This window comes from Pseudomonas sp. HMSC067G02 (assembly GCF_001813485.1).
Taxonomy (GTDB): domain Bacteria; phylum Pseudomonadota; class Gammaproteobacteria; order Pseudomonadales; family Pseudomonadaceae; genus Pseudomonas; species Pseudomonas aeruginosa.
The window spans coordinates 77,484-132,029 of record NZ_KV812663.1 but is presented as its reverse complement, the minus strand read 5'-3'; the positions used below and the strand labels follow the sequence as shown (position 1 = coordinate 132,029).

52 protein-coding genes and 1 pseudogene (1 of these 53 cut by a window edge) are annotated in these 54,546 nt (G+C 68.4%); 20 read left to right on the top strand and 33 right to left on the bottom strand.

Features of this window, described 5'->3' with window-relative positions:
* The 9 genes from glgB to HMPREF2914_RS11410 all read right to left on the bottom strand — a co-directional run.
* A protein-coding gene (gene glgB / locus HMPREF2914_RS11450) for a 1,4-alpha-glucan branching protein GlgB (RefSeq protein ID WP_023091850.1) crosses the window boundary here: on the bottom strand, positions 1-1,298 show its 5' portion. The gene continues 901 nt to the left of window position 1, outside the view; the window shows 1,298 of its 2,199 coding nt (coding positions 1-1,298); the start codon lies at positions 1,296-1,298; the stop codon falls past the left edge of the window.
* Positions 1,295-4,597 (bottom strand): maltose alpha-D-glucosyltransferase, encoded by a 3,303-nt coding sequence (gene treS / locus HMPREF2914_RS11445; RefSeq protein WP_023091851.1) that lies wholly within the window; start codon positions 4,595-4,597, stop codon positions 1,295-1,297. Before treS ends, glgB begins: the two co-directional genes overlap by 4 nt.
* A gap of 10 nt (positions 4,598-4,607) precedes the next feature.
* Entirely contained in the window at positions 4,608-6,602 is a 1,995-nt protein-coding gene (locus tag HMPREF2914_RS11440; RefSeq protein WP_003109862.1) for an alpha-1,4-glucan--maltose-1-phosphate maltosyltransferase, read from the bottom strand.
* A gap of 143 nt (positions 6,603-6,745) precedes the next feature.
* A complete protein-coding gene (locus tag HMPREF2914_RS11435; protein ID WP_003109863.1) occupies positions 6,746-7,627 on the bottom strand; it encodes a non-homologous end joining protein Ku in 882 nt (293 codons plus the stop codon).
* 22 nt (positions 7,628-7,649) lie between these two features.
* A complete protein-coding gene (locus HMPREF2914_RS11430) occupies positions 7,650-7,892 on the bottom strand; it encodes a hypothetical protein (protein WP_003088922.1) in 243 nt (80 codons plus the stop codon).
* A 13-nt stretch (positions 7,893-7,905) separates the two neighbouring features.
* Positions 7,906-8,397, bottom strand: coding sequence for an MgtC/SapB family protein (locus HMPREF2914_RS11425; protein WP_003088919.1), 492 nt, complete (start codon positions 8,395-8,397; stop codon positions 7,906-7,908).
* Positions 8,394-8,528, bottom strand: coding sequence for a PSPA7_2676 family Cys-rich small protein (locus HMPREF2914_RS32955; protein WP_003088917.1), 135 nt, complete (start codon positions 8,526-8,528; stop codon positions 8,394-8,396). The genes HMPREF2914_RS11425 and HMPREF2914_RS32955 overlap by 4 nt, the downstream gene beginning before the upstream one ends.
* Before the next feature lie 96 nt (positions 8,529-8,624).
* Positions 8,625-10,754 (bottom strand): catalase HPII, encoded by a 2,130-nt coding sequence (katE, locus tag HMPREF2914_RS11415; RefSeq protein WP_003088914.1) that lies wholly within the window; start codon positions 10,752-10,754, stop codon positions 8,625-8,627.
* Between the two features lie 80 nt (positions 10,755-10,834).
* Positions 10,835-11,002 carry a con-10 family general stress protein gene (locus HMPREF2914_RS11410; RefSeq protein WP_003088912.1) on the bottom strand — a complete coding sequence of 56 codons (168 nt, stop codon included), beginning with the start codon at positions 11,000-11,002 and terminating at the stop codon, positions 10,835-10,837.
* A gap of 248 nt (positions 11,003-11,250) precedes the next feature.
* Between HMPREF2914_RS11410 and HMPREF2914_RS32630 the strand changes: the two genes are divergently transcribed.
* Positions 11,251-11,415 carry a hypothetical protein gene (locus HMPREF2914_RS32630; RefSeq protein WP_003088911.1) on the top strand — a complete coding sequence of 55 codons (165 nt, stop codon included), beginning with the start codon at positions 11,251-11,253 and terminating at the stop codon, positions 11,413-11,415.
* Positions 11,416-11,500: 85 nt separating this feature from the next.
* Entirely contained in the window at positions 11,501-11,899 is a 399-nt protein-coding gene (locus HMPREF2914_RS11405; protein ID WP_003100818.1) for a hypothetical protein, read from the top strand.
* 6 nt (positions 11,900-11,905) lie between these two features.
* On the opposite strand, the gene HMPREF2914_RS11400 is transcribed toward HMPREF2914_RS11405, so the two are convergent.
* Positions 11,906-14,344 carry a glycogen/starch/alpha-glucan phosphorylase gene (locus HMPREF2914_RS11400; protein ID WP_023091852.1) on the bottom strand — a complete coding sequence of 813 codons (2,439 nt, stop codon included), beginning with the start codon at positions 14,342-14,344 and terminating at the stop codon, positions 11,906-11,908.
* A 52-nt stretch (positions 14,345-14,396) separates the two neighbouring features.
* Positions 14,397-14,684: a DUF2513 domain-containing protein gene (locus HMPREF2914_RS11395; RefSeq protein ID WP_003088904.1), complete on the bottom strand. Its 288-nt coding sequence runs from the start codon at positions 14,682-14,684 to the stop codon at positions 14,397-14,399.
* Positions 14,685-14,939: 255 nt separating this feature from the next.
* On the opposite strand from HMPREF2914_RS11395, the gene HMPREF2914_RS11390 reads away from it, so the two are divergent.
* The gene (locus HMPREF2914_RS11390) at positions 14,940-15,116 is read left to right on the top strand and encodes a hypothetical protein (RefSeq protein ID WP_169057975.1); all 177 of its coding nucleotides are present in this window, start codon (positions 14,940-14,942) and stop codon (positions 15,114-15,116) included.
* A gap of 19 nt (positions 15,117-15,135) precedes the next feature.
* On the opposite strand, the gene HMPREF2914_RS11385 is transcribed toward HMPREF2914_RS11390, so the two are convergent.
* From HMPREF2914_RS11385 to HMPREF2914_RS11360, 6 genes and pseudogenes are all read right to left on the bottom strand, one after another.
* The gene (locus tag HMPREF2914_RS11385) at positions 15,136-15,996 is read right to left on the bottom strand and encodes an SDR family oxidoreductase (RefSeq protein WP_003109865.1); all 861 of its coding nucleotides are present in this window, start codon (positions 15,994-15,996) and stop codon (positions 15,136-15,138) included.
* Positions 15,993-16,540: pseudogene (locus HMPREF2914_RS11380) on the bottom strand (CinA family protein). The gene HMPREF2914_RS11385 and the pseudogene HMPREF2914_RS11380 overlap by 4 nt, the downstream one beginning before the upstream one ends.
* Before the next feature lie 10 nt (positions 16,541-16,550).
* Positions 16,551-16,790, bottom strand: coding sequence for a metallothionein (locus tag HMPREF2914_RS11375; RefSeq protein WP_003088895.1), 240 nt, complete (start codon positions 16,788-16,790; stop codon positions 16,551-16,553).
* Between the two features lie 19 nt (positions 16,791-16,809).
* Entirely contained in the window at positions 16,810-17,025 is a 216-nt protein-coding gene (locus HMPREF2914_RS11370) for a PLDc N-terminal domain-containing protein (RefSeq protein WP_003088893.1), read from the bottom strand.
* Positions 17,026-17,100: 75 nt separating this feature from the next.
* A complete protein-coding gene (gene ligD, locus HMPREF2914_RS11365; protein ID WP_023091853.1) occupies positions 17,101-19,623 on the bottom strand; it encodes a DNA ligase D in 2,523 nt (840 codons plus the stop codon).
* Positions 19,624-19,640: 17 nt separating this feature from the next.
* Positions 19,641-20,030 (bottom strand): response regulator, encoded by a 390-nt coding sequence (locus tag HMPREF2914_RS11360; RefSeq protein WP_003088884.1) that lies wholly within the window; start codon positions 20,028-20,030, stop codon positions 19,641-19,643.
* Positions 20,031-20,278: 248 nt separating this feature from the next.
* On the opposite strand from HMPREF2914_RS11360, the gene HMPREF2914_RS11355 reads away from it, so the two are divergent.
* Positions 20,279-20,803 (top strand): hypothetical protein, encoded by a 525-nt coding sequence (locus HMPREF2914_RS11355; protein ID WP_003109867.1) that lies wholly within the window; start codon positions 20,279-20,281, stop codon positions 20,801-20,803.
* A 25-nt stretch (positions 20,804-20,828) separates the two neighbouring features.
* Positions 20,829-21,278 carry a DUF421 domain-containing protein gene (locus HMPREF2914_RS11350; protein WP_003088873.1) on the top strand — a complete coding sequence of 150 codons (450 nt, stop codon included), beginning with the start codon at positions 20,829-20,831 and terminating at the stop codon, positions 21,276-21,278.
* On the opposite strand, the gene HMPREF2914_RS11345 is transcribed toward HMPREF2914_RS11350, so the two are convergent.
* The 8 genes from HMPREF2914_RS11345 to HMPREF2914_RS11310 all read right to left on the bottom strand — a co-directional run bounded on the left by HMPREF2914_RS11345 (position 21,256) and on the right by HMPREF2914_RS11310 (position 30,216).
* Positions 21,256-22,620, bottom strand: coding sequence for a cation:proton antiporter (locus tag HMPREF2914_RS11345; RefSeq protein WP_003109868.1), 1,365 nt, complete (start codon positions 22,618-22,620; stop codon positions 21,256-21,258). The two genes, HMPREF2914_RS11350 and HMPREF2914_RS11345, sit on opposite strands and share 23 nt — an antisense overlap.
* A 28-nt stretch (positions 22,621-22,648) precedes the next feature.
* Positions 22,649-23,173 carry a DUF4142 domain-containing protein gene (locus HMPREF2914_RS11340; protein WP_003088871.1) on the bottom strand — a complete coding sequence of 175 codons (525 nt, stop codon included), beginning with the start codon at positions 23,171-23,173 and terminating at the stop codon, positions 22,649-22,651.
* Positions 23,174-23,313: 140 nt separating this feature from the next.
* Complete coding sequence (locus tag HMPREF2914_RS11335) at positions 23,314-24,171, bottom strand: EAL domain-containing protein (protein WP_003109869.1); 858 nt, start codon at positions 24,169-24,171, stop codon at positions 23,314-23,316.
* Entirely contained in the window at positions 24,168-24,881 is a 714-nt protein-coding gene (locus HMPREF2914_RS11330) for a fimbrial biogenesis chaperone (RefSeq protein ID WP_003109870.1), read from the bottom strand. The genes HMPREF2914_RS11335 and HMPREF2914_RS11330 overlap by 4 nt, the downstream gene beginning before the upstream one ends.
* Complete coding sequence (locus HMPREF2914_RS11325) at positions 24,871-26,232, bottom strand: fimbrial protein (RefSeq protein ID WP_003088866.1); 1,362 nt, start codon at positions 26,230-26,232, stop codon at positions 24,871-24,873. Before HMPREF2914_RS11325 ends, HMPREF2914_RS11330 begins: the two co-directional genes overlap by 11 nt.
* On the bottom strand, positions 26,229-28,847 hold the full coding sequence (locus HMPREF2914_RS11320) for a fimbria/pilus outer membrane usher protein (protein WP_023091854.1): 2,619 nt from the start codon (positions 28,845-28,847) through the stop codon (positions 26,229-26,231). The genes HMPREF2914_RS11325 and HMPREF2914_RS11320 overlap by 4 nt, the downstream gene beginning before the upstream one ends.
* Positions 28,831-29,577 carry a fimbrial biogenesis chaperone gene (locus HMPREF2914_RS11315; RefSeq protein WP_020750769.1) on the bottom strand — a complete coding sequence of 249 codons (747 nt, stop codon included), beginning with the start codon at positions 29,575-29,577 and terminating at the stop codon, positions 28,831-28,833. The genes HMPREF2914_RS11320 and HMPREF2914_RS11315 overlap by 17 nt, the downstream gene beginning before the upstream one ends.
* A gap of 87 nt (positions 29,578-29,664) precedes the next feature.
* Positions 29,665-30,216, bottom strand: a complete 552-nt coding sequence (locus HMPREF2914_RS11310) for a fimbrial protein (RefSeq protein WP_003120281.1) — start codon at positions 30,214-30,216, stop codon at positions 29,665-29,667.
* A gap of 853 nt (positions 30,217-31,069) precedes the next feature.
* On the opposite strand from HMPREF2914_RS11310, the gene HMPREF2914_RS11305 reads away from it, so the two are divergent.
* Genes HMPREF2914_RS11305 through HMPREF2914_RS11295 form a run of 3 tightly spaced genes read left to right on the top strand, consistent with a single transcriptional unit; the run spans position 31,070 to position 33,358 of the window.
* Positions 31,070-32,296: a phosphoadenosine phosphosulfate reductase gene (locus tag HMPREF2914_RS11305; RefSeq protein ID WP_003088855.1), complete on the top strand. Its 1,227-nt coding sequence runs from the start codon at positions 31,070-31,072 to the stop codon at positions 32,294-32,296.
* On the top strand, positions 32,293-32,805 hold the full coding sequence (locus tag HMPREF2914_RS11300) for a GNAT family N-acetyltransferase (protein WP_003088854.1): 513 nt from the start codon (positions 32,293-32,295) through the stop codon (positions 32,803-32,805). Before HMPREF2914_RS11305 ends, HMPREF2914_RS11300 begins: the two co-directional genes overlap by 4 nt.
* Positions 32,723-33,358 (top strand): IbrB-like domain-containing protein, encoded by a 636-nt coding sequence (locus HMPREF2914_RS11295; protein WP_023091855.1) that lies wholly within the window; start codon positions 32,723-32,725, stop codon positions 33,356-33,358. The genes HMPREF2914_RS11300 and HMPREF2914_RS11295 overlap by 83 nt, the downstream gene beginning before the upstream one ends.
* A gap of 35 nt (positions 33,359-33,393) precedes the next feature.
* On the opposite strand, the gene HMPREF2914_RS11290 is transcribed toward HMPREF2914_RS11295, so the two are convergent.
* From HMPREF2914_RS11290 to HMPREF2914_RS11275, 4 genes are all read right to left on the bottom strand, one after another.
* Positions 33,394-34,842: an aldehyde dehydrogenase family protein gene (locus tag HMPREF2914_RS11290; RefSeq protein WP_023091856.1), complete on the bottom strand. Its 1,449-nt coding sequence runs from the start codon at positions 34,840-34,842 to the stop codon at positions 33,394-33,396.
* A 21-nt stretch (positions 34,843-34,863) separates the two neighbouring features.
* The gene (locus tag HMPREF2914_RS11285) at positions 34,864-36,501 is read right to left on the bottom strand and encodes a GMC family oxidoreductase (protein WP_023980969.1); all 1,638 of its coding nucleotides are present in this window, start codon (positions 36,499-36,501) and stop codon (positions 34,864-34,866) included.
* Positions 36,502-36,605: 104 nt separating this feature from the next.
* Positions 36,606-37,538 (bottom strand): LysR family transcriptional regulator, encoded by a 933-nt coding sequence (locus HMPREF2914_RS11280; protein WP_003088848.1) that lies wholly within the window; start codon positions 37,536-37,538, stop codon positions 36,606-36,608.
* 36 nt (positions 37,539-37,574) lie between these two features.
* Complete coding sequence (locus HMPREF2914_RS11275; protein WP_023980968.1) at positions 37,575-38,711, bottom strand: SRPBCC family protein; 1,137 nt, start codon at positions 38,709-38,711, stop codon at positions 37,575-37,577.
* Between the two features lie 124 nt (positions 38,712-38,835).
* On the opposite strand from HMPREF2914_RS11275, the gene HMPREF2914_RS11270 reads away from it, so the two are divergent.
* The 4 genes from HMPREF2914_RS11270 to HMPREF2914_RS11255 all read left to right on the top strand — a co-directional run bounded on the left by HMPREF2914_RS11270 (position 38,836) and on the right by HMPREF2914_RS11255 (position 41,814).
* Positions 38,836-39,741 (top strand): LysR family transcriptional regulator BsrA, encoded by a 906-nt coding sequence (locus HMPREF2914_RS11270; RefSeq protein ID WP_003122789.1) that lies wholly within the window; start codon positions 38,836-38,838, stop codon positions 39,739-39,741.
* A 147-nt stretch (positions 39,742-39,888) separates the two neighbouring features.
* On the top strand, positions 39,889-40,317 hold the full coding sequence (locus HMPREF2914_RS11265; protein ID WP_003088837.1) for a nuclear transport factor 2 family protein: 429 nt from the start codon (positions 39,889-39,891) through the stop codon (positions 40,315-40,317).
* A 16-nt stretch (positions 40,318-40,333) separates the two neighbouring features.
* Positions 40,334-41,446 carry a DUF2855 family protein gene (locus HMPREF2914_RS11260; protein ID WP_023091859.1) on the top strand — a complete coding sequence of 371 codons (1,113 nt, stop codon included), beginning with the start codon at positions 40,334-40,336 and terminating at the stop codon, positions 41,444-41,446.
* Positions 41,447-41,571: 125 nt separating this feature from the next.
* Positions 41,572-41,814 (top strand): DUF2790 domain-containing protein, encoded by a 243-nt coding sequence (locus HMPREF2914_RS11255; RefSeq protein WP_023091860.1) that lies wholly within the window; start codon positions 41,572-41,574, stop codon positions 41,812-41,814.
* 166 nt (positions 41,815-41,980) lie between these two features.
* Here the strand turns inward: HMPREF2914_RS11255 and ada are convergent, their stop codons facing one another.
* Entirely contained in the window at positions 41,981-43,057 is a 1,077-nt protein-coding gene (gene ada, locus HMPREF2914_RS11250; RefSeq protein ID WP_023091861.1) for a bifunctional DNA-binding transcriptional regulator/O6-methylguanine-DNA methyltransferase Ada, read from the bottom strand.
* Between the two features lie 191 nt (positions 43,058-43,248).
* Here ada and HMPREF2914_RS11245 point away from each other — a divergent pair, with 191 nt between their 5' ends.
* Positions 43,249-44,232, top strand: a complete 984-nt coding sequence (locus HMPREF2914_RS11245; protein ID WP_019371825.1) for a hypothetical protein — start codon at positions 43,249-43,251, stop codon at positions 44,230-44,232.
* Here HMPREF2914_RS11245 and HMPREF2914_RS11240 read toward each other — a convergent pair.
* The gene (locus HMPREF2914_RS11240) at positions 44,217-45,014 is read right to left on the bottom strand and encodes a putative hydro-lyase (RefSeq protein ID WP_023091862.1); all 798 of its coding nucleotides are present in this window, start codon (positions 45,012-45,014) and stop codon (positions 44,217-44,219) included. The two genes, HMPREF2914_RS11245 and HMPREF2914_RS11240, sit on opposite strands and share 16 nt — an antisense overlap.
* A gap of 106 nt (positions 45,015-45,120) precedes the next feature.
* On the bottom strand, positions 45,121-46,074 hold the full coding sequence (locus HMPREF2914_RS11235) for a LysR family transcriptional regulator (RefSeq protein WP_003088829.1): 954 nt from the start codon (positions 46,072-46,074) through the stop codon (positions 45,121-45,123).
* Between the two features lie 254 nt (positions 46,075-46,328).
* Between HMPREF2914_RS11235 and HMPREF2914_RS11230 the strand changes: the two genes are divergently transcribed.
* From HMPREF2914_RS11230 to HMPREF2914_RS11205, 6 genes are all read left to right on the top strand, one after another.
* Positions 46,329-47,600, top strand: a complete 1,272-nt coding sequence (locus tag HMPREF2914_RS11230) for an MFS transporter (protein WP_003088828.1) — start codon at positions 46,329-46,331, stop codon at positions 47,598-47,600.
* Between the two features lie 24 nt (positions 47,601-47,624).
* Positions 47,625-48,854 (top strand): OprD family porin, encoded by a 1,230-nt coding sequence (locus tag HMPREF2914_RS11225; RefSeq protein ID WP_003111801.1) that lies wholly within the window; start codon positions 47,625-47,627, stop codon positions 48,852-48,854.
* 32 nt (positions 48,855-48,886) lie between these two features.
* Positions 48,887-49,630: a 5-oxoprolinase subunit PxpA gene (locus HMPREF2914_RS11220; protein ID WP_003088826.1), complete on the top strand. Its 744-nt coding sequence runs from the start codon at positions 48,887-48,889 to the stop codon at positions 49,628-49,630.
* A complete protein-coding gene (locus HMPREF2914_RS11215; protein ID WP_003132226.1) occupies positions 49,627-50,340 on the top strand; it encodes a 5-oxoprolinase subunit B family protein in 714 nt (237 codons plus the stop codon). The genes HMPREF2914_RS11220 and HMPREF2914_RS11215 overlap by 4 nt, the downstream gene beginning before the upstream one ends.
* Entirely contained in the window at positions 50,337-51,278 is a 942-nt protein-coding gene (locus tag HMPREF2914_RS11210; protein WP_023091863.1) for a 5-oxoprolinase subunit C family protein, read from the top strand. Before HMPREF2914_RS11215 ends, HMPREF2914_RS11210 begins: the two co-directional genes overlap by 4 nt.
* A gap of 67 nt (positions 51,279-51,345) precedes the next feature.
* Positions 51,346-51,822 (top strand): DUF4142 domain-containing protein, encoded by a 477-nt coding sequence (locus tag HMPREF2914_RS11205; RefSeq protein WP_003121670.1) that lies wholly within the window; start codon positions 51,346-51,348, stop codon positions 51,820-51,822.
* An 18-nt stretch (positions 51,823-51,840) separates the two neighbouring features.
* Here the strand turns inward: HMPREF2914_RS11205 and HMPREF2914_RS11200 are convergent, their stop codons facing one another.
* A complete protein-coding gene (locus HMPREF2914_RS11200; RefSeq protein ID WP_023091864.1) occupies positions 51,841-53,613 on the bottom strand; it encodes a thiamine pyrophosphate-requiring protein in 1,773 nt (590 codons plus the stop codon).
* 170 nt (positions 53,614-53,783) lie between these two features.
* Between HMPREF2914_RS11200 and HMPREF2914_RS11195 the strand changes: the two genes are divergently transcribed.
* Positions 53,784-54,182 carry a four-helix bundle copper-binding protein gene (locus HMPREF2914_RS11195; protein WP_003088822.1) on the top strand — a complete coding sequence of 133 codons (399 nt, stop codon included), beginning with the start codon at positions 53,784-53,786 and terminating at the stop codon, positions 54,180-54,182.
* Positions 54,183-54,546: the final 364 nt, after the last annotated feature.

The following is a 54,546-nucleotide window of genomic DNA, read 5'->3' as shown; positions in this document are numbered from 1 at the left end:
CGGTTCGGCAGCCATTCGCCTTCCTTGCGCGAATAGTCGCGATAGAGCATCGAGGCCACCGCATCCACCCGCAGGCCGTCGACGTGGTAGGTGCGCAGCCAGTGCAGCGCCGAGGCCAGCATGAAGCCGTGCACCTCGCTGCGGCCAAGGTTGTAGATGTAGGTATCCCAGTCCTGGTGGAAGCCTTCGAAGGGATGTTCGTACTCGTACAGCGCCGTGCCGTCGAAACGGCCCAGGCCGTGGGCGTCGGTGGGAAAATGCGCCGGCACCCAGTCGAGGATCACGCCGATGCCGGCCTGGTGGCAGGCGTCGACGAACGCGGCGAAGTCCTCCGGCGTGCCGTAGCGCGCGGTGGGGGCGAACAACCCGAGCGGCTGGTAGCCCCAGGAGCCGCCGAAGGGATGTTCCATCACCGGCATCAGCTCGATATGGGTGAAGCCGAGCTGGCGCACGTAGGGAATCAGCTCCTCCGCCAGTTCCGACCAGTGCGGCGGCCGGCCGTCGCGGTGGCGCCAGGAGCCGGCGTGGACTTCATAGATCGACAGCGGTGCCGCATAGCCCTGGCGCTCCGCGCGCCGGGCCAGCCAGTCCTGGTCGCGCCACTCGTGGCGCAACGCCGCGCAGGTCTTCGAAGCGGTTCCGGGCGGCGTCTCGCAGGCCAGCGCCAGGGGGTCGGCCTTCAGCGGCAGGAGGCCGTCGTGGCCCTGCAACTCGTACTTGTACAGTTCGCCCTCGCCGAGGCGCGGGACGAACAGTTCCCAGACGCCGGATGGATAGCGTCGTCGCATCGGGTGACGGCGCCCGTCCCAGCCGTTGAAATCGCCGACCACCGAGACGCGCACGGCGTTCGGCGCCCAGACCGCGAAGCGCACGCCCTCCACGCCTTCGTGACGGGTCAGTTGCGCGCCCAGGCAGGAGGCCAGTTGGCGGTGGTTGCCTTCGGCGAACAGGTAAAGGTCGAGTTCGCCGAGCAACGGCCCGAAGGCATAGGGGTCTTCGCTTTCCTGCACGCCGTCCGGCCAGTGCACGCGCAGGCGGTAGCGCGGCGGTAGGCGCTCCAGGCGGCGCTGGAACAAGCCGCTGCCGGGGTCGCTCTGCTCCAGTTCGGCGAGCGTCGCGCCGTCTTCGTCGAGCAGCTCGACGCGCTGCGCGCCGGGCAGGTAGGCGCGCAGCACGCCGCCTTCGCCGCCGGGGTCGCGCTGCGGGCCGAGGAAGGCGAATGGATCGCCCTGCAGGCCGCGCTGCAGCTTGTCCAGCTCCAGTTGCCAGCGTTCGCGTTCGGACATCGGTTCGCTCATCGGTTCTTGCCCTTCAGGAGGTGTTCGGTGAGTTCGGCCAGACCGGCGAGAGGCACTTCCAGCCAGTCGGGGCGGTAGTCGGCTTCGTAGAGCAGTTCGTAGGCGGCCTTTTCCAGGCAGGCCAGGGCCAGCGCCGCGCCCTCGCCTTCGCGGCCGTGCCAGGCGTGCGCGAGGCCCGCTGCGGCGGCGCGGTAGCCGACCAGGAAGGCGTCGCGGGCTTCGCTGCGATAGCGCATGGCGACCTTGCGCCGGGCGCTGTCGGCCTGTTCCGAGCTATCGGTGCTCTGCGCGTTGCGCAGGACCATCGCCGCCGCGTAGTCGAACGAGCGCAGCATGCCGCCGACGTCCTTCATCGGACTGTGGCGCTGGCGGCGCTCTTCCAGGCTGCGCGCCGGCTCGCCCTCGAAGTCGATGAAGCGTGCGTCGCCCTGGACCATCAGCACCTGGCCCAGGTGCAGGTCGCCGTGAACCCTGATCAGCAGCCCGCCGGCTGCCTGCCGGGCCAGCAGCGGCAGGCGTTCGAGCAGCACCGGCAGGCGTTCCAGCAGGCGCCGCGCCTGTTCCGCCGCCTCGCCCTGCAACGGCCGTGGCGGCTCGCTCAGGCGTTTGCCGGCTTCGCGCAACTGTTCGGCGATGCGCAGCGCCCAGGCCTGGACGCTGGCTTCGTCGCTCTCGCGGCTGCCGAAGGCCGGATCGTCCGACTCGCCGGCCAGTACGCTGTGCATCTCGCCGAGCCGGGCGCCGAGGTTGGCGGCGAAGCCGCGCAGTTCGGCGAGGCTGTCGTATTGCCCTTCGAGCGCCTCGCTGGCCGCGGATATCTCGTCGCGCACGGCTCGCTCCAGGTTGTCCAGGGTCCAGTTCCAGGCGTCGCCCTGGTTGTTCAGGTAGCCCTGCAGGATCATCAGCGTGTGCGGCTCGCCATCCGCGCCGACCCGCCGTACCTCGCCGAGCAACGGGGCGATGCCGGGGTAGCCGTGGCGGGTCAGGTAGCCGCCGACCTCGATTTCCGGGTGCAGCCCCGGAAGGATCTTGCGCAGCACCTTGAGGACCATGCGCTCGCCGAAGCGGATCGAGCTGTTGGACTGTTCCACCGAGAACGGCAGGACGTCTTCGTCGGCGATGTCGTCCAGTTCCGCCAAGCCCGCCGCCGGGACGAACTGGATCTCGCCGTCGCCGTGGGCGATCACCGCCTCGGCGCGGAGTTGCGCGAGGACCTTGCGGGCGAACAGCGGCAGGCTGGCGGCGTCGGTCAGCAGGCCGACCTTGCGCCCGCGCCGCAGGCGCGCCAGGGCCAGCAACTGAGGCAGGCTGTCGCCGCGCTGGTCGGCGTCGAGGAAGCCCAGCGGCAACTGGTAGCGCAGCCCGTCGATCTCCACTTCGCACAACGCACAGCGCGGCTCCGCCTCGTCCAGTGGAACGATGTAGCAGAGCCGTGGCTGGCCTTTCTCGCCGGCGAACCAGCGGCGCTTCGGCAGGTAGGCCGGCAGCGTCTCGCCTTCCAGGATGTTCCGCGATGCGCCCTGCAGCAGCTCGCCGAGGCGCTGCTTGACCACCAGGGTCGGCAGTTCCGGCAGGCGCTCGTCGGCGGCCACGTGCCAGCTCGGCATCTGCGTCGCGTCGGCCAGGTAGAACCAGTAGAAGCCGTAGGGCGGCAGGGTCAGCAGGTAGGTCAGCTCGCCGATCGGCGGGAACGACATGCCGCCGATCATCTCCACCGGCACCTTGCCGGCATGGCTGGCGAGGTCCAGTTCCACCGCCTGGGCCGCGCGCGACAGGTTGGCCACGCAGAGGATGCTGTCCTGCCGTTCGCCCTCGGCGTATTCGCGCAGGTAGGCGAGGATCCGTCGGTTGCTCGGCGCGAGCATCTTCAGGCTGCCGCGGCCGAAGGCCTTCTGCTGGCTGCGCACGGCGAGCAGGCGGCGCATCCAGTTGAGCAGCGAATGCGGGTCGCGCGCCTGCGCCTCGACGTTGATCGTCTGGTAGCCGTACAGCGGGTCGAGGATCGGCGGCAGCACCAGCTTCGCCGGGTCGGCGCGGGAGAAGCCGCCGTTGCGGTCCACCGACCACTGCATCGGGGTCCGCACGCCGTCGCGGTCGCCGAGGTAGATGTTGTCGCCCATGCCGATCTCGTCGCCGTAGTACAGGGTCGGCGTGCCCGGCATCGACAACAGCAGGCTGTGCAGCAGCTCGATGCGCCGCCGGTCACGCTCCACCAGCGGCGCCAGGCGCCGGCGGATGCCCAGGTTGAGGCGCGCGCGGCGGTCGGCGGCATAGTGGTTCCAGAGATAGTCGCGCTCGTCGTCGGTGACCATCTCCAGGGTCAGCTCGTCGTGGTTGCGCAGGAAGATCGCCCATTGGCAATTGGCCGGGATGTCCGGGGTCTGGCGCAGGATGTCGGTGATCGGATAGCGATCCTCCTGGGCGATGGCCATGTACATGCGCGGCATCAGCGGGAAGTGGAAGGCCATGTGGCATTCGTCGCCCTCGCCGCCATCCTCGCCGCCGAAGTACGGCCGGGTGTCTTCCGGCCACTGGTTGGCCTCGGCCAGCAGCATGCGGTCGGGATAGTGCGCGTCCAGCTCGGCGCGGATGCGCTTGAGCACCTGGTGGGTCTCCGGCAGGTTCTCGCTGCTGGTGCCGTCGCGTTCGATCAGGTAGGGAATCGCGTCCAGGCGCAGGCCGTCGACGCCCATGTCCAGCCAGTAGCGCATCACCCCGAGCACCTCGCGCAGGACCTGCGGGTTGTCGAAGTTCAGGTCCGGCTGGTGGGAATAGAAGCGGTGCCAGTAGTACTGTTGGGCTACCGGGTCCCAGGTCCAGTTGGACTGCTCGGTGTCGATGAAGATGATCCGCGTACCCTGGTATTTCTCGTCGCTGTCCGACCAGACGTAGTAGTCGCGGGCGCGCGAGCCCTTCTTCGCGTGGCGGGCGCGGATGAACCAGGGATGCTGGTCGGAGGTGTGGTTGATCACCAGCTCGGTAATCACCCGCAGACCGCGTCGATGGGCCTCGGCGATGAACCGGCGGGCGTCGGCGAGGCTGCCGTAGTCACTGTGCACGCCACGGTACTGGGCGATGTCGTAGCCGTCGTCGCGGCGTGGCGACGGGTAGAACGGCAGCAGCCAGAGAGTGTTCACGCCGAGGTCGGCGATGTAGTCGAGCTTCTCGATCAGCCCGGCGAAGTCGCCGATGCCATCGTTGTTGGCGTCGTAGAAGGATTTCACGTGGACCTGGTAGATCACCGCGTCCTTGTACCATTGCGGGTCGTTGAGAAAGACCGGTTTCTCGCGTCTGGCCATGGGTTTCTCCTTATGCGTCGACGCGCCGCACGCGCCAGATGCCGAACGGCAGGTGCCAGGGTTCGATGCGCATCCACTGGACCTTGCCGTGCCAGACCCAGCGATGCCCGTTCATCAGGTCCTCGCCCTGGAGGCTGGCGTCGTCGGGCAGGCCGAACTCCCACAGCGGCAGTTCGAAATGCGCCTCCTGGGCTTCGTGCGGGTCCAGGCAGACCGCCACCAGGACGAAGTTGGCGAGGTCCGCGGTACGCTTGCCGAAATACAGGATGCGGTCGTTCCAGGCGTTGTAGGCCTGGAACCCGAGGTGCGTCTGCAATGCCGGGTTTTCCCGGCGGATGCGGTTGAGCCGGGCGATCTCGGCGACGATGTTGCCCGGCGCCTGGTAGTCGCGCGGACGCAACTGGTATTTCTCCGAGTCGAGGTACTCCTCCTTGCCCGGCAAGGCCGCCGCCTCGCACAGCTCGAAGCCGGAGTACATGCCCCACAGCCCCGAACCCATGGTCGCCAGGGCGGCACGGATGAGGAAGCCGGGGCGGCCGGAGCGTTGCAGGAACCAGGGATTGATGTCCGGGGTGTTGACGAAGAAGTTCGGCCGGTAGCAGTCGCGCCAGGGTGGCTGGTTGAGTTCGGCGAAGTACTCCGCCAGTTCCTGCTTGTCGTTGCGCCAGGTGAAATAGGTGTAGCTCTGGCTGAAGCCGACCTTGCCCAGGCGCGCCATCATCGCCGGACGGGTGAACGCCTCGGAAAGGAAGATCACCTGCGGATGGCGGCCGCGCACTTCGGCGATCAGCCACTCCCAGAACGGCAGTGGCTTGGTGTGCGGGTTGTCGACGCGAAACAGCGTCACGCCCTGCTCGACCCAGCCCAGCACCACGTCGCGCAAGGCTTCCCACAGGCTCGGCAGGGCCTGTTCGGCGTAGAAGTCGACGTTGACGATGTCCTCGTACTTCTTCGGCGGGTTCTCCGCGTAGCGCAAGCTACCGTCCGGACGCCAGGCGAACCAGCCGGGATGCTCGCGCAGCCAGGGGTGGTCGGGGGAGCACTGGATGGCGAAGTCCAGCGCCAGTTCCATGCCGTGCTCGCGCACCGCAACGAGCAGCCGGCGGAAATCCTCGCGGTCGCCCAGTTCGGGATGGATCGCCTCGTGGCCGCCCTCCTCGCTGCCGATCGCATACGGGCTGCCGGGGTCGCCGGCCTCGGCACGCAAGGAATTGTTGCGGCCCTTGCGATGGGTGCGGCCGATGGGGTGGATCGGCGGGAAATAGAGAACGTCGAAGCCCATCGCGGCGATCTGCGGCAGGCGCCGGATCACGTCGTCGAAGGTACCGTGGCGTGTCGGGTCGCCGCTTTCCGAGCGAGGGAACAGCTCGTACCAACTGGCGAAGCGCGCCAGCGGTCGCTCCACCTCCAGCGGGTATTCGCGGCTGCGCACCAGGTGCTCGCGCGGGCCGACCAGACGCAACAGTTCGCCGGTCTGCGCCGCCAGCCACAGCGCCACCCGCTCCTCGACGCTCTGGCAGGCCTGCAGGCGTTCGGCCAGCGGCGCACAGGCGGCGGCGATCTCCGGACCGCCGCGCTCGGCGCAGCGCTGCAGCAGTTCGTCGCCCTCGCGCAGCTCCAGGTCCAGCGGCAGGCGCGCGCCATGCTTGGCGCGCAGTTCGCGGCGGTAGCCGGCAAAACGGTCGATCCAGGCTTCGATGCGGAAGTACAGGCGGCCGCAGGGCGGCGTGCGCAGCTGCGCGCTCCAGAAATCGTTGCCTTCGGGCAGTAGCGGCAGGCGCCGCTCCGCGGTTTCCCCGACACGCCGCCAGACCACCTCGGCACCGAGTACCTCATGGCCATCGGTGAAGATTCGCGCGGCCAGGCGCAGGTCGCGGTCGCTCTCGGTCTTCGCGGGATAGGCGCCCTCTTCCACCACCGGGCTGACCGACTCGATGGCGATACGGGGCTGCTGGATGGCGATGACCAGCGGATCATCGTCGCTGTTGCGGACAATCGAACTCATCGAGGCGCGCTCCTCCGGGACGTGGGTTCGGCGATGGGTCGCGAGGCTTCCGCCGGCCTCGAATGGCCGGCGGCGCGGACGATCATTGATTCCGAGCCCGCCGGCGACCGATTGGTTCAGGTTGATTTACCCAGCGGTTCGCCTCAGGCCTTGCGCCGCGAACGCGAGGCACCGGACTTGGCGCGACCCTTCGCGTCGGCCCCGGCCTTTTCGCTACCCTTGTCCTTGCCGCCGCCGGCGCGGGAACGCAGGCTGCGCTTGAGCAGGTCGGTGAGATCGATGATGTCGGCGCCCTTGCCGGCCACCTCCTCCTCTTCCTCCACCGCGTGCAGTTGGCCCTTGGCGGCCTTTTCCTCGACCAGCTTCATGATCTTGTCGCTGAAGCTGTCCTTGTATTCGTCCGGCGCCCAGTGGGAGGCCATGTCCTCCACCAGGCGCTTGGCCATCTCCAGCTCGCGCTTGTCGAGTTTCGCCTCGGTGACGCTTTCGTCCAGCTCCAGGCCATCCAGGCTGCGCACCTGCGACGGCCAGCGCAGAGTGATCAGCACCAGGGCGTCCTCTAGAGGCCGCAGGAGCGCCAGGTGCTGGCGGGTGTGCAGGACGACGTTGGCCAGGGCGACCTTGCCGGTGCGCTCCAGGGTCTCCCGGAGCAGCGCGTAGACCTTGCCTCCGCGCCGGTCGGGGGCCAGGTAGTACGGGGTATCGAAGTGCTGCAGGGGAATTTCCTGGCTATCGACGAAAGCGAAGATCTCGATGGTCTGGGTCGACTTGGGATGCGCCGCGCGGATTTCTTCCTCGCTCAGCACCACGTAGCGACCCTTTTCGTACTCCACGCCCTTCACGATGTTCTCGCGCTCGATCTCCTTGCCGGTGACCTTGTTCACCCGTTTGTAGCCGACCGGCTCCATGCTGCGCTGGTCGAGCCAGTCGAAATCGATGCCCTGCGACGAGGTCGCCGCCGACAGGCTCACCGGTATATGCACCAGGCCGAAGCTGATCGCGCCTTTCCAGATCGCACGCGCCATGCCGGTTTCCTCCTCTTGGTGGTTACAGCGTGCCGCCGTCCGCGTAGCGCACGCGGCCGTCGGCGGCGATGTCGGTGATGCGCTGGAGCAGGTTGTCGGCGGCGGTCTCGGCGTCGCTCAGGCAACTGCAACCCGGGGTCACTACCCACAGCATGCGTACCGCCGCGCCACGCCGCTTGGGCTGATAGAGGATCAGGCCGACCGGCTGGCAGCGCTCCTGCATCGCGTCGGTCCAGGCGGTACAGGCGTCGAAGTCCTTGAACATGACGGAACTCTCCTCAATGGCTATCGGAAGATGGCGGCGAACGGTTCAGGCAGGCCAGGACATGCAGCACCAGTAGCGCCAGGACCGTCCCGAGTACCGCGGTACCCTGGTGACCGAGTCCGACCGCGACGCCTATGGCGGTGCTGGCCCAGAGTCCCGCCGCGGTGGTCAGGCCCCTGACCCGGCTTTCCCGACCTGCCTTGAGGATGGTGCCGGCGCAGAGGAAGCCGATGCCGGCGACGGTGCCCTGGATCACCCGGCTCAGCGCGTCCGCCCCGCCACCCTGCAATTGCAGCGGCATGACGAACAGCGCCGCGCCGAGGGTTACCAGCATGTGCGTGCGCAGGCCGGCGGCCTTGCCGCTCTGCTCGCGCTCGTAGCCGAGTACCGCGCCGAGCGCCGCCGCCAGCAGCAGGCGCAACGCGGCGCGGGCGGTCTGCTCGAAGTCGGCGAGATCGGCGAACTCCTCGCCGAGGATCTTCCACAGCGTCTCCCAGGCGCTCATCGGCGTTGTATCCCGCTGTAGCGCAGGGCACCGCAACGCAGGCAGCGCTCGCAGTCGAAGGTTTCCTCACCCAGTCGCAACGCCGGTTGCCGGCACCAGTCGCAACCGCCGATCAGGCAACGCAAGGTCATCCGGGTCCTCCCGCCGAATCGCTCGGCCAGCCGCCCTTTCCAGCTGTGACCGACGAGACGACGGGAAGGTGCGATCGGATTCGCCAGCGGCGCTCCTCAGGCGGGGATCGCCTTGGTCGCCGCCTCGCGCTGCCAGATCCGGTGCTGCATCAATGCCTGGCGCAGACCGGGGAAGACATCGGTGGCCGTGGCGCCGAGCACCACGCCGGGGTCGCCAGGCAACGAAAGCTGGCTGGCCAGCGCCTGGGCATCGCCAGCGAAGGCCACTGGCTTCAGGTGCTTGTAGGCTTCCAGCAGGTAGTGCAGACCGCGTCCGTCCGCGCCGATGGCCTGGCTGCTGGCCGCGCCACCAGGCACGAAGACCGCGTCGAAGGCTACCGACGGCAGGCCGTCCCAGGTTCCCTCCGGGATCAGTTCGGCACCGTTTTCGGCCTGCACCGGCGAAGCGCTGGGGGCGATCAGCTTGGCGTCCGCGCCCTCCTGGCGGAGCGCGTCGCGTAGGTCGCTGACGTCGCTCTCGGCGACGCCGTCGGCGATCAGGATCGCCACCTTGCGCGAACGGATGTCGCCGGACAGCAGGTTCATCTGGCTCAGCGCCGGCGACGGCTTCGGCTGCGGTGCCGGGTTGGCCGGCGCGGCGAGCTGCACACCGACGTTCGCCGCGACCCTGGCGGCCAGTTGCGGATCGATGTTGAGGAGTATCTGGTTGACTTCGCGCTCACGGATCGATTGCCGCTCGACCTTGGACAGTTCGAAGCTGTAGGCGGCGACGATATGCGCCTGCTCGGCCTCGCTCATGCTGTGCCAGAACAAAGCGGCCTGGCTGAAATGATCGGCGAAGGAGTCGGCGCGCTTGCGCAGCTTGCTGCCGCTGACCGGCTCGTGGTAGCTGGAGAAGCCGCCGTTGCGCGCCGCCGGCGGGGTTTCCTTCGGCCAGCCGCCGTCGATCGAGTTCGGTTCATAGGAAGCCCGGCCGCGGTTGATGGTCTGCCGGTGCGGCGCGTCGCGCTGGTTGTTGTGGAACGGACACAGCGGGCGGTTGATCGGGATTTCGTTGAAGTTCGGCCCGCTCAGGCGCAGCAGTTGGGTGTCGGTATAGGAGAACAGCCGACCCTGCAACAGCGGGTCGTTGGTGAAGTCGATTCCGGGGACCAGGTGGCCGACGTGGAACGCCACCTGTTCGGTCTCGGCGAAGAAATTGTCGGGGTTGCGGTTGAGTACCATCCGTCCCACCACCCTTACCGGCACCAACTCCTCGGGCACCAGCTTGGTGGGGTCGAGCAGGTCGAAGTCGAAGCTGTCCTGCTGGTTCTCCGGGATCACCTGCAGGCCCAGTTCCCATTCGGGATAGTCGCCCTTCTCGATGTCCTCCCAGAGGGTCCGCCGGTTGAAGTCGGGGTCCTTGCCGGCGAGCTTCTGCGCCTCGTCCCAGACCAGCGAGCAGGTCCCGGACTTCGGTCGCCAGTGGAACTTGACCAGCACGCTCTCGCCGGCCGCGTTGACCAGGCGGAAGGTGTGCACGCCGAAGCCCTGCATGTTGCGGTAGGCGATCGGAATGGCGCGATCGGACATCAGCCACATGACCATGTGCGCCGACTCCGGGGTCAGCGAAACGAAGTCCCAGAAGGTGTCGTGGGCAGACGCTCCGGTGGGAATCTCGTTGTGCGGTTCGGGTTTCACCGCATGGACGAAGTCCGGGAACTTGATCGCATCCTGGATGAAGAACACCGGCATGTTGTTGCCGACCAGGTCGAAGTTGCCTTCGTCGGTATAGAACTTCACGGCGAAGCCGCGTACGTCACGCACCGTATCCGCGGACCCGCGCGGCCCCTGCACGGTGGAGAAACGCACGAAGACCGGGGTACGCTTGCCCGCCTCGGCGAGGAAGCCGGCCTTGGTCAGGTCGCTGAGGTCCTCGTAGGCCTCGAAGTAGCCATGCGCCGCCGAGCCACGAGCGTGGACCACGCGCTCGGGAATGCGCTCGTGGTCGAAGTGGGTGATCTTCTCGCGCATGATGAAGTCTTCGAGCAACGACGGTCCGCGCTCGCCGGCCTTCAGGGTGTTCTGGTTATCGGCGATGCGGGTGCCGGTATTGGTGCTCAGGGCCTCTCCGGTGGCGTCCTCGCGATAGGCCTCCAGCTGTTCCAGCTTGGCGTTGCTGTTGCCACGGTCGACGGTGTCGGTGCCGGCCGCCTGGCTGCGCTGCTCGTTGTTCTGCTCGCTCATCGGTTTCCTCTCCTCATCCTGGGCATGAAAATGGGGCGGATGCCTCCCTGCTCCGCCCCATTCACTTCACTGCGCGGTTATCAGTTCCCGCCGTGGCTGCGCTGGCCACCTTTCTTGCCAGCCTCGGAGGCCCGCTGCGGATCGTTCTTGAAGTTGCCGCCGCTGGCCTGGCCGCCCTTCTTGCCGGCCTCCGAAGCACGTTTCGGGTCTTCCGCGAAGTTGCCTTTACCACCTTGATGCTGTGCCATTTCTATTTCCTCCGAATAATCTCTTCAGAACAGATTTCATGGACGCATGCGTTGCGCATGCCCTAACTCTGAGAGGGTGTTTCGCCAGGGGTTCAGATTATTTTCAGCGAATGAAAGCGAAGCGTTTTGCCAGCATGTTTCGAGCGCAATCCATAGGGTTCAAAGATCCTTGCCTTATTCCATTGCCAGCATTGACAGAAATCCCAGAATTGCGTCAGATGAAAGCCCGCACATCTCGGAGGAGCACCATGAAACCCTACGAGCATCCGGCCTACAGCGATCCCGTGGTAAGCAACGAAGAACCCGATCGCGATTGCCATGAATGGAATTTCGAACCGGGAGACAGCGATCAGGAACCCTACCCCGAATATCATGGAGCGAATACCGAAGAAGCCCCAGGCGGAGGCACTTAATTATTCTTTTCTATTGCAACCCCTGACATTCCGATAGACCCATTCAATAATTAATCGTCGAACTTTAAAACAAATGGAACTCGCCATGGAAAACAGTGACGAAGTGCGATTCCAGCACTATTTCATTTCTCTCGTCGAACAGGTGGCGAAACCGCTTTTCGTCGACTCCTGCGAAGAGGCGCGCAGCTACGGCCTGGACTGCAACGTGGACCTCGACCTCGACGAGGACGGCCATCCTCGCCTGCGCCTGGAAGTCGGCGAGCCGGGAGGCGAGAAAAGCCACTACAGCCTGCTGGCGATTCCCGGCGAGCGGGTCATCCATCGCCAGTACCTGGCCGGGGCCCAGGAATGGCACAGCCTGCCGGCCGAGCTGGCGTCGATCAACCCGATGGTGCTGGACAGCGAGCTGGCGGTATTCTTCCGCCGCGCCTTCGACCTTCGCCTGGAGGGCCCCGAACGCCGTCACCCGGCCGGCTTCTGGTAAGGCCCTTCATAGCTTCCAGATATCCCGGGCGTATTCGCTGATCGTCCTGTCGGCGCTGAACCAGCCGATCCGCGCCACGTTGAGCAACGCCGAGCGCCACCAGCGATCGGGCTCGCGCCAGACTTCCTCGACCCGGCACTGCGCATGCCAGTAGGCCTCGAAGTCGGCGCAGAGCATGAAGCGGTCGTCGTGCACCAGGCCGTCCACCAGCCCTTCGTAGCGGCTGCGGTCGTCGGCCGAGAACAGCCCGCTGCGGATCGCCTCCAGGGCTTCCTCCAGCCGCGGCGAGGCCGCGATCACCCCGCCCATCTCCAGCTCCCCGGCTTGCCGGCGCTGCTCCACCTGCTGGGCGCTGAGGCCGAAGATGAACATGTGTTCCAGGCCGATCCGCTGGCTCATCTCGACGTTGGCGCCGTCCAGGGTGCCGATGGTCAGCGCGCCGTTGAGGGCGAACTTCATGTTGCTGGTCCCGGAGGCCTCGAGCCCGGCGGTGGAAATCTGCTCGGAGAGGTCCGCCGCGGGAATGATCGCCTCGGCCAGGCTGACGTTGTAGTTGGGCAGGAACACCAGCTTGAGCAGGCCGCGCACGGTGGGGTCGTCGTTGATGGTGCGGGCGATGTCGTTGGCCAGCTTGATGATCAGCTTGGCCTGGTGGTAGCTGGCGGCAGCCTTGCCGGCGAAGATCTTCACCCGCGGCACACGGTCGGCGGTCGGGTCGTTGCGGATCTCCTGGTACAGCGCCACGGTGTGCAGCAGGTTGAGCAACTGCCGCTTGTATTCGTGGATACGCTTGATATGCACATCGAACAGCGCTTCCGGCTCGATCGCCACGCCGAGGCTGTCCAGCACCAGGCGCGCCAGGGCGGTCTTGTTCTGCCGGCGCTGCTCGGCGAAGCGCGCCCGCAGCCTGGCGTCCTCGACGTGCTCCTCGAGGTCCGGCAGGCGCCGTTCCGGGGTGTCCAGCAGGTCGGCGCCGAGGGTCTCCACCAGCAGCTCGGTCAACCCCGGGTTGGCCTGGAACAGCCAGCGGCGGAACGACACGCCGTTGGTCTTGTTGCTGATGCGCTGCGGATAGAGGCGATGCAGGTCATGGAACACGGTTTCGCGCATCAGCTCGGTGTGCAATGCCGATACCCCGTTGATCTGGTGCGAACCGAGGAACGCCAGGTTGCCCATGCGCACCCGCCGGCCGTGGCCCTCCTCGATCAGGCTGACCGAACGCAACAGGTCGAAGTCGTGGATGTCCTGGGCACGCAGCGCGTCTATATGGAAGGCATTGATCAGGTAGATGATCTGCATGTGGCGCGGCAACAGGCGCTCCATCAGCGCCACCGGCCAGGATTCCAGGGCTTCCGGGAGCAGCGTGTGGTTGGTGTAGGACAAGGTCGCCACGCTCAGCGCCCAGGCGTCCGGCCAGGCCAGTTGGTGCACGTCCACCAGTTGCCGCATCAGCTCGGCGACGGCGATCGCCGGGTGGGTGTCGTTGAGCTGGATCGCCACCTGTTCCGGCAAGCTACGCAGGTCGTGATGATGGCGCAGGTGGCGGTCGAGCAGGTCCTGCAGCGAGGCTGAGACGAAGAAGTACTCCTGGCGCAGGCGCAGTTCCTGACCGGCCTCGGTGCTGTCGGCCGGATACAGCACCCGCGAGATGCTCTCCGCCTTGACCACGTCGACCACCGCGCCGATATGGTCGCCGGCGTTGAAACGGTCCAGTTGCAGATCTTCCTCGGCGCGAGCGCGCCACAGGCGCAGGGTATTGACGCTGGCACGCCGCCAGCCGACGATCGGCGTGTCGTAGGCGATCGCCCGGATCCGCTCGTCCGGCCGCCAGATGGCTCGGCCACTGTGCTCGCTGTCGACCTGCACGCTGCCGCCGAAGTCGATGTAGTAGCTGACCTCGGGTCGTTCGAACTCCCAGGGATTGCCGAAATCCAGCCAGGTCTCGGTCTGCTCCTGCTGCCAGCCGTCGGTCAGCACCTGGCGGAACAGGCCATGCTCGTAGCGGATGCCATAGCCATGCGCGGGAATGTCGAGGCTGGCCATGCTTTCCATGAAGCATGCCGCCAGGCGTCCGAGGCCGCCGTTGCCGAGCGCCGCGTCCGGCTCCAGGGCAACGATCCGCTGCAGGTCGACGCCCAGCTCGGCAAGGGCCTGGCGGGTTTCCTTGAGCAGCCCGAGGTTGCCGAGGTTGTCCAGCAACAGGCGACCGATGAGGAACTCCAGGGACAGGTAGTAGACCCGCTTGCGCGCGGGCGCTTCGCCTTGCGGGGTGGCCTCCTCCCAGTGGTCGATGATGTGGTCGCGCACCGCCAGGGCCACCGCTTCGAACCAGTCGTGCGGGCAGGCGGTGGATGGGTCGCGGCCGACGCTGTAGCGCAGCTTGGCGAGGATGCTGGCTTTCAGGGTCTGGACCGTGCTCGGGGTCTGGTCTTGGCTGTCGGGCATCGCCGGGCTTCCTTCCGGCCCGCCGCTGCAGGCCGGTGCTTGCGGGGTTTTCTCAGGCGCTCTTGCGTACCGGCACGGCGGCCGCCGCGCTTTCCTGGCGCAGGCGGTCGAGCAGGTCGTGGCCGGCCAGGGTCAGGTGGTGGACCACCCAGTGCTCCTGGCCGGTCCAGGAATGCTGGACGCTGCCGCAGAGCAGTTGCGCCTGGTTGAGCAACTGCAAGTGGTAGGCCACCGCCTCGCGGCAATGACCGGGCAGCTCGCGCGCTTCCCAGTGCTGGCCGAAGCCAAGGCTTTCCAGATGCTCCAGCAGATCCCTGATCAACCCCCAGTCGCGTTTCATCGCCGTGCTCCTTGTCTGCGTCGCGGCCGGCCGTTCCGGCTACCTAGAAGCGGAGTCGCGGCGGCCGCGATGGTTCATTCTTTTTCGCCGGCGGCCCGCCTGGGCCGCACGACGGAACCGCCGGGCGCCGGCGTCAGTCGGGAGGAATGTCGTTGCCAACGGTCGGTGCGCGAACTGGCGCGAGAGCTGGAGCGCAGCTTCACTGAGCAGTGACCTTTCCCGTATTCCGGCAGGAGCGCTCCGATGCAGGCTTTCATGGTTCATTTCTCAGACGCCGGACAACCCGGCCGGACCGTGCTCACCACTTTCGCGCCAACCCTCAGCACCAGCGAGGCGCACGTTCGCCTGCAACTCTGCTATCCCCTGCTGTTCCCGCAGCGTCTGAGCGCGGTGCGGGTCTACCCCCTGCTGCCGGCGGCGGCACGCGAGTGAACGCGGCCGCCGGGGCGCCTCAGCCGTTGACCACCGTACCGCCGTTGACGTGCAGCACCTGGCCGCTGACGTAGGACGAGTCGTTACAGGCCAGGTAGACGTAGCTGGCGGCCAGCTCTTCCGGCTGGCCGGGCCGGCCCATCGGCGTATCCGCGCCGAAGTGGGCGACCTTCTCGGCGCTGAAGGTGGACGGGATCAGCGGCGTCCAGATCGGGCCCGGGGCCACGGCGTTGACGCGGATGCCGCGGTTGACCAGGTTCATCGACAGCGAGCGGGTGAACGAGGTGATCGCGCCCTTGGTCGAGGAATAGTCGATCAGCTGGGGGTTGCCCTTGTAGGCGGTGATCGAGGTGGTGTTGATGATCGCCCCGCCCTTGCCCATCAGCGGCAGGGCCGCCTTGGTCAACTGGAACATGCCGAAGATGTTGGTGCGGAAGGTCTTCTCCCACTGCTCTTCGCTGATGTCCTCCAGGCGCGCCTGCGGATGCTGCTCGCCGGCGTTGTTGACCAACACGTCGAGGCGCCCCCATTTCTGCCTTAGCGTGTCCACCACCTGGCGGCAGAATCCGGCGTCGGCGACGTCGCCGGCGAACGCCAGGCACTGGCGGCCGAGCGACTCGATGATCTCGCGGGTCTTCGCCGCGTCTTCGTTCTCATCCAGGTAGACCAGCAGCACATCCGCCTTCTCGCGGGCGAAAGCCACCGCCACCGCGCGGCCGATACCACTGTCGCCGCCGGTGACCAGGGCCACCTTACCCTCCAGCTTGGCCGCCGGACGGTAATCGGCGGAAACGAACTCCGGCTTCGGCTGCATCTCGCTTTCGTGGCCGGGACGTTGGTCCTGGTGCTGCGCCGGCAGGGTCTGTCGCTGTTCGCTCATGGTGGTTTCCTCTCTGTCGGACGCCTCAGGCGCGTTCGCCGCGCAAGGCGCGTTGATGGAATTCAGGCAGGCGCCGCAGCGCCCAGCGGGTGGCTTCCCGGCGCATCCGCGCGGGGTCGCCGTGGAAGCGCTCGCGGCGCGAGAACAGGGCGAGGCCGGCGGGCAACCGGAAGGCCCAGGCGAAGCACACGGTACCGGGCGGGATGCCGTCCTTCGCTTCACTGCCGAGCAACCCCGTGACCGCCAGCGCGGCGCTCGCCGGACTGCGTTGCAGGGCCGCCCTGGCCATGGCCTCGGCGACCTCCACGCTGGTCAGGTTGAAACGCTCCAGCCAGTTCGGGTCGAGCCCCAGCAGGGCAAGCTTGGCCGCCGGCGAATAGACGACGAAGCCGCCTTCCATCACCTTGCCGCTGCCGGCCACCGCCGACAGTTCGGCGCTGATCTGCCCGGCAGTACAGGATTCCGCGGTGATCAGGCTGAGGTCGGCGCTACGCAGGTAGGCCACCAGGCGAGAGGCCTCGTCCGCGAGTTGCAGGTCGGGCATGGCACGCTCCTCAGGGCGAGATCGGGTCGCTGGCGGGAAAGGTCTCCTTCAACGCATCGTCCAGCTGGCGATCCTCCGCCACCTGGGGCCGGGTGGTGCCGCCACAGGGGCAATCGGCGTCGCCACACGGCTCGCCCTGGGGGTGGCCGCTGGCGCAGGCCGCGCAGCAATAGTGCTGGCCGTCGCGTTCGACGGCATCGGCGCCGGGCTGGCAGGTGCATTTGGGACAGGCACAGGTTTCGCTGTTCATGGGCAGTCTCCAGTGGGGTTCACTTGCTGTGTTCCGGTGAGGTCACCGGGCGCAAGCCACGGGGGCCGGTCCAGCCCCAGAGGACCAGGCCGAGCACGGGCAGGAGCAGGATCAGCAGCGACCAGCCGAGCTTGCGACTGGCGGAGCTGTCGCTGCGGAGCACGCTGTTGATGGCCCAGGCATCCACCAGGAGCAACAGGACCAGCAGCGCGAGGATCAGGTAGGCGGTATCCATCGGGGGCCTCCTCGGCATCTCGTTGCATGGTGGAGGCCCTGTGCGCCGGGGGAGTTCCGCCTTTTTCGCGGACGGTCAGCCGCGCCCGAGCTGGCGCCGCATGGCCGCGCTGATGCGCTGGCGGGTGCCGGCGTAGTCGGCCCAGGGATCGTCGCCGGCGAGTTCGTCGAGGCGCTGCGGCAGACTGCGCAGGTTCCATTGGTTGGCGCCCTGCAGCGAGTCGAGTTCCTCGCGGAACACCGGTACCGACACCGGCAACCCTTCGCGGGCACGCACCGAGTAGGCGGCCACGGTGCTGGCGCCGCGGCTGTTGCGCAGGTAGTCGACGAAGATCTTGCCGACCCGGTTGCGCGGCCCGGAAACCGCCGAGAAACGCTCCGGCATCAGGCGCGCCAAGTGCTGGGAGATGGCCTGGGCGAAATCCTTGACCTCGTCCCAGCCATGCCGGCGCTCCAGCGGCACCAGCAGGTGCATGCCCTTGCCGCCGCTGGTCTTGAGGAAGGCGCGCAGGCCCAGCTCGTCGAGCAACGTCAGGCTCAGCTGGGTCGCTTCGAGCATGCGCTTCCACGGCAGCGCCGGGTCCGGGTCGAGGTCGAGGACGAAACGGTCGGGCCGCTCCAGGTTGGCCAGGCTGGCGTTCCAGGTATGGAATTCGATGCTGCCCATCTGCACCGCGCCGACCAGCGCCTCGGCGCTGCGGATCTGCAACAGCGGCGGATGACCGGGATCGAGCGCCGGGTCGAGCTGGACGATGCCGGGGATCTTCAGGCGCGCCGCGTGCTTCTGGAAGAACAGTTCGCCGCCGATTCCGTCGGGGCCGCGCACCAGCGACACCGGGCGCTCGCGCAGGTCGCGCAGGAGCAGGTCGGCGTAGCGCGCATGGAACTCGGCGAGTTCCAGCTTGCTGGCCTGGATCGACGGGTCGATCAGCCGCTGCGGATGGCTGATGCGCACGCCGGCGGTGGCCGCCCGCGACGCACCGGCGCCGGCCTTGCGCGCGCCGCGCAGCGACGGCGGGCCGGCGGGACGCTCGCCGGTCACCTCGCGCGCCGGCTTGTCTTCGCGCAAGCCGTGGAACACTGCCTGGCGGATGATCCCGCCACGGGTCATCTGCGCATAGGAAACCTCGCACAGCTGTTGCGGGCGCACCCACTGCACCGACCCGGTCTCGCGCGCCGGCGGCACCTTCGCCAATGGGCTGGAGCGGACCGCGAGGGGTTCCAGGCGCTCACGGACCTTCTTCAGGCTGGCCGCGGTGAAGCCGCTGCCGACCTTGCCGGCATAGCGCAGCCGGCGCTCCTCGTCAGGGCTGTAGAGGCCGAGCAGCAAGGCGCCGATATGCCGGCGAGAGCCCTTCGGCTCGGTATAGCCGACGATCACGAACTCCTGGCGCAACTGGCACTTCAGCTTGATCCAGTCGTTGCTGCGGCGCGAACGGTAGGCGCTGCCCAGACGCTTGCCGATCACGCCTTCGAGACCGAGCTTGCAGGCGCTGGCCAGCAGGTCGCGGGGGTCTTCCGCGAGCGTCGCGGAGAACCGCAGCGGGTCTTCGTCGCGCCCTTCCAGCAGCGCCTCCAGGCGCGCGCGGCGCTCCTCCAGGGCGACATCGCGCAGATCCTCGCCTTCGTGGTACGGCAGATCGAAGAGGACGTACAGGATGTTCTCGCCGCGACCTTCCTCGAAGGCGTTCTGCAAGGCCTGGAAGTCCGGTCGACCCTCCTCGTCGAGGACCACCAGTTCGCCGTCCAGCCAACTGCGCTGCAGACCGAGCCCGGCCAAGGCCTTCTCCAGGTGCGGCAGGCGTTCGGTCCAGTCATGGCCGTTGCGGGTCAGCAGGCGCACGCGGCCGTCTTCGATGCGGCTCATCAGCCGATAGCCGTCCAGCTTGAGTTCGTAGGCCCACTCCCCTCGCGGAGGCTGCTCGACCAGGCTGGCCAGCTCGGGGGCGATCCATTCGGGCATCGGCGTCTCCCCCCCGCTCTTGCCGCGTCGCGCCGGCCTGGCCGCGGGCGTGGCGGCTTCGCCATGGCGGGGCAGCAGCGTACGCTCGCTGAGCACGCTGTCGGGACGCTCCTTCAGCACGTCGAAGCGATCCAGGCTGCGCGCCTCGCCGTCCTTGGCCTTGACCAGGAACCACTGGGGCTGCTTGCCGCGCAGGTTGGTGCGGATCAGGTGCCAACGCCCGGAGAGTTTCTCGCCATCCAGAGCGAAGCTGAGATGGCCCTTTTCCAGGCCCTCGCGCGGATCGTCCAGAGGCGTCCAGGCGCCTCGGTCCCAGACGATGACATCGCCGGCGCCGTAGTGCCCCTGGGGGATGCTGCCTTCGAAATCGGCATAGTCCAGCGGATGGTCCTCAACCTGCACCGCGAGCCGCTTCACCGCCGGGTCGAGGCACGGCCCCTTGGGCACCGCCCAGCTCTTCAGGGTGCCATCCAGCTCCAGGCGGAAGTCGTAGTGCAGGCGGCTGGCGTCGTGCTTCTGGACGCAATAGCGGAGCAGCCCGGTGCTGTCCTTGCGAGGCTTGCGGCCGCTGGGCTCCGGGGTCTGGCGGAAATCGCGCTTGCGGGCGTACTCGGCGAGCGGCTTGCTGCTGGGCATGGCGGGCTCCTCGGTGGTCAGACGCCGGGGCAGACCGGCGCGCTGTGCAGGACCAGGTCGATGGCTTTCCCCAGTTCCTCCAGGGTCACCGGTTTGAGCAGCACCGGATAGGGTGCCGCCGGGTCGATGCCGACGCGAGCGCTGTCGCTGAGCAGGATCACCCGCATCCGCGGGCGCACCGGCAGGCTGGTTTCGATGAGCATGCTGCCGCTCAGAGGACCTTCGAGCTGCTCGCTGAGCAGGAACAGGTCGATCACCGCGTCCGAGGCCAGGTGGTCGAGGGCTTCGTCGCGACTCGCCGCGCTGAGCACCGCGTAGCCTCGATCGAGGAGGAATTCCTCGATCCGCCAGAGCTGGTCGGCGTGTTCTTCGAGGACCAGGACGATCTTGTTTTCTCCGTTCACCATGGTTCTCCCTGTCGGATTGTCAGGAAGGCTTCGCTGCAAGGTTCGCGCCGTCCGCCCCGCTTGCGCCGGAGCAGCGTGACCACGGCGATTAGGCGCGGGCTGATCGCAAAGTGCGATCAGCAGAGTGCCCGGAAGGCGCCTGTTCATCGTGCAGATTGCCCGACCCGCGCCGACCGCTGGTAAGCCCGCCGGCACCAACCACGTCGACCGGGGTCCAGCCTGAGAGACCGCGAGCGAAGGAGCCAGCCATGCGCCCTGCCCCAGAAGACGCCGCAGACGATGCGTTCGACCAGCGCGAGTATCCGATCCCGGAGCGCCTGGAAAGCCAGCGCCGCGCCTGGCGTTTCGAACGGGCGGGCCTGTGGGTCCTGCTCGGGGTGATCCTCCTGGCGCTGACCGGGGTGTTCGCCGGCGGGCCTCTGAGTTCGCGGACGCTGGTCAGCGACAGCGGCAGGCTGACCCTGGCCTACGAGCGTTTCGAACGCAGCGGCGCCGCCAGCCGCCTGCGCATCGATCTGCGCGGCGCGCCGGGCACCGAGGTTGGCGTGCGCCTGGGCGGCGGACTGCTACAGGCGCACAGCATCCAGAGCCTGCAACCGCAACCGCTGCGCAGTCACAGCTGGCGGGGTGGCCTGGAACTGGAGGGAAGGCTCGACGAAGACGGTCGCCTGAGCCTGTTCCTGATGTTGTTGCCGAACCAGCTCGGCGAAGTCGCCAGTCGACTGGAGTTCGCCGGCGAGAGCCTGGCCTTCGACCAGTTCATCTACCCCTGAGTCATCCTTTCCGAGGAGGCGCACGATGGATTCCGTACTGCGAGCCGCCGCGCTCTACCTGGTCCTGCTGGTACTCTTCCGCATCGCCGGGCGGCGTTCACTGACCGACATCACCACCTTCGACCTGCTGCTGCTGATGATCATCGGCGAAGCCACCCAGCAGGCGCTGCTGGGCGACGACTTCTCGCTGGTCAACGCGGTACTGGTGATCATCACCCTGATCGTCATCGACGTCGGTCTGTCCCTGCTCAAGCTGCGCCATCCGAAGCTCGACACCCTGATCGAGGGCTCGCCGACGCTCATCGTCGAGTACGGCAGGCCATTGCACGCACGCCTGGCCGAGGCCCGCCTGCGCGAGGAAGACATTCTCCTGGCCGCCCGCGAGACCCAGGGCCTGGAACGCATGGAGCAGATCCGCTTCGCCATCCTCGAGAAGAACGGCAAGATCTCGATCATTCCCGATCGCGGCGACTGACGCTACGCGCGTGGCGCATCAGCAGCGGCTGGATGCTCAGGCCGTGCACGCAGATGCTCAGGGCGACGAGGCTCAGCACCAGGTCGCTGGCGGTATGCGCGAGCGCCGTAGGCAGCCCCTGGTTCAGCGCGTAGCTGAGGTAGTACAGGCTGCCGATGCCGCGGATGCCGAACCAGCCGAGCAGGCGCCGCTGCGCCGGGTGCATCAGCCGCCGGCCGACCAGCAGCCAGACCATCGCCGGCCGGCACACGCAGAACAGCAGCAGCGCCAGCGGCAGCGCGCGCCAGTCCCAGTGCTGGTAGAGCATGGCGCCGAGCAGGGTCACCAGCAGCACTTCCAGCGAGCGCTCCAGCAGGTTGCCGAAGGAGAGCACGTCGAGCATCACCGCGCCGGCTGCCACCTTCGGGTGTTCGCTGCGGTCGGCGCCATACTCGATGGCGCCGCTGGCCTGCCCGGCCTCGCGCACGTCGGCGGCGGCCGCCTGCGCCTCGGCCGGTGCCGAGGCGTGTCCCAGCGTCGCCACCTCGGCGTGGCGCAGGCCGATCCCGGCGGCGAAGCTGGCGAGGAAGCCCCAGCCGCCCAGCGCGTCGGCGCCGACATAGGACAGCGCGATCAGCGCCAGGGCGAGGAAGTCGTTGGCCGACACCGAGGTGTCGGTGTGCCGCGCCCGCAGGTGGATGGCCAGGCGGCCGAGGCCATGGCCCAGGCAATAGCCCACCAGCAATCCGGCGGGGATGGCCCAGAGGACGTCGCGCAGCAGCCAGTCCAGGCCGCTGCGGTCGAACTCGCCAGGCAGGCCGCCGCCCTGACCGATCAGCAGCAGGGCGGCGATGACGAAGGGAAAGGCGATGCCGTCGTTGAGTCCCGCCTCGCCGGATACGGCGTAGCGCAGGCGATCGTCGTCGCCGGCGTGGTTGACCTGGATGTCGCTGGCCAGCACCGGGTCGGTGGGCGCGAGGATCGCCGCGACCAGCAAGGCCAGCCCCCAGTCCAGGCCGAACAGGAAATGCGCGCCCAGGGTAAGGCCGAGGATACAGCCGAGCAGGACCGGTCCGGCCAGCAGCCAGGCGGCGGTCCAGGCCGGCGAGCGCAGCGGCAGGCGCAGCTTGAGGCCGCCGATGAACAGCGAGATCAGCAGGGCCGCCTCGGCGAGGTGTTCGAACCAGCCGCTGATGTCCGCCAGGCCACTGCGCCAGGCATGCAGCCCGGCCGGGCCGATGGCCAGGCCGAACAGCAGGTAGAGGAACGAGGTGCTGACCGGCAGCAGGCGCAGGTAGGCCGAGGCCAGGCCGAGCGTCAGCAGGATGCAGCCCAGTACCAGCAACCACAGGCTGAAGCTCATGCCTGGCCAGGCTCCGCCCGCGGGGGCGTTACTTGGATGGGTGCGCCTTGGCCAGCGCGCGGGCCATTTCCAGGTGGTGCTTCAGGGCCGGCAGGTGGGTCTTGGCGAAGGCCTGCAGTTCCGGGTCGGTGAGGTTGTCTGCGGCCTGGGTGAAGAGTTCCACGGCTTTCTCGTGGGCCGCCACCTGGTTGTTGGCGTAGGCCGGGTCGAAGGAGGCGTCGCGCAGGTCGAGCAGGGTCGCCTTGGCCTTGTCGGTCAGGCTGGCGTCGTCTTCGACCTCCAGTTTCTTGCGCTCGGCCAGGCTGCGCAGTTCGGCGTTGACCTTGCCGTGGTCGTCGATCATCTGCTTGGCGAATACCTTCACATCGGCGGCGGTGCTCTTTTCCAGCGCCATCTTGCCGGCTTCGATTTCCGCCACGCCGGCCGCCGAGGCCTCGCTGACGAAGGTCTGTGGCGCGGTCTTGTTCATGTCCTGGGCGTTGGCGAAAGGCAGGGCCAGGACCAGCAGGAGCCAGGCGGCTCCCTTGAGGGGAAGGCTGATTGCTCTGTTCATGGTCGACTCCGTTGGCGTGACAGGGAAAAAATGCCGGGACTTCGGCACAACGCACCTCGGCATCGTCGCTGCTGTGACGGCGCCGCCGGCCGACCGTTCAGATTTTTCGCCGACCGTGCCAGGCCGGGCGCCCTCCCCGGTCACCCCTGGCGGCTCGCCAGCGCCTCGATCCGCGCCCGGCTCTTCGGCCGGCGTACGGACAGCGGCGGTTCGACCCGCATCGGCGGCGCGATCGCGTTGCCCTGGAGATAGACGTCCCCGGTCGGCAGCCGGGCGAACGCATCGTCCTCCTCGAGACCTTCCAGGACCACGCAGGGCGCCAGTTCGCGGCACAGGGCCAGCAGATGGCGCAGCACTTCGGCGCCCTTCGCCGAGCGACGTGCTTCGCGGGTATACCGGCAATCGATCTTGATCACATCGGGACGGGCATCGAGAACGAAGTCCAGGTTGTTGTGCGCCGCGCCGAAGTCGTCTATAGCGATGCGCACGCCATGTTCGCGCAGGCGTCGGATGAACTCCCGGGTCGCGACTCTCTCGCCCACGGCGGTCTCGGTCAGCTCCAGCGTCAGCCGCCGTGCCACCTGCGGACGGGCGGCCAGCCATCGGCAGACGGCTTCCCACCAGGCATCCATCGCCGCGCTCTGGCGCGACAGGTTGCAGGCCAGGCGCAAGGTAGGCTCGGCGTTCAGCCGGTCGAGGACCGTACCCAGCACGCAGCGATCGAGCAGGCGTATCAGGCCGAGCCGCTCCAGCGCCAGGATCAGTTCCTGGGTCGGCAACGGCGGCTCGCCGCTGGCGGCCGTGACCCTGAGCAGGGTTTCCCGGTAGAGCGGCTCCCATTCCGGATGCCCGGCATGCCGTACGGCCTGCCAGTCCAGGCGCACCCGACCGCGCGCCAGGGCGGCCTGGAAACGCCGGGCCAGGCGCAGGTCGCCGGCCAGGGAGGCGGCAACGGCCGGCGGGTGCTCGTGCTGGCGAGCCTGTGGGGAACTGTTCACTGTAGAGCTTTCCTTTCCTGGCGGCTGACGCCGTTGTCGTCGATCCAGTCGAACGCCACCTCGCCGCGCGTCCCGCTGTCCACCCGCCGCGGCAGGCCGAGGCGTCGTTGCGAGCGCGGAGCCAGCAGCGTTCCGGGCAGATCCAGGCGCGTCTCCCCTATCTCCAGCGCCAGCCCCGCCAGGGACACGAAGTACGGCGTCGGGTTGTCCACCCGCAGGGTCTCGTCGCGCAGCGCGAAGCCCAGTTCGGCGGCAGCGTCCTCGGCGTGCGGATGCAGGCCGTGCGGGCGGTACAGCACCTTCATCTGGGTTCGCAGGGTGACCGTGAGCCGGGGCCGGCCAGCGGCCTCGGCGGTGGCTTGCGGGGGGATCTCGTAGATGTTCAGCCAGTACAGCGATTCGCGATCCCGTGCCTGGGCCTGGCCGGTAGCCAGCAGGCGCAGGCTGCGCTGGCGTCCCGGCTCCAGGCGGAATACGGGCGGCAGCGGCAGGAACGGAGCCAGCGCGGTATCCGGTTCGCCGTCGAGGGCGCCGTCATCGACCCACGCCTGCACCAGCACCGGGTAGGGATTCTGGTTGACCAGCAGCAACGAGGCCTCGCGCTGGCCCTCCACGAACACCAGGCGGGTGCGCTCCGCGGTCACTCCGGCCTCGCTCGTCGGCGCGAGGCAAAGCATGGCCAGCAGCGCGAGCGCGCGCCTACTGGACACGGATAACCACCTGCGCCGTGGCCTCGACTCGCCCCGCCGTGACGCCGGGCTGGCTGCCGAGCGCGAGTTTCTCCAGGCGCGCGCGGAAGGTTTCGCGGTACAGGTCGATGCCGCCGCTACCGCCGTTGGCCTGGGTCGCGCCACCGATGGCGGGGTACCAGCCGGTGGCCTCGGCGTTGCTGCCGCCGGCGGAGTTCTCGTTGGCCAGGAGCGTCATCGGCGTGCCGTCGCGGTAGATGCGGATGCCGACCCCACGGGCAATGCCCGGCTCCCCGTAACGGTCGGAGAGCAGGTAGGACAGTCCGCCACTGGCGTTGACCAGGCCCAGCGCCGGGCTGGCCGCCAGGGCCCCGCTGGACACGCGGATGCCCAGCGCCGTGGCGCCGGCCCCGGTGCCGTTGGTCATGCCGCTCTGGCACTTGAAGGTGAGTTCGAAGGGCGCCTCGCGCACGCCGCCGCTATCGATCTCGGCCAGGGTGATGGGCGGGAACTGCACGTGCGGGGTGACCGTCATCACCGCGCAGGTGGGATAGCGTTTCAGGGTCACGTAGCGGTACAGGCCGATGGCACCCGGCCAGTTGCTGTACCAGCCGCCCCAGTTGCCGCCCACGTGCGCCTGGCCGACGGTCGGCGCGGTCAGGCCCGGCCCCTTGATGGCGATGTAGGCCGCCGGCTGGGTGTAGGAATAGGGCTGCGAGAGGATCGTCGGCGAGTAGTAGCGGATCGCCTCCAGCGGCGCGCTGTACAGCTCGGCGCGTACCGCTGCGAGGTTCTTCGCCTTGACCAGCTGGAAGCCGCGCGAGTCGATGTCCAGCCCGGAGAGCTGGCGCTCCTTCCAGATCGGCGTGATGGTTTCCCCCGTCTCGACGTTGGTCAGGCGCAGCAGCACGTTGGGCCAGGCGGTCCGGTAGGCATCCTGCAGGCCGATGTCGTTGCCCACCGTGTCGGCGCCGGTGTAGTAGCCGCTATAGAGATCGTCGCCGTTGGTAGAAAACATCTCGTAGACGGCGTCCCCGGCGCTACAGCGGAAGAACACCCGCTCGGGGTCGTAGCCGCCGGTGGCGCCGTACTGGGTCAGCGGCGCCACCGCGCTGGCGATGAGCGTCGGATAGGGCTGGAAACTCTCGTCGCTGACGTTGACCACGCTGGGCAGGCCGAGCGAGCCATTGCAGGTGTCGCAGGCGCCGGTCCAGCTGCCGGCGGTACCTTCGCCTGGGCGGATCTGGGTGTTCGAGGTGGTCGTCTCGCTGCCTACCGAGGTGACCCGGTAGCACGTCGCCTGGCCACTGACGGGAAGCCCCAGCGACACGCCGAGGGCCAGCGCGGGCAGCAGAGGAAGCGTGCGGTTCATCTGGCGTTCTCCAGGTTGGAGTCGGTGGTGGCTGCCCGGCAGGTACCGCGCAGGCGGATCAGCGCCTGGTCGCGAGGCACACCGGCCAGGTCGTAGGGCAGCTCGCAACGCTCCTGCCGTGCCGTTCCCCATTGCACCAGCAACCTGCCCCGCTGGTTTTCCGCGCGCGCATAGACCTGGCCGCCCTGCCCGACCATGCCGATGGCCGCCCCGCCGTCGTCGACCACCACGGCGCCGAGCGGCAGCACACTGCCGTCCTCGCGCCGTGCTTGGATCAGCAGCGGATGGCCGGTCAGCGTCCTGAACGTCACGCGCACGCTGGCACCGGCGTAGGGCGCGACCTTGCGCTCGGTTTCCAGCAGTTCGGCGTCGGGATCGATGCCAACGGGATCGAGGGAGATCGGGTTGTAGCGATAGGGCGACAGCGAGGGGGCCAGCGCATAGCCGTTGCCGTCGATGCGCGCGCCCTGCCCGCCGCGTATCGCGGCACCGCTGGCGCCCTTGGCCTCGACCAGGGCGAAGGTATCGCCGACGCTGGGGCCAAGGGTCAGCCCGTCGCGGTGGGCGACCAGCGCGCCACGGATGCCGCCGCTGTATTGCCGGTAGCGATCGCCCTGGGCATAGCCGGCATTCACGGTGGCCAGCGCCGCCTGCTTCTGCAAGGTGCCGTTCCAGGTGGTGTCGGCGACTTCGCTGTCGCGGTTGGCGGACAGCGCGTAGCTCCAGGTACGCTCGTCGCCCAGCGTACCGTTCAGCCCGGTTTGCAGGCTGCCGCCACGGCTGTCGCCGGAGCGCCGGGTAGCCATGGCGCTGAGCGTCGGCGCCCGACTGGAAGAACCCAGCGGCATGGAGACGCTGAGGGTCAGGGTGTCGTTGCGCTGGCCGCTGCGCCGGTCGCGCCGGAGCAGCTCGACGCCAGGGTCCTGGTCGCCCTGCTCCTGGTAGTAGGTGGTGGTCTGCCGCGACCAGGCGAGGTTGTAGCTCAACTGCCCCCAGGTGTTGGAGTAGCCGAACTGCAATTGGGTGTCGCGGCTCTTGCCGTCGTAGAAATCGCTGGAGGAGCCGGAAAGATAGAGGTTGCCGTAACCGCCGAGGGCCTGGCTCACCAGTAGGTTGAACTGGTTGCGCTGCTTGTAGCTGCCGGAATCCCAGGTGTCCCCGTGGCGCAGTGCGTCGCGCGAGCCGAGCACGTCGCCGAGTTCGCGGTAGCCTTCGGTGGAATAGCGGTAGCCGGCCAGGGTCAGGGTAGTGCCGGTGGGCTGGAAGGTCCGGCTGTAGTCGAGCCCGATGCGCCAGCCCTGCTTGCGCGCGCCATCCTCGACGCGTGCGCTGGAATAGGTGCTGTTCAGGCCGAAGGCGCCGAAGCGGGTGGCGAGGACGCCGCCGCCCAGCATGGCCAGGTAGTCGTCGGCGACACGCAGTCCCAGGTTGGCGGTCAGGGCGTTGCTCATGCCGCGCTGGTAGGTGAAGTCGGCGAACAGGTCGTCGCCGTCACCGTACTGGCGCGCCTGGCCCAGGGTGAAGCTGTAGCGCGACAGGCCGGGACGCATGGACTCCGGGACCGAGGCGAACGGCACGCTGAAGCTCGATACGCTGCCATCGGCTTCGAACACCTGGACATCCAGATCGCCGGCATAGGCGCTGTCGTAGAGATCGTCGATGACGAACGGACCGGGGGCGACATTCACCTCGCGGATCTTCCTGCCGTTCTGGCTGATCACCACCCGCGCCGCGGTGGCCGCTGTGCCGCGCACCTGCGGCGCATAGCGGCGCAGGGACTCGGGCAGCATGCGGTCGTCGGTGGCCAGGCTCAGGCCGCGGTAGCCGATGCTGCCGAGCAGGTTGCCGGCGGTGTAGCTCTCCCCCGCCGTCAGTTCGCTGCGCCAGGCCGGCAAGGCGCGCTGGGCATAGGTGCGGATGCCGTTCCACTTGCGCCTGGCCTGCCCGTTGTAGCGGGAATAGGTGTAGTTGGACTGGTGGCGCAAACGCCACAGGCCGAGGTTGATGCCGCTGTTCAGGCCGACATAGGCGTAGTCCGATCGTCCCGATTCGCCGCCGCGGTAGTCGGAGCGATAGAGGTTGGTGTCGTAGTTGACGAAGCCCATGCTGTCGCCGGCGTCCCACTCCTCGGGGCTGACGTAGCCGCGCGGCTTGAGGTCGAGCAAGGCCTGCGGCACCGAGAGGTCCAGGCGCAGGCGGGCGACGTCCAGGCTGAACCGCGAGCCGGGCAGGCGCGTGTCGAGAAAGGCGCAGTGGGCACCTTCGTCGCTCTTGCGCGGCTTTTCGCCAGGCTTGGCGCCGAGGCGCTGGCGCAGGAAGTCTTCCTCGAGGCAGGGCTCCACCGCGCCGCTGGCGGGGTTGGCGCGGAAACTCACTTCGCTGCGGCTGGCGAAGCGCTCGTTGAGGTAGACATCGACGTGATAGCGACCCGGATCGATCCGACCGTCCTGGTTGAAGCGCGACAGGTCGCCGCCGCCCAGGGAAGAGCCGAGCAACAGGCGATCATCGAATTCGTAGCCGGGCTGGGCATGACCGAAGGCGCTCGCCGCCAGCGCCATGCCGCCCGCCATCAGGGCCGTGCCGGTGCGGCAGCGGCGTTCATGGCGATAGGTCATGACGGATATCCATATGGGCGCCGTAGTCGTTGATCAGCAGCGCGTGCAGGCGCACACGTCCCGGCGGCAGGGCTTCGCGGGTTTCGGCCTGCCATTCGGCATGGCTGCGCGGCTCCAGCATGCCGCTGCGCAAGCGCCAGCGGCGCTGGCCGACGCTGAGCGTGGCGCTGGCGAACGAGGCGTAGTAGCCGCTCGGGTTGTCCACCCGCACCGCCCAGCCGGCGCTGCGCCGGACCAGTGCGAAACGCAGTTGCCCGGGCAGGTCCTCGGGACGGCCATGGATGCCCGCCGGGCGGTAGAACAGCTTCAGGCGATTGCGCAGCATCAGCAGCATCTGGTTCCGATCCGCATGGCTGCTGTTGCGTGGCGGGATCTGCAGGACGTTGAGATGGAACAGCGATTCGCGATCGCCCGGCAGGCCCTGCCCGGTGTAGACGATGCGCAGCGTCTGGCCGCTGTCCGGGGCCATGCGGAATACCGCCGGGTTGACCAGGAACGGCGCGTCCGCCTGATCCGGCGGCGCGTCCGGGGCGTCGATGTCGACCCAGGCCTGGACGACGTTGGGAAACGCATCGCGATTGCTCAGTTGCACGGTCTTCTCCCGTGCCTCGCCGGGATAGATCACCCGGGTCCCGGTCACCACCACGCTTGCCCGCGCCTGGGCGATGCTCGCCAGCAGGACGAGCAGAAGCGCCGATGTCCTGCCGGATCGGTACGAATGTCTGGGCATGCGGCTTACCTGGCCGGGCACGGTCCAGCGACCGGGCCCGGCTTTAGTGCTGGGAAAAGGAAGGGGCGGCGCATGCGCCGCCGGCATTCACTCGTAACGCAGCGTGTAGGTCACGGCGCCGAGTACCGGACCGGGCGTCACGGTCGCCGCTTCGGAGACGTACTGCACCGCGTAGTCGTAGCTGGTGCTGGTGGCTCCGTTGGCGAGCACGATGTCGCCGGCGGGCACCGCCGCGCCGCCGGCCAGGTCGACCGGGTTGCCGCCGACGCTATCGAGCAATTGCAGCGCCACGCCCGTCGCGCCGCTGGCGGCGGTGTTCACCAGATTCCCGGCGGCGCTGGGGTTGGTGGCCTGGAACAGGGTGGTGAAATGCTCGTCGGCCGTCGGCGCGACGCAATCGGTGAGTTGCAGGGTGAAGGCGGTTTCGCCGGCGCTGCGGCCCACTGCGCCATCGAGGGCGCTCACCGGTACGCTGTCGAGGATCACCGTGGGGTCGGTGAAGCCGTTGACCGCGACCTGGCAGGTCTGGTCGGTCACTTCGCCGCTGAATGTGATAGTGTTTGCCGCCATCGCGGTTCCCGAAGCGGCAATTGCCGCAAAGGCCAATACCACTGCGCATGGGTTCGAAGTTCTGGTCATGCCTATGTTCCTTGTGTGAGGCAATAATCGTCCACCCGCCTTTTATTTCGGCCGGGAACGCGGTAAAGACTCGAACGAGTTCAAATCGATAATCAGTGGTGCGAACCACCGATATAAGTATCCCGTGCACAGGCGTCGAGGTGAACGCCGAACGGCGGACTTATAAATCCGTTCGAGTGCCCGCCATTCGGGGAATTGCCTCGTTTCGCAGGGTACCGCCGCCTCTTCGCGCCATCCGTCGACATTGCAACGCTTGTATTTCCGACTATGGAACTCTGGCATCCCGGCTTCTCTTGCTTGTCTTCGCCAGTTTGGACTTATAATAAAAACCGTCATCCGTGTAATGCATGGATGGTGCCATGCAGTTAACTTCCAAGTTGGAAGTATGCACTTCCCTGTTATTCAACGAATAATTACCGTCGACTTTTCCCAGGCAATTTCCATGTTCACCCGCAGGCGCTTCTCCTTGCGCAGCAAGCTTTTTCCGCCGCCGCTCAGAAGTCCGGTGCGCAGACGAGTGCCAACGGCGGCGTGCGCACTCTCGTTGCAAGTGGGCGCTGCGCCGATGCTGTTCGGAGAATCCGTCTTGCGACAAGTCAACAACTCGAACCACGGCTTCGCCTAGCATTGAAAAAGTTCCTGCACGACAGTTGTCGGGCCTGTTGGTCGTCGCTCTGCCAAGTGCCTGGACATATTTCCGTTATCCACTGATTCGGAGTCCAACGTCGCCGAACGTGCCGGCTGCCGCGACTCTCGAAAAAATAGCCTGGAGAAACTCCGAAACAAACATTGCACATGGACCGTCGTCGCAACGGTCTCCCTCAATAGTTATTAAAAGAAGAGGTTCGCACCCATGGCAGGCAAGCATTACCAGGATGCCGATGTGCATGCCGCAACCCTATCCCGCCTCCGACTGGTATTCCGGAACTTCGAGCGCGTCTGTGTCGCCTTCTCCGGTGGCAAGGACAGCTCGGTCACCCTGCAATTGGCGCTGGACGTGGCACGCGAGTTGGGACGCAGCCCGGTGGACGTACTGTTCATCGACCTGGAGGGGCAGTACCAGGCCACCATCGATCACGTCAGCGAGATGCTCGGGCGTCCCGACGTACGCCCCTGGTGGGTCTGCCTGCCACTCAACCTGCGCAACGCCTCCAGCCTGGAGGAACCCTACTGGTGCTGCTGGGAACCCGGCGCCGAGGCCGACTGGGTGCGCCCGCTGCCGAAGCACCCGGGGGTGATCAGCGACCCGGGGTTCTTCCCCTTCTACCGCTACCGCATGGAGTTCGAGGAGTTCGTCGCCGGCTTCAACGCCTGGCTGTCCAGGGAAGAGCCTACCGCGTTCCTGGTCGGCATCCGTTCGGACGAATCGCTCAATCGCTACCTGGCGGTCAAGCGCAGGAGCCGGGCGAAACAATGCGCCTGGACGCCGCCGGGCGGCTCCGCGCCGCTGGCCTGGAGCGCGCGCGACCGGGCCAACCCGCAGGCGGTGAGCTTCTTCCCGATCTACGACTGGCGTTTCGAGGATCTCTGGCGTTGCGTCGCCGACCACGGCTACGCCTATAACCGCCTCTACGACCAGATGTACCGCGCCGGCGTGCCGTTCTCGCAGATGCGCATCTGCCAGCCCTATGGCGACGACCAGCGCAAGGGCCTCGACCTGTTCCACCGGATCGAGCCACGCACCTGGTTCAAGGTAGTCCGGCGCGTCGCCGGCGCCAACTATGGGGCGCGCTATTGTCGCCAGCGCTTCCTCGGCTACCGTGGCGGCCTTGGCCTGCCGCCCTCCTTCGGCACCTGGCGCGAGTACAGCCAGTTCCTCCTGCGCAGCATGCCGCCGCCTCTGCGCGGCATCTACCAGCGGCGCATCGAGCGTTTCATCCTCTGGTGGAGGCAGCACGACTATCCCCTTGCCATCTGGCCGGACGCGGGGATCCCGGCCCTGGAGAATCGTCGCAAGCAGCCGTCCTGGCGGCGTATTGCGCTATCCCTGCTGAAGCAGGACATGGCCCGCTCGCTGTCCTTCGGCTTCTCCCAGGCCGATATCGACAGACTGGTCCCCGGTCGGGAGAAGCGCTCGTGATCCGCCCGCAAGACTGCGAGATCCTGCAGTGGCGCTCGTTCGACGACGAGGCCGCCTTCTTCGCCAGCATGGGCCGCTTCTTCGCCAGCGCCCGGGTGCGCCGCGAATGCGGCGGCTACCCGCTGAGCGACGGTCCCTACCACCGCTGGTTCGTGCTCCGCCGCCAGGGGGACACGCGGATACTGGGGTTCGTCAGCCTGGAGCAACATCCCGACGTGGTTCGCCTGCGCGATGCCTACCTGCGTGCGGAAGCGCGCGGTCGCGGGCTGTTCCGCACCCTGCGCGAGCGGGTTCTCGGACATGTCGACCAACTCGGGCTGGCCTGTACCACCCGCGCGCCCCAGGCCTGCGCGCGCCTTCTCGAACCGCACGGCTTCGCCGTGCATTCCACCCGGGGTAGCTGGGTGACGCTCATGAGGAAAGCCCATGGCACAGACAAAGACACTGACGGAGCGGGCCGAGGCGCTGTTCGGCGAACTGCACGGGTTGCCGCTTGCCGAGCGGATTGAAGCCATCAACCGGATCCGCCGGCTGCTCCACGCGCACAGTCCGTTCGCCGAAGAGCCGGTCGATTGCGTGCAGTGGGTGCGTGCCGAGCGCGTCGCCGGCAACGACTACAACCCCAATACCGTCGCGCCGCCGGAGATGCGACTGCTGAGGCTGTCCATCGAGTCCGACGGATTCACCCAGCCCATCGTCGCCTATCCGCAGGCCGACGGGCGCTACGAGGTGGTCGACGGCTTTCACCGCCTGCGCGTGGGCAGCGCCAAGGGCGCGCTGCGCCAGCGTTTGCACGGCTACCTGCCGATCGCCGCGATACGCGCCGGGCGTGAAGGCGACAGCGAGCGCATCGCCGCCACCATCCGCCACAACCGCGCACGCGGCGTGCACGGCGTGTTGCCGATGACGGCGATCGTGGTGACCCTGCTCAAGGCCGGCTGGAGCGAGACCGACGTGGCCCGCGAACTGGGCATGGACAATGACGAGGTGCTGCGTTTCAAGCAGGTTTCCGGATTGCCCGAGCTGTTCCGCGAACACGTGTATTCCCGCTCCTGGGAGTAGCGGGCGGCGCCGTCGGCCGCACCGCTCGCCCAGGCTCAGGCCGCGCCGGTGGTCAGGCTGATGTGCTTGTACTCGACGAAGTCGTCCAGGGCGGCGACCCCGTTCAGCCGGCCGAGGCCGGACTGGCGGTAGCCGCCCTCCTCGAATTCGTCGTAGACCTTGGCCCAGTCGTTGATCCACACGGTGCCGGCGCGGATCTTCCGCGCCACCCGGAAGGCACGCGCGACCTCGCGGGTCCAGACCCCGGCCGCCAGCCCGTACTCGCTGCGGTTGGCCAGGGCGACGCCCTCCTCCTCGCGGTCGAATACCTGCAGGGTCAGCACCGGTCCGAAGGTTTCCTGTTGCACGATGTCCAGGTCCGGATCATCGACCTCCAGCAGGGTCGGACGGTAGAAGGCGCCGGCCGCCAGCTCGCCCTCGGTTACCGGGCCGCCGCGGACCACCACCCGCGCGCCGGCGGCGATGGCCTGGCGTACGGCTCGCTCGACGCGCTCGACGTTGGCCTTGTCGATCAGCGGCCCCATGTCGCTGCGCGGGTCCGCCGCCGGCCCCACGCGCAGGTTTTCCAGGCGCTGCGCCAGGCGTTCGCGTAGCCGTTCGGCAACGCCGCGCTGCACCAGCAGGCGCGAACCGGTCATGCAGAACTGCCCGGCGAACACCGTCAGCGACTTCTCCAGCACGGGCAAGGCGGCGTCCAGGTCGGCGTCGTCGAACACCAGATGCGGTGTCTTGCCGCCCAGTTCCAGGCCGAAGCGCTTCAGGTGCCGCGCGCCGGCGGCGGAAATCGCTCGTCCGGTGGCGCTCGAGCCGGTGAAGCTGATCACCGGCACCTCGGCCGCGTCGATCAATCGCCGGGCGCCTTCGGAACCCGATTCGCTGAAGATGTTCACCGTCCCGGCAGGCAGCGACGGCGCTTCGGCGATGATCCGCGCGACCAGGGCGTTGGTCTGCGCGGTCTGCCCCGGCATCTTCACCACCGTGGTGGTACCGGCGGCCAGCGCCGGCGCCAGGGAGCGGATCATCAGCACCACCGGTGAATTCCACGGCACGATGATGCCGGCGACGCCCATCGGCTCGCGCAGCACCAGCGACACCACGTCGGGGCGCGGCGTGCCGCTGGCGCCCCGTTCGCTGCGCGCCAGGCCGGCGTAGTAGCGCAGCTTGCCCGGCACCATGCCGACCTCGAAGGCAGCCTCGGGCTTGATCTTGCCGTTCTCCAGGGCAAGCAGGTCGATGAGCGCATCGGCATGCCGCTCGAAGGCCGCGGCGATTTCCTCCAGGGCTGTCGCGCGCAGCGCGTGGTCGTCCTTCCAGGGACCATCTTCGAAGGCGCGCACAGCGGCGGCGATCGCCGCATCGGCCTCGGCCCGCCCGCCGTCGGCGTAGGTGCCGATCGGCTGGCCGCTGGCCGGGTCGAAGGATTGTCCCCGCTGCGCGGAATCGAGCCATGCGCCGTCGATCCAGTGTCTGGCGTGTCCGTTCATCTGCAAGTTCTCCTGGGTCGGTCAGGCGATGTGCTGCGCGAGGTGCTCGGCAACGGCGATGGTGGTGATGTTGGTGGCCACCGAAATGGCATCGGGGAAGATCGAGGCGTCGATCACCCGCAATCCTTGCAGGCCATGCACCCTGCCCTCCAGGTCGACCACCGCCCAGCGCTCGCCGGCGCGGCCCATCGGCGCGCTGGAGGTCGGGTGGTGGTAGGTATCGAGGGTGGCGCGGATCGCCGCTTCGATCTGCGCATCGCTGCGTGCCTCGGGCCCTGGTCCGAGTTCGGCGTGGATCAGCCCGGCGAGCGGTTCGCTGCGGCCGATCCGGCGCGCCAGCTTGACCCCTTCCAGCAACCGCGCGCGGTCTTCGGCCTCGGCGAGGAAGTTCAGGTCGATCAGCGGCGCGACGGCCGGGTCGCGGCTGGCCAGGCGCACACTGCCCAGCGATTGCGGCCGGGTCAGGGCCACGGCGAGGACGAAGCCGACCCCGGTTGGGCTCATCTCGGCGGGGAACAGGTGGGTGGCGGTGATGTGCAGGTCCAGCTCGCCGTTCTGCGCCCGCGAGCTATGGGTCCAGAGCTTGGCGCCGATCACCGGCGACTGCGCGCCGATGCGCTCCGGCCGGGCGGCATAGGCGTTGTAGTAGAACGGATGGTCCTTGAGCCGGCGGCCCACCGGCAAGTCGGCAAGCAACGGGATCGACAGCGCCTTCAGCTCGTCGGCCGGGCCGACACCGGAGCGCAGCAGGATCGCCGGGCTGCCGTAGGCGCCGGCGCTGAGGATCACTTCGCCGGCGTGGATTTCCTCGCCGGAGGCCAGGCGCACGCCCACCGCGCGCTTGCCTTCGAAGAGCACCCGGTCGACCAGCGCGTCGCCGCGGATCGACAGGTTGGCGCGGCCGCGCACGGCGTTGTCGAGATAGGCCATGCCGGTGTTGACGCGCACACCGTTGACGACATTCATCGGGTACGGCCCGACGCCGTTGGCGTCGGCGCCGTCGAAATCGGCGATGGCCTTGAAACCGTTGGCCAGGGTGGCGTCGATGAAGGCCCTCTGCATCGGCGAGAGATCGGCGCGGCTCAGTTGCCGCACCGGCAGCGGTCCGTCCCCGCCGTGCAGGGCCGGGTCGCCGCCCTGGCGGGTCTCCAGGCGGCGGAACGCCGGCAGCAGGTCGTCGTAGGACCAGCCCGGCAGGTTCCAGCGGGCGAAGTCTTCGCGCCGCGTGCGGATCGCCACCGCGCCGTTGATCGCCGAGCTGCCGCCGAGGACCTTGCCGCGGATCGCATGGATCGGATGCCCGATCGCCCCCGGTTGGGACTGGTAGCCCCAGTCGCTGGCGGGGTCGCCGCCGACGCTGTCGCTGCTGGCGATGATCCTGGGGTAGTCCCAGGCCGGATAGGCCTGGCCGGCTTCCAGCAACAGTACCCGGCGGTCGCCGCGCTCGCTCAGGCGCCGGGCGAGGACCGCGCCGGCGGAGCCGCCGCCGACGATCAGCACATCGATCCTGCCGCCATCGAAGGCCTTGCGGGGCGTTTCCGCCGTGGCGCTGGCCACGCCGGGCGCGCCGCCGAGCAGCGAGCCCAGGGCGAGCGCGGCGGAGCCGGCGACGGTCTGCGCCAGCAAGGTGCGGCGCGCCGGGTTTTCGGGTTGGTGCATGGGGTTCTCCCGTATCCAGATCGATTGACGGGAGCAACGCTATGCCCGGCGCGCCCTCGGCGACAGACAGCGGAAGGCGAACCGCTGGTTCGGTTTTTCCGAACTCAGCCCGGCGGCAACAGGCCACGCTCGATGAGCGCGCGGTCCCAGGGCGCCGGATCGCCGATTTCCTCTTCGAGGAACTGGCCGAGGACGAGGATCTTCCGGGGCGTCCGTTGGGTCTTGCGGTAGACCACGGAAACCTGCCCGCCGTCCGGCGAGTAGCCAGGCAGGACCGGCAGCAGCTCGCCGGCCAGCAAGGCATCGGCGGCCAGGAAGCTCGGCAGGATCGCCAGGCCGAGCCCGGCGCGCGCACCTTCGAGCAACTGGTGCCCGGAGTCGGTGCGCATCCTCACCCGGATGCGGAACGAGGCCGGTTCGCCGTCCACCGGCAGACAGAGCATGCCGCCGGGCTCGCGGTTGTAGTAGACCAGCCCGTCGTGCGCCTGTAATTCCTCGGGATGCTGCGGCACGCCATGCCGCGCCAGGTAGTCGGGACTGGCGCAGAGCAGGTGGCGGTTGGCGGTGATCGGCCGCGCCACCAGGCAGGAGTCGTCCAGCCGGCCCATGCGCAGGGCCATGTCGAAGCGCGGTTCCTGGAGGTTGACGAAACGATCGTCGGCCTGCACGTCCACCCGCAATTGCGGATGGCGCTCGGCGAAGCGCGCCAGCAGCGGCGCCAGGTAGCGCGGGGTGAAGGCCAGCGGCGCGGAGAGGCGCAACTGGCCGCGCAGGTCGTCGTCGGCGTCGAGCACCGAGGCTTCCGCCTGCTCCAGCTCCTGTAGCAGGCGGCAGGCGTGTTCGTAGTAGGTGCGACCGGGGTCGGTGAGGCTCAGCGGCCGGGTGCGGTTCAGCAGCACCCGGCCCAGGCGCCTCTCCAGTTGCTGGATCCGCTGGCTGACTTGCGACTTGGTGGTGCCCAGGCGGCGGGCGGCTTCGGAGAAGCTACGGGCGTCGACCACGCTGACGAAGGTGGTCATTTCGGCAAACTTGTTCATCGGTGTCCTTCTGCGATCCGCCCCCGCGGACCCCGATCATACGCTTTCCGCCGCTGCTATCCGCGCCTCGGCGACCCGGCGCAGGCGCTGCATGGACTCCTCCGACTCGCGTTCGATGCGCCGGCGCAGCAGGAACAGGTTGGCCAGGCGCATCGACCAGCCATCGAAGCGGTATTCCAGGGTGCGCACGAAGCGGGTGCCGGCCGCGCTCGGCTGGCATTCGTAGCTCAGGCGCAGGTGCAGCCCCCGGTCGCCACGGGCGTTGGCGCGCCACAGGTGTCCCGGCTGGTACTCGACCACCGTCCAGGACAGGTGCCCGGCGCGGCCGCCGGCGTGGATGTCCTCCTCGAAGCGCGCGCCGGCCGGCAGCGGGCCCGAGGCGCCGTCGACCCGCAACGACGAGGGATGCCATTCCGGCCAGAGTGCCGGGCTGGCGGCGTAGGCGAGGGTCGCCTCGGGCCCGCGGGCGATCTCGATTCGGTGCTGCATGCGGGTCATGGTGTGCTCCTCGGCGGTTTCCGCTTCCCAGTGGAGGGTACCGTAGCACCAGTCCATCAACGGGAAGACCAGGTTGAAGTTGTGCGTCTGCATCAGCTCGCGACGGTGATGCAGTTCGTGCAGGCGGCGCATGTGGCGGATCCACGGCAGACGGCTGAGCGGATGCTCCGGCGGCAGGTGTTCGCAGGCGTGGAAGATCTCGTAGCTGAGGTAGCCCAGCAGCAGGGTCGCGGCGAACAGCGCGGCGAGGTTGTCGTTCAGCAGGCCGAGCAGGCTCCAGGCGAGCAGCGCGCCGAGGCTGAAGACCACCACCAGCCAGGCCGGGAACAGGATCACCCGCCAGTCGCGTGCCTGTTCGTAGCGCATCTGGCCGGCGACGAAGAAGCTGTGGTGGTCGCCGGTATGGCGCTTGTAGAACATCCGCCCCAGCGGGTGCTTGTGGTGGCCGAGGGACTTGTGGATGCGGTACTCGCCCCAGTTGAAGAACACCAACGCGGCCGGCACCGTCAGCCATTCCAGCAGGCTCGGCTGCTCGAGCCGGGAGAGGAAGAAGACGATCCAGGCGCCGCCGTAGGCGAGGACGAAGCCGGCGTGCAGCCAGGGGTTGTAGCCGGGCCGGATGGCCGCGCGGTACTGCTGGCGAAAGGGTTGGGGATCGAAGGACATGGTCGGCATCTCGCGTGTGATTGTTATTGGCTGGGCCGCGAACCGGGCCGATCCGCCGGGCGGAAGGGCTTGCATTCGAGTGTAGCGATGCCAGTCTTATCAGGGTAATGGATAAATAGAATGAGGATTATTCATGAAGCTGAACTTGCAGCAGCTCGACCTCAACCTGCTGCTGGTCTTCGATGCCCTGATGCGCGAACGCAACCTGTCGCGCGCGGCGATCCGCCTGCATCGCAGCCAGCCGGCGGTGAGCAACGCCCTCGCCCGCCTGCGCGAACAGCTCGACCAGCCGCTGTTCCGGCGCACCGCCAAGGGCCTGGAACCCACCGCCGCCGCCCTCGCCCTGTACGTGCCGGTGCGCCAGGCCCTGCATCTGCTGCAGGCCGGCCTTGGCTCCCAGGAAACCTTCGATCCGCACACTGCGCGGACCTTTCGCCTGACGATGAACGACTATGCCCAGTTGCGCCTGCTGCCGGGCCTGGTGACCCGCTTGAAGACCCTGGCCCCGCAGGTGACGCTGGAGGTGCGGCCCGACGAAGGCGCCTCGATCCCGGCGCAGCTGGCCAGCGGCGAACTCGACCTGGCGATCGACTACCTGTACTTCGACGAGCCTGAGCTGGCCTACCGGCCGGTCGGCGAGGAACGCCTGGTGGTGATCGGCCGCCAGGGCCATCCGGCCTTCCGCGGCGGCCTCGACCGCGCCGCCTACGAGGCCGCGCAGCACGTCTCGATCCTGCCGCGCGTCGGGCGCGGCAGTCCGCTGGAGATCGTCCTCGGCTCGGCCAGGGTACAGCGCCGGGTGCAATTGCTGGTGCCGCACTACCTGACCATCCCGGCCATCGTCGCCAGCACCGAGCTGCTCGGCACCGTGCCGCGCCGCCTGGCCGAGCGTTTCGCCGGCAGCCATGGTCTGCAACTGGCGGACGTCCCCTTCGAGATGGCCCCGGTGCAGGTCAACCTGATCTGGCATCGCCAGCAGGAAGCGACGCCCGGCCTGCAATGGCTGCGCGAGCAGATCGTGCAGATCGAACAGGGCTGAGTCGCAGGTTGCGCGCCAGGATCAGTCTTCCGTCACTTTCGATCATTGAGCGAGGCCTTTCCCGCGCCCTATGGTGAGGCTGCGCCCCGCTGCCGGTCCCCGGCCGCCCCGGGGATACAGTCCAGCACCCGCCAGAGGAGCCACCGTATGACCAGCCTGCCGCTCGAAGCCAACGCCGCCGCCACCCTCGCCGAATGGCACGGGCTGATCGCCCGCCGCGACCTCTCCGGGTTGCCGCGCCTGCTGCATCCCGACGCCGTGTTCCGCTCGCCGATGGCGCACAAGCCGTATGCCGGCGCGCCGGTGGTCTCGATGATCCTGAATACCGTGCTCACGGTCTTCGAGGATTTCGCCTATCACCGCCAGTTGGCCAGCGCCGACGGCCGCAGCGTGGTGCTGGAGTTCAGCGCGCGGGTCGGCGAACGCGAACTGAAAGGCATCGACATGATTCGCTTCGACGACGACGGCCGGATCGTCGACTTCGAAGTGATGGTCCGCCCCATGAGCGGCCTCCAGGCCCTCGGCGAGGAAATGGGCCGGCGCCTGGCGCCCTATCTGGCCGCGAGCAAGGCCTGAGGCGGAGGAACCTGCCATGACCCGCATCACCGAAGTCGTGGTCGAGCGTCGCCAGCTCGCCACCGCCGCCCTGCGTACGCGCAACCTGCCCGCCCCGGAGGCGCTGGCGGAAGGCCAGGCGCTGCTGGCGGTCGGCGAGTTCGCCCTGACCGCCAACAACGTCACCTATGCCGCCCTCGGCGATGCCCTGCGCTACTGGGAGTTCTTCCCGGCCGGCGAGGGGCTGGGCATCGTCCCGGTCTGGGGCTTCGCCGAGGTGCTTGCCTCGCGCTGCCCGGGGGTCGAACCGGGCGAGCGCTTCTATGGCTACTATCCGATGGCCAGCCACCTGCTGGTCGCGCCGGCGCAGGTCCGCGGCAGCGGCTTCGTCGACGCCAGCGAGCACCGCCGGAACCTCCCGTCGGTCTACAACCAGTACCTGCGCTGCAGCAGCGACCCGCTCTACCGGGCCTCCGACGAGGCCCTGCAGATGCTCCTGCGGCCGCTGTTCACCACCTCGTTCCTGCTCGACGACTTCCTCGCCGAGCATGCCTTCTTCGGCGCCACCGACCTGCTGCTGAGCAGTGCCTCGAGCAAGACCGCCATCGGCCTGGCCTTCCTCCTCCAGCGCAATCGTGCGCAACGCGGCCAGGACTACCGCATCGTCGGCCTGACCTCCGCGGGCAACCGCGCCTTCGTCGAAGGCCTGGGCTGCTATGACGAGGTCCTGGCCTACGACCGCCTGGACGCACTGGACGCCAGCGGAGACGCGCTGAGCGTGGATTTCGCCGGCAACGGCGCCCTGCTCGGCCAGTTGCACCAGCGCCTGGACGACCGCCTGCGCTACAGTTGCCTGGTCGGCGCCGCCCACTGGGACCAGCGCGGTGGCCTGCCGAAGGCGCTGCCGGGTCCGACGCCGAAGCTGTTCTTCGCCCCGGCGCAGGCGGAAAAACGCCTCAAGGACTGGGGCGGCGCGGCGTTCCAGGCGCGCCTGGCGGAAGTCTGGGGCGAGTTCTCGGCCTTCGTCGGCGGCTGGATCCAGGTCCGCCACGGTGTCGGCGGCAGCGAGGTGCTGGAGGTCTACCAGGACCTGCTGGCCGGGCGCTCGGCACCGCAACTGGGCTACATCCTTTCCCTCGACGGCGGCTGAGGCCGCCGTTCTATACTGCTGGACGGAGGTGGCGAACCCGTCGCGACCGACGAAGCGGGTTCCACCCATGGCGTCGGCGGCGCCCTTGCGCCGTCGCTTCGCGGGGGGATGGAGAGATACCGTCCATGAACCGAGCCAAGCTCTACCTCTGCTGCGTCGCACTATTGCTGGTGCCGGCCATCACCGGTGCGGCGACTGCCGACTACGTCTACGGCATGCCGCTGGACGTGGCCAGGGTGCTGAGCGTCGACGAGGCGCCCAGCGATACCTGCCAGGTGGTGCGCGCCACCCTGGTGTACCTGGACTCCCACGGCGAGCGCCAGGTGTTGCACTACCTGAAGCAGGCGCGTGCGTGCAGCGACGAATGAAACGACGGAGGAAAGGACGAACGGTCAGGGTTGTCGTTTCATTTCACGAAATTTTCACCGCTGACATGGATACTGGAACCAGCTGAAGGACCAGCGCCCCATTGCATAGAGCCCACCATCGAGTGGGCTTTTTGCATTCCGGGCCGCGTATCGCCTGGCCTTGGGCTCAATCCCGCTCTTCCCTGCGCAGCAGTTCGCGCTTGCGCTCCACGCCCCAGCGGTAGCCGGAAATGTCGCCGTCGCGACGTACCACCCGGTGGCAGGGAATCGCCACTGCGATCCGGTTCGCCGCGCAGGCCTGCGCCACCGCGCGCACCGCTCGCGGCGCGCCGATCCGTTCGGCGACCTGCGCATAGCTCGCCGTGCTGCCCGGCGGTATTTCCCGCAGCGCCTGCCAGACCCGTTCCTGGAACGCCGTACCGCGCACGTCCAGCGGCAGGTCCAGCCCCAGTTGAGGCGACTCGACGAAGCCCACCACCTGCGCCACCAGCCGTTCGAAGTCGGCGTCGCCGCCGAGCAGCTGGGCGCGCGGGAACTGGTCCTGCAACTCGCGCAGCAACGGCTCCGGCTCCTCGCCGAGGAGAATCGCGCAGATGCCATGCTGGCTCTGCGCTACCAGGATCGCGCCCAGCGAGCACTGGCCGATGGCGAAACGGATCGCCGCGCCGGCGCCGCCATCGCGGTAATCGCGCGGGCGCATGCCGAGGCGTTGCGACGAGGACTCGTAGAAGCGGCTGTTGGAGTTGAAACCGGACTCGTAGATCGCCTCGGTCACCGAAGCGGATGCCTGGCCCAGGTGCTCGCGCAGGCGCCGGGCACGATAGGCCGAGGCGTAGGCCTTGGGCGTCAGGCCGGTTTCGGCCTTGAACAGGCGATGGAAGTGGAACGGACTCATGCCCAGTCGGGCGGCCAGCGCCTCCAGTGCCAGCGGCGTCTCCGCCGTCTCGATCATCCGGCAGGCCTGCGCCACCCGCTCGGCGCGCTGCTCCGCCGCCAGGCTGCGGTCGCCGGCGGCGCGCCGGCTGGGCCGATAGCCGGCGGCCTCGGCGGCCTCGGCAGTGGCGAAGAACTCGACGTTCTCGCGCCTGGGCCGACGCGCCGAGGAACTCGGACGGCAATAGACCCCGGTGGTCTTCACCGCATAGACGAACGCCCCGTCCGCCGCCGCGTCGCGCGCCAGTACGGCGGCCCAGCGCTGTTCGTCGGTGTGGTAGGCGTTGCAAGGATCGGGCTGCTGGCTCATGGCGTTTCCCCTGTGGGAGCGGATGATGCCCGCAGACTAATTCGCCGTTCAAGCGCAAGAACTCCGGTTCTTGCGCTTGAATTCGAGCGAGGCCGTGCGCCCGGCTTCGGCAGGCGCGGGAGGCCGCCGGCTTGCCTACCCATCGCCAGGCGCCATAATGGCCCGCTCGAACCGGCGGAAGGACTGGGAACATGGCGTTCAAACGGATAGCACTGGCCTACTGCGTGCAACTGGATCGGGTGATCTCCATCGCCAGTGCCCGCCGCGAATACTTCTCCCAGGCCGAGCCGCGCAAACGCTTCGACTTCCTCTGCTCCAGCGAAGGGTGCCGGGCACAGGGGATCAAGGTATCGGCGAGCAACTACGACAAGCTGCCGCAGGACACCCGCAAGGCCGCGCACTTCAGCAAGTTCCCGCATTCCACCCACCTGCCGGACTGCGAGTGGTTCGTCGAGGACGACGAGGACGCTCTGCGCCCGGGCGAATCCGCCGAGGAGGCCGGCCAGCGGCGCATCCGCGACAAGCTGGACGCCTACGTCGAGGAATTCGATCCGGCCATCGCCGAGGAAGCCGCGCCGCCACCAGCGGACCCGGACGCCGAGGAACAGCCGCCGGCCTCCGCCGCAGTGCGCGCCGACGCTCCCGCCGCGCCTCGGCAGAGAACGCAACGGCGGCGGCGCACCCGCGATTTCGAACAGCTCGTCGACACCTTCCGCCAGGCCCGCGCCGAACTGCCGGCGGAAGAATTCAAGCAGTTGGACATCCACATCAGCGGCCTCGGCCGGATAGCGCTGCGCGCCTATTTCCAGCACATCGGCTATGCTACCCCGGGCAGCGCCGGCAAGGTGTTCTACGGCGGCGCCGACCTGCTGCCCAAGCGCTACGGCTCGCCGAACCGACCGCAAGGCTTCCGCTTCAAGTTCCGCGACCGCATCGACGGCAAGCCGGTATTCCTCTACGTCGCCCCGGAAACCTTGCAGGCCTATCCGCATCGGCGCTACCTCGAAGACATCCTCGGCTGCGCCGAAACGGTGCGCTACTTCACCCTCTACGCCCTCGGCCGGCTCGTCGAGGCGCCGAGCGGCAAGAGCTACAGCCTGGAGCCGGACGCCCTGCGCCACCTGGCGATCATCCCCGGTCCGGCGAAGGACGACGCCTCTCAGAGTTCGTCGTAGAGTCGGTCGCTGACCAGCATGTGCCCCGGCGCGTGGCTGATGTACAGCTCCGGCTGGGCTTCGGCGAGTACCGCCTGGGGCGTGACCCCGCAGGCCCAGAACAGCGGGATCTCGTCCGCCGCGAGCGGCACCGGGTCGCCGTAGTCGGGCCGCGCCAGATCGCGGATGCCGATCAGCGCCGGATCGCCCAGGTGCAGCGGTGCGCCATGGGTCATCGGGAAACGGCTGGTGACCTGGATCGCCCGGATCGCCTCGGCGGCCTTCAACGGCCGCATCGATACCACCGTGGGGCCGGCCAGGCGACCGCTCGGCCGGGTGGCGATGGCAGTGCGGTACATCGCCACGTTGCGGCCCAGCTCGAGGTGGCGCAGGCCGATGCCGGCGTCGAGCAACGCCTGTTCGAAGGAGAACGAGCAGCCGATGGCGAAGGCGACGAAATCCGCTTCCCAGAAGGTGCCGATGTCGCTCACCTCGACGGGCTCCTGACCACGTCGATGCACCCTGTAGCGCGGCAGGTCGCTGCGCACGTCGATATCCGCGCCGAGCCGGGCGAAGTGCGGCGAGCCGGGTTCGCTGACGTCGAGCAGCGGGCAGGCCCGGGGGTTCAGGGCACAGAAGCGAAGGAACTCGTCGGCCCAGGATTTCTGCAGGATCACCAGGTTGGCCTGCAAGTGGCGCTGGCCGAGGCCGCTGGTATGGCCGGTGTAGTCGCCGCGGCGGATCAGTTGGCGCAGGACCGGCGGCGGCAGTTGCGCGAGTTCGTGGAAGGTCGGTTCGGGCATGGCGGCTCCGTGCGCTGGCGGACGTCGTTGTTGGCGGGTTTGTAGAAGCGGACGGCGGTCAGCGTCCAACGAAATTTTTCCGCCGGGGGCGATCGGAAAATCCGAATCAGCGCGAACGCAGCCGCCCCACTCCTTTCTTCAGCGGCGCCAGGAGCATGCACTCCGGGCCGACGTTGGCCGCGTAGTCGGCCAGCACCGTCTTGCTCAGCTCCACCACTTCGTCCACCAGTTCCAGGCCGGTGCCGCCGCGCCAGGACACCACCACCGGCAGGTTCGGCGGCGGCGGGCCGAGGCGCAGCAGGGTCAGTTCGCCGCGTTCCAGTTCCTGGCTGACCAGCGCCGGCGGCAAGGCGCCGACGCCGAAGCCATCGCGCAGCAGGCGGGTCATCGCCGCCACCGAGTTCACGCAGTTCAGGCGCGGTGCCGCGACGCCGTTGGCGTGCAGCAGGCCGAGCACGTCCTGGTGCGGCCGCGAGTGCTTGGAGAAGGTCACCACCCGCTCCCGCGCCAGGTCCGCCAGCGAGGCGTAGTCGCGGTGGTAGATCGAGCCGGTGGAGACGATCCAGCGCAGCGGGTAGCTGCCCAGTTCCAGGTTGAGCACCGACTCGTGGCGCAGCGAGTCGGTCTGGAAGATCAGGTCCAGGTAGCCCTTCTGCAACTGCTCGGAGAGGTTGCGCGCGGTGTCCGCCATCAGCTCGATCTCCACCGCCGGGAAGGTTTCCGTGACCCTGGCCACCAACGGGCTCAGCCAGGTGTGGATGACCGTGTCCATGGCGCCGATGCGAATCCGTCCCTGGGTGCTGGCGCCGGTGTCGAGCGACTGCTTCAGCGCGTGCATGGTGTCCATCATGCGCTCGGCGTAGGCCAGTACCTTGTCGCCTTCCGGGGTCAGGGTCACGCCGCGAGAGTCGCGGACGAACAGTTTCACGCCGAGTTCGTCCTCCAGCACGGCGATCCGGCTGGAAATGGAAGCCTGGGTGCTGAACAGCTTCTCCGCGGTGAGGCGGAAGCTCTTCAGGCGCGCGACCCAGACGAAGGTCTCGAGGAATTTCAGGTTCATGTGGCGGGCACCGACGGGCAAGGGACACAAGGTGGCAGGAGCGAGCAGCTTCCATGCCAGCGCCCGCCTTCCGGCGGCACATGATCGACGCATGACGGCCTGCTCCGCCATCGAAATTTCTTATCCCCGGCGGCCGCATAAATTAGTTGGACGCTCGCTGGCCAGCCTCGAAGAATGCGACCACCGGGTGCGACGGCGCCCACCGAATCCTCATAACACCAATAACGACGATCGGTGCCCCCATGGAAAAACACATGACCCTCGACGCCGGCCCGGACGCTTCCCGGGACGGTCATTTCGGCTGGTATCGCGCCCTCGACAAGCAGGAACGCCGGGCCTTCTGGAGCTGCAAGATCGGCTACGGCCTGGACGGCATGGACACCCAGATGCTGAGCTTCGTGATCCCCACCCTGATCGCCCTGTGGGGGATCAGCACCGGCGAAGCCGGCTTCATCCACACCATGACCCTGCTCGCCTCCGCCGCCGGCGGCTGGATCGCCGGGATCCTCTCCGACCGCATCGGCCGGGTGCTGACCCTGCAACTGACGGTGCTCTGGTTCGCCTTCTTCACCTTCCTCTGCGGCCTCGCGCAGAACTACGAGCAGTTGCTGGTCGCGCGGACCCTGATGGGCTTCGGCTTCGGTGGCGAATGGACCGCCGGCGCGGTACTCATCGGCGAAGTGATCAAGGCCCGCGACCGCGGCAAGGCGGTCGGCCTGGTGCAGTCCGGCTGGGCCATCGGCTGGGGCCTCACCGCCATCCTCTACTCGCTGATGTTCAGCCTGCTGCCGCCGGAGGAGGCCTGGCGCGCGCTGTTCATGCTCGGCCTGTTGCCGGCACTGTTCGTCCTGGTGGTGCGTCGGCTGGTCAAGGAACCGGCGATCTACCGCGAGGCCAGGCAGCGCAACCAGGGCGCCGACAAGGTCAGCTTCTACGAGATCTTCGCCCCCGGCATGCTCAGCATCACCCTGCGCGCCTCGCTGCTGACCACCGGCGCCCTCGGCGGCTACTACGCCATCACCGCCTGGCTGCCGACCTTCCTCAAGACCGAGCGCGGGCTGACCGTGCTCGGCACCAGCGGCTACCTGGCGATGGTGATCCTCGGCTCCTACGTCGGCTACGTGGTCAGTGCCTTCCTCACCGACCTGATCGGGCGCAAGAAGAACTTCGTCCTGTTCGCCGTCGGCTCCTTCACCGTGGTCCTGCTCTACACCCAGTTGCCGGTAAGCAACGGCGCCATGCTCTGGCTCGGCTTCCCGCTCGGCTTCTTCGCCTCGGGCATCTTCAGCGGCATGGGCTCGTTCCTCACCGAACTGTTCCCGACCCGCATCCGCGGCTCCGGCCAGGGCTTCTGCTACAACGCCGGGCGCGCCATCGCCGCGCTGTTCCCGATGCTGATCGGCATGCTCGGCCAGAAGCTCTCGCTGGGCCTGGGGATCGGCGCCTTCGCCGCGGTCTCCTACGGCGTGGTGATCCTCGCCGCCCTCAGCCTGCCGGAAACCCGCGGCAAACAACTGGAACTCTGAGCCGTCGACCGAGGAAACCCCAGCATGCATCCCACTCCCCGCCTGGCTGCCGCGCTGCTCGTCGGCAGCGGGCTGGGCTGGCCGCTGCTCGCCCAGGCCGACCTGGTCGAGGACAGCCACGCCAGCCTCGAACTGCGCAACTTCTACTTCAACCGCGACTTCCGCCAGAGCGGCGCGCGCGACAACGCCGACGAATGGGCGCAGGGCTTCCTCCTGCGCCTGGAGTCCGGCTTCAGCGAAGGCACCGTCGGCTTCGGCGTCGACGCCATCGGCCTGCTCGGCCTCAAGCTCGACTCCGGCGGCGGCAGCGGCGGAACCGGGCTGCTGCCGGCCGACGGCTCCGCCGGGGGTTCCCAGGACGACTACGCCAAGCTCGGCCTGACCGCCAAGGCGCGGGTCTCCAACAGCCTGCTCAAGGTCGGCGCGCTGCACTTCAAGAGCCCGCTGGTCTCGGCCAACGACACCCGCCTGCTGCCGGAACTGTTCCGCGGCGCGCTGCTCGACGTGCAGGAGATCGACGGCCTGACCCTGCGCGGCGCGCACCTGGACCGCAACAAGCTGAACAGCTCCAGCGACTACCAGGTGTTCAGCGCCAACCGCATCGGCGGGCGCAGCGATGCCTTCGACTTCGCCGGCGGCGACTATCGCCTGACCCCGGCGCTGACCGCCAGCCTGCACCAGGGTCGGCTCAAGGACATCTACCGACAGACCTTCGCCGGCCTGGTACACACCCTCGACCTCGGCGGACAGCGCTCGCTCAAGAGCGACCTGCGCTTCGCCCGGGCCAGCGAGGACGGCGGCTTCCGCGAACTGGACAACCGCGCCTTCGGCGCCCTCTTCAGCCTGCGCCTGGGCGCCCACGCGGTGGCCGCCGGCTACCAGCGGATCAGCGGCGACGATCCCTATCCCTACATCGCCGGCAGCGACCCGTACCTGGTCAACTTCATCCAGATCGGCGACTTCGGCAACGTCGACGAGCGCTCCTGGCAACTGCGCTACGACTACGATTTCGGCGCGCTCGGCCTGCCCGGCCTGAGCTTCATGAGCCGCTACGTCTCCGGCGACAACGTCGCCCGCGGCGCGGCCAACGACGGCAAGGAATGGGAACGCAACACCGACCTCGGCTACGTGGTGCAGAGCGGGCCGCTGAAGAACCTCGGAGTGAAATGGCGCAACGCCACGGTGCGTTCGAATTTCGCCAACGACCTCGACGAAAACCGCCTGATCCTCAGCTACAGCCTGGCGCTGTGGTGAGGTCCGGCGAGCAATGACCTGAAGGAACCAGCATGAACAGCCTGTTGTTGAACTGCGATATCGGCGAGAGCTTCGGTGCCTGGAGCATGGGCCTGGACGCCGAGGTGATGCCGCTGATCGATTGCGCCAACATCGCCTGCGGCTTCCACGCCGGCGATCCCGGCACCATGCGCCGCACCGTGGCCCTGGCGGTGGAGCATGGCGTGCGCATCGGCGCGCACCCCGGCTACCCCGACCTGGTCGGCTTCGGCCGGCGCTCGCTGGCCTGCTCGGCGCAGGAAGTGGAAGACCTGCTGCTCTACCAGATCGGTGCCCTCGACGGACTCTGCCGCGCCCAGGGCGAACGGGTACGCTACGTCAAGCCGCACGGCGCGCTGTACCAGGACATGATGCGCGACCCGGCGATCCTCGCCGCCGTGCTGCGCGCACTGGCGGCCTACGACCGCACCCTGCCGCTGATGCTGATGAGCACCCGCGACAACACCGCGGCGCGCGCGCTGGGCGAGGCCCACGGCATCGAGCTGTGGTTCGAGGCGTTCGCCGACCGCGCCTACGACGGCGCCGGCTACCTGGTCTCGCGCAGCCAGCCCGGCGCGGTACACCACGACGCCGAGACGGTGCTCGCCCAGGCCCTCCTGCTGGCCCGTGGCGCGCCGCTGCGAGCCAGCGACGGCAGCGCCCTGGCGCTGGAGGCGCAGACCCTCTGCGTACACGGTGACAACCCCGCCTCGCTGGCCGCGGTGCGGCGCATCCGCGACGCCCTGGAGGCGGCATGAGCCAACCGCAACCGCGCATCGAGGTGGCCGCCATCGACAGCTTCGTCCTGCGCCTGTTCGAGCGCATCGACGAAGCCAACATGCCCTGGCTGCTGGCGGCGGAGGAAAACCTGCGTGCGGCGTTCGGCGCCGCCCTGCTCGACCTGGTGCCGTCCTACACCACCCTGCTCCTGCAATACGACCTGCTCCAGCTCGACCCCGGCGAAGCCCGCGCGCGGATCGCCGCGGCGCTGTCCGACTTGCGCCCGAAACGCCAGGACGGCGGCCGCCTGCACGTCCTGCCGACCTGGTACGACCCGCGGGTCGGCCCCGACCTGGAACCCCTGGCGCGGCGCAAGCAGCTCGGCGTCGCCGAGCTGATCCGCCGCCACAGCCAGCACGAGTACCGGGTCTTCGCCCTCGGTTTCAGCCCCGGCTTCGCCTTCATGGGGCTGGTCGAGGAAGCCCTGGCGGCGCCACGCCTGGCGACTCCCCGGCAACGCATCGCCGCCGGCAGCGTCGGCATCGCCGAGCGCCAGACGGCGGTCTATCCGCAGGCCTCGCCAGGCGGCTGGAACCTGCTCGGGCGCTGCCCGGTGCGCCTGTTCGACCTCACCCTGGACGGCTACAGCCTGCTGCGCGCCGGCGACCGGGTGCGTTTCGAACCCATCGGACACGCCGAATTCGTCCGCCTCGGCGGCGACGACACGCCCCTGGAGGTCCAGGCATGAACGACTCCATCCACGGCGGCCTGCGGGTGCGCCAGAGCACCCCGCTGGTCCAGTTGCAGGATCGCGGCCGCTTCGGCTGCCGCCATCTCGGCGTGACCCAGGGCGGCGCCCTCGACTGGCTGTCCATGGGCTGGGCCAACTGGCTGCTGGGCAATCCCCTGGACGCCGCGGTGATCGAGATCGCCCTCGGCGGTTTCGTCGCCGAATGCCGTGCCGACGGCTGGTTGGCCCTGGCCGGCGGCGATCTCGGCGCGACCCTCGATGGCCAGCCGCTGCCGGCCTGGGGCGCGTTCGCCGTGCGCGACGGCCAGCGCCTGGCCTTCGCCCACCCGCGCCAGGGCGCCCGCGCCTACCTGGCGGCGCCCGGCGGCTTCGCCGGCGAGCGCCAGTTGGGCAGCCTGGCCACGGTGGCCCGCGAAGGCCTGGGCGGCCCCCGCGCCGACGGCAAGGCCCTGGCCGCAGGCGACAGCCTCGGCTGGCTGGCCGATGGCGCACGGCCACGCACGCTGCCGATGCCCAGCGAACGGATCATGGACTGCACCGGCGAAGCGCGCCTGGAGCTGATCCTCGGCGCGCAGATCGGCGACTTCCCGGCCATGAGCCTGTTCGATGCGTTCAACGGCGACTGGCAGGTGGATACCCGCGCCGACCGCATGGGCGTACGTCTGCTCGGCCCGCGCCTGGAATGCCGGCAGCAGTCGATGATTTCCGAAGGCATCGCCCTCGGCGCGGTGCAGGTGCCGCCGGACGGTCAGCCGATCGTCCTGCTCAACGACCGGCAGACCATCGGCGGCTATCCCCGTCTCGGCGCCCTCGCCCCGCTGGCGCTGGCGCGCCTGGCGCAATGCCTGCCAGGCCAGCGGGTACGGCTGCTGCCGACGGTGCAGGAGGCGGCGCACCGCGAGCATCGACGCCTGCTGGCGGCCTGGGACGCGTAGGCGGTTTTTTTGAACGGCGCCGTATGGCGAGCGTCCACCGCACACTCGTCCCGTCCGGAGGTTCGCCATGCCCAGTCGCCTGTCACTGATCGCCGCCCTGCTGTTGCCCCTGGCCGTCCAGGCCGAACCCGCTGATACCCGCGCCCTGCTCGCCGACAGCCTGGCCGACAGCCAGGCCCAGGTGGAGGCAGCCGAGCAAGCCATGCGCCGTTCCGAAAACAAGGCGGTGCAGCTCTATGCCAAGCGCGTACTCACCGAACAGCAGGAGTTCGACCATCAGTTGCGCGCCCTGGCCGGGGAAAAGGCCTTGGCGCTGCCCTCGCCGCGCCAGACCGAACGGCAGGCCGCCGCTCCCGGCGGCTTCGACGAGCGCGGTTTCCTCGACGCGCAGATTCGCCAGCAGGACCGTCTGGTCGCACGCTTCGAGGGAATCGCCCGAAACTCCGCCGATCCCGACCTGCGCCGCTTCGCCGACGAATGGCTGGCGCGCTTCTACCACCACCGCGAACTGGCCGACCAGTTGCGTAGCGGCCGCGCCGACTGAGCGCCGCGACCGCCTTGCTCAGTGCCGCGCGAGGACCTGCCGGGCGCTCTGGCGAATCACCCCCCAGCGCTTGGGATCGTCCTGCAGCATGGCGCCAAGCAGGTGCTTGGCCTGCTCGAAACTGATGTGCGGCGGCAGCGGCGGCACGTTCGGGTCGGTGACCACCTCCAGCAGCACCGGGCGGTCGGCGGCGAAGGCCTCGGCCCAGGCGGCGTCGATGTCCTCCGGGCGATCCACGCGGATGCCCTTGAAGCCGAGCATGTCCGCATAACGCGCGTAGGGGAAATCGATCACTTCCTGCGCCGGGCTGAACTCCGGGTCGCCGGCCAGGGCACGCTGCTCCCAGGTCACCTGGTTGAGATCGCCGTTGTTCAGCACCAGCACGATGAAGGTCGGCGAGTCCCAGCGCTGCCAGTACTGCTGCACGGTGACCAGTTCGGCGTTGCCGTTCATCTGCATGGCGCCGTCGCCGACCATCGCCACCACCGGCCGCTGCGGATAGGCGAGCTTGGCGGCGATGGCGTAGGGCACGCCGCTGCCCATGGTCGCCAGCTTGCCCGACAGCGAGCCGAGCATGCCCGGGCGCATGCGGATGTCGCGGGCGTACCAGTTGGTATGCGAGCCGCTGTCGCCGCAGAGAATCGCATCGTCCGGCAGTTGCTCCGACAAGGAACGGAATACCCGCTGCGGGTTGATCGGGTCGGCTGGCTCTTCGGCCTGGCGCCGGGCTTCCTCGCGACTGGCCGTCACCGCCCGCTCGACCCGGCGGCGCCAGGCGCCGTGCTTTTTCTGCTCGAGCAGCGGCAGCAGGCGCTCCAGGGTTTCCCCTGCATCGCCGAGCAAGGCCTGATCGATCGGATAGCGGATACCGATGTTGCGCGGATACAGGTCGATCTGCACCGCCCGCGCCTGGCCGGCCTTGGGTAGGAACTCGCTGTAGGGGAAAGTGCTGCCGACGATCAGCAGGGTGTCGCAATGCTCCATCAGCATGCTGCTGGCGCGGGTGCCGAGCAGGCCGATGGAGCCGGTCACGTACGGCAGGTCGTCGGAAACCGCCGCCTTGCCCAGGAGCGCCTTGGCCACTCCGGCGGCCAGGCGCTCGGCGACCGCTTCCAGTTGCCGGTGCGCGCCCAGGGCCCCGGCACCGGCGAGGATCGCCACGCGCCGGCCGCGATTGAGGATCGCCGCGGCGGCTTCCAGGTCGGCGTCGCGCGCGTAGGGTCGCGGCTGGACGAAGCCCACCGCCGACATCACGTGGCCGTGCTCGTGGGGCTGGCGCTTCGGGACCGCCATCTGTTGCACGTCGTTGGGCACGATCACCGTCGCCACCTGCCGCTCGCCGACTGCCACGCGCAGGGCTCGGTCCAGCACATGGAGCAGTTGTGCCGGGCTGACCACGGTCTCGACATAGGCGGAAACGTCCTTGAACAAGCTCTGCAGATCGACTTCCTGCTGGTAGTCGCTGCCCAGCGCGGTAGCCGCCTGCTGGCCGACGATGGCCAGCACCGGCTGATGATCCATGCGCGCGTCGTAGAGCCCGTTCAGCAGGTGGATCGCGCCCGGCCCCGAGGTGGCGAGGCACACCCCGACCTCTCCGGTGAACTTGGCGTGGGCGCCGGCCATGAAGGCCGCCATCTCCTCGTGGCGCACGCGGATATAGTCGAATGCCTCGGCGCGCCGGCCCATGGCGCCCATGATCCCGTTGATGCCATCGCCGGGGTAGCCGAAGACGCGCTTCACCCCCCACTGGCTCAAGCGTTCGAGCAATTGATCGGCAACCGTGCTGGACATTCTCGCCTCCTGGTCGTGTCTGGGGTCGTACCAGTGAGGACTGGCGCCGCAGGCGAGGGTTCAAGGCAATCGAGCGGCGGTGCCGACGGCGAAATCGACTGAACTGTCGGCGCGGGCGACCGGCCCAAGGGACAGGGCCCGCATGGGCGCAATCGCCAGGAGGTGCCGCCATGACCCGCGCCATCAACGATCCCGGAAACGAAGACCCCGGTTCCCTGCTGGAAACCGACGCCGACGCCCTGCTCGGCGGTGCCGCCGCCCAGGCGCCGGAAGAGCGCTGCCGGCTCGCAGCCCAGGCCTGCATCCGCGCGTGCGAGCGCTACCTGGCGCTCTGCATCGAGTCCAGCAGGGAACAACGCCAGCACGCCGGCGACTGCGCCGACCTCTGCCGCCTCGCTGCCCTGCTGCTGGAGCGCCGCAGCCCATGGGCGCCGGCCGCCTGCGAGCTGGCGGCGCGCTATGCCCTGGCATGCGCGGAGCGTTGCGATGGCGACGAGCCGCTGGAGCGCGAATGTGCGGGTGCCTGCCGGCGCTTCGTCGAGGCCTGCCGGCCATTGTTGCCGGCCTGAGGCTGGCCATTTCTGCCGTCGTGGTCTTGAGTCTGAATGTGCTGGGCAAGCTGATTTCCTTGCCTGCCCCGGCTTCTCGTTTCGCCTTCCCAGGCGAGCCCCTTTTGCAAGCGTCTGTACGGACCGGAGACATAGCGGACAGGTGTGCGGAGTTGCCGGAGAAAGACCACGAGAGACGCCATGAGCCTGAGAGAGGAGTTCATTTCGAAGTCCTGATCCGTAGGGCGAATAACGCCACGGGCGTTATCCGCCGATGTCGCGGATAAGCGGCGGATAACCGCGAGCGGTTATTCGCCCTACGGAGCTGGAGCGGCAGCCGGCGTTTCCGGAGGCCTGTAGGGCGAATACCGCCACAGGCGGTATC

Bases quoted from the DNA above. Each gene is read 5' to 3' on its own strand.
- treS (WP_023091851.1), bottom strand. From the start codon at position 4,597: ATGGCCAGACGCGAGAAACCGGTCTTTCTCAACGACCCGCAATGGTAC.
- HMPREF2914_RS11395 (WP_003088904.1), bottom strand. From the start codon at position 14,684: ATGAAACGCGACTGGGGGTTGATCAGGGATCTGCTGGAGCATCTGGAA.
- HMPREF2914_RS11435 (WP_003109863.1), bottom strand. From the start codon at position 7,627: ATGGCGCGTGCGATCTGGAAAGGCGCGATCAGCTTCGGCCTGGTGCAT.
- katE (WP_003088914.1), bottom strand. From the start codon at position 10,754: ATGAGCGAGCAGAACAACGAGCAGCGCAGCCAGGCGGCCGGCACCGAC.
- HMPREF2914_RS11355 (WP_003109867.1), top strand. From the start codon at position 20,279: ATGCGCCCTGCCCCAGAAGACGCCGCAGACGATGCGTTCGACCAGCGC.
- HMPREF2914_RS11390 (WP_169057975.1), top strand. From the start codon at position 14,940: ATGGTTCATTTCTCAGACGCCGGACAACCCGGCCGGACCGTGCTCACC.
- HMPREF2914_RS11225 (WP_003111801.1), top strand. From the start codon at position 47,625: ATGCATCCCACTCCCCGCCTGGCTGCCGCGCTGCTCGTCGGCAGCGGG.
- ligD (WP_023091853.1), bottom strand. From the start codon at position 19,623: ATGCCCAGCAGCAAGCCGCTCGCCGAGTACGCCCGCAAGCGCGATTTC.
- HMPREF2914_RS11210 (WP_023091863.1), top strand. From the start codon at position 50,337: ATGAACGACTCCATCCACGGCGGCCTGCGGGTGCGCCAGAGCACCCCG.
- HMPREF2914_RS11430 (WP_003088922.1), bottom strand. From the start codon at position 7,892: ATGTTCAAGGACTTCGACGCCTGTACCGCCTGGACCGACGCGATGCAG.
- HMPREF2914_RS32955 (WP_003088917.1), bottom strand. From the start codon at position 8,528: ATGACCTTGCGTTGCCTGATCGGCGGTTGCGACTGGTGCCGGCAACCG.
- HMPREF2914_RS11260 (WP_023091859.1), top strand. From the start codon at position 40,334: ATGACCCGCATCACCGAAGTCGTGGTCGAGCGTCGCCAGCTCGCCACC.
- HMPREF2914_RS11270 (WP_003122789.1), top strand. From the start codon at position 38,836: ATGAAGCTGAACTTGCAGCAGCTCGACCTCAACCTGCTGCTGGTCTTC.
- HMPREF2914_RS11220 (WP_003088826.1), top strand. From the start codon at position 48,887: ATGAACAGCCTGTTGTTGAACTGCGATATCGGCGAGAGCTTCGGTGCC.
- HMPREF2914_RS11310 (WP_003120281.1), bottom strand. From the start codon at position 30,216: ATGACCAGAACTTCGAACCCATGCGCAGTGGTATTGGCCTTTGCGGCA.
- HMPREF2914_RS11340 (WP_003088871.1), bottom strand. From the start codon at position 23,173: ATGAACAGAGCAATCAGCCTTCCCCTCAAGGGAGCCGCCTGGCTCCTG.
- HMPREF2914_RS11265 (WP_003088837.1), top strand. From the start codon at position 39,889: ATGACCAGCCTGCCGCTCGAAGCCAACGCCGCCGCCACCCTCGCCGAA.
- HMPREF2914_RS11290 (WP_023091856.1), bottom strand. From the start codon at position 34,842: ATGAACGGACACGCCAGACACTGGATCGACGGCGCATGGCTCGATTCC.
- HMPREF2914_RS11360 (WP_003088884.1), bottom strand. From the start codon at position 20,030: ATGGTGAACGGAGAAAACAAGATCGTCCTGGTCCTCGAAGAACACGCC.
- HMPREF2914_RS11400 (WP_023091852.1), bottom strand. From the start codon at position 14,344: ATGCCCGACAGCCAAGACCAGACCCCGAGCACGGTCCAGACCCTGAAA.
- HMPREF2914_RS11285 (WP_023980969.1), bottom strand. From the start codon at position 36,501: ATGCACCAACCCGAAAACCCGGCGCGCCGCACCTTGCTGGCGCAGACC.
- HMPREF2914_RS11255 (WP_023091860.1), top strand. From the start codon at position 41,572: ATGAACCGAGCCAAGCTCTACCTCTGCTGCGTCGCACTATTGCTGGTG.
- HMPREF2914_RS11385 (WP_003109865.1), bottom strand. From the start codon at position 15,996: ATGAGCGAACAGCGACAGACCCTGCCGGCGCAGCACCAGGACCAACGT.
- HMPREF2914_RS32630 (WP_003088911.1), top strand. From the start codon at position 11,251: ATGAAACCCTACGAGCATCCGGCCTACAGCGATCCCGTGGTAAGCAAC.
- HMPREF2914_RS11205 (WP_003121670.1), top strand. From the start codon at position 51,346: ATGCCCAGTCGCCTGTCACTGATCGCCGCCCTGCTGTTGCCCCTGGCC.
- HMPREF2914_RS11245 (WP_019371825.1), top strand. From the start codon at position 43,249: ATGGCGTTCAAACGGATAGCACTGGCCTACTGCGTGCAACTGGATCGG.
- HMPREF2914_RS11375 (WP_003088895.1), bottom strand. From the start codon at position 16,790: ATGAACAGCGAAACCTGTGCCTGTCCCAAATGCACCTGCCAGCCCGGC.
- HMPREF2914_RS11440 (WP_003109862.1), bottom strand. From the start codon at position 6,602: ATGAGTTCGATTGTCCGCAACAGCGACGATGATCCGCTGGTCATCGCC.
- HMPREF2914_RS11405 (WP_003100818.1), top strand. From the start codon at position 11,501: ATGGAAAACAGTGACGAAGTGCGATTCCAGCACTATTTCATTTCTCTC.
- HMPREF2914_RS11195 (WP_003088822.1), top strand. From the start codon at position 53,784: ATGACCCGCGCCATCAACGATCCCGGAAACGAAGACCCCGGTTCCCTG.
- HMPREF2914_RS11200 (WP_023091864.1), bottom strand. From the start codon at position 53,613: ATGTCCAGCACGGTTGCCGATCAATTGCTCGAACGCTTGAGCCAGTGG.
- HMPREF2914_RS11235 (WP_003088829.1), bottom strand. From the start codon at position 46,074: ATGAACCTGAAATTCCTCGAGACCTTCGTCTGGGTCGCGCGCCTGAAG.
- HMPREF2914_RS11230 (WP_003088828.1), top strand. From the start codon at position 46,329: ATGACCCTCGACGCCGGCCCGGACGCTTCCCGGGACGGTCATTTCGGC.
- HMPREF2914_RS11305 (WP_003088855.1), top strand. From the start codon at position 31,070: ATGGCAGGCAAGCATTACCAGGATGCCGATGTGCATGCCGCAACCCTA.
- HMPREF2914_RS11325 (WP_003088866.1), bottom strand. From the start codon at position 26,232: ATGAACCGCACGCTTCCTCTGCTGCCCGCGCTGGCCCTCGGCGTGTCG.
- ada (WP_023091861.1), bottom strand. From the start codon at position 43,057: ATGAGCCAGCAGCCCGATCCTTGCAACGCCTACCACACCGACGAACAG.
- HMPREF2914_RS11320 (WP_023091854.1), bottom strand. From the start codon at position 28,847: ATGACCTATCGCCATGAACGCCGCTGCCGCACCGGCACGGCCCTGATG.
- HMPREF2914_RS11295 (WP_023091855.1), top strand. From the start codon at position 32,723: ATGGCACAGACAAAGACACTGACGGAGCGGGCCGAGGCGCTGTTCGGC.
- HMPREF2914_RS11345 (WP_003109868.1), bottom strand. From the start codon at position 22,620: ATGAGCTTCAGCCTGTGGTTGCTGGTACTGGGCTGCATCCTGCTGACG.
- HMPREF2914_RS11370 (WP_003088893.1), bottom strand. From the start codon at position 17,025: ATGGATACCGCCTACCTGATCCTCGCGCTGCTGGTCCTGTTGCTCCTG.
- HMPREF2914_RS11410 (WP_003088912.1), bottom strand. From the start codon at position 11,002: ATGGCACAGCATCAAGGTGGTAAAGGCAACTTCGCGGAAGACCCGAAA.
- HMPREF2914_RS11315 (WP_020750769.1), bottom strand. From the start codon at position 29,577: ATGCCCAGACATTCGTACCGATCCGGCAGGACATCGGCGCTTCTGCTC.
- HMPREF2914_RS11215 (WP_003132226.1), top strand. From the start codon at position 49,627: ATGAGCCAACCGCAACCGCGCATCGAGGTGGCCGCCATCGACAGCTTC.
- HMPREF2914_RS11350 (WP_003088873.1), top strand. From the start codon at position 20,829: ATGGATTCCGTACTGCGAGCCGCCGCGCTCTACCTGGTCCTGCTGGTA.
- HMPREF2914_RS11240 (WP_023091862.1), bottom strand. From the start codon at position 45,014: ATGCCCGAACCGACCTTCCACGAACTCGCGCAACTGCCGCCGCCGGTC.
- HMPREF2914_RS11425 (WP_003088919.1), bottom strand. From the start codon at position 8,397: ATGAGCGCCTGGGAGACGCTGTGGAAGATCCTCGGCGAGGAGTTCGCC.
- HMPREF2914_RS11280 (WP_003088848.1), bottom strand. From the start codon at position 37,538: ATGAACAAGTTTGCCGAAATGACCACCTTCGTCAGCGTGGTCGACGCC.
- HMPREF2914_RS11275 (WP_023980968.1), bottom strand. From the start codon at position 38,711: ATGCCGACCATGTCCTTCGATCCCCAACCCTTTCGCCAGCAGTACCGC.